Raw genomic sequence first — 57,671 nt, 5'->3', positions numbered from 1 at the left:
TCGAGGTAGGGGCTGTCGGCCACGAAGACGTGGGTGGTCACCGACCGGTGCCCCGCGGCGCTGACGATGAAGTGCAGGTGCGCGGGCCGGTAGGGGTGGCGGCCGGTCGCGGCCAGCAGTTCCCCGACCGGCCCGTCGTCGGGGATGGGGTAGTACCGGGGAACCACGGAACGGAACCAGTAGCGGCCGTCGTCGTCGGTGGTGAAGATCCCCCGCAGGTTCCCGGGCGGTTGCACGTCGGGTTGCTGGACGTCGTAGAAACCGTCCTCGTTCGTCTGCCACACGTCGACCCGCGCCCCGGCCAGGGCGGTCCCGTCGGTGCCGGTGACCCGCCCGGAGACGAGGCAGGGGGTTCCCTTGCCGTCCAGGGCGATGTCGGTACCGAGGTCGCGGGCCGGGGAGGCGGCCACGTGGAACGGCCCGAGGACGGTCTGCTCGGTCGAGGCTCCGCCGGTCCGGTGGTTCACGGTCTCCACGAGCATCGACAGGCCCAGCACGTCGGAGAGCAGGATGAACTCCTGACGGGTCTCCGAGCAGATCTGGCCCGTCCGCGTGAGGAAGTCGACGGCCGTCTCCCACTCGGCCTCGGTGAGTTCCACGTCCTTGACGAAGTCGTGCAGGTGCCGCACGAGGGACTGCACCACCCGGCGCAGCCGGGGGTCCGGGGTGCCGTCGAAACTGGCGGCCACCACCTCCGCGGACGACTCCTCGCTGAACAGTTCCCGAGCGCTCACGCGGTCCCCTCCTCGCGGTTCGGTTCTTCCCGGTCCAGCACGGTGCGCAGGACGCGTTCGAGCAGCTGCTCGGCGGCGGCCGCCGACCCGGCGGCCGAGCGGCTGCGGTGGGCGACGTAGCCGTCGGGGCGGGTCAGGAGCATCCCGTCCTCTTCGACCTCGCACACGGCGGCCCACTCCCCGTAGAGGTCCTCGTGCTCGCAGCCGGGACCGACGACGACGGTGCGCAGGTCGAGCCCCAGCCGGTCGCCGACCGTGCGGGCGGCGGCCGTCCAGTCCTCCCCGCCGATGCCCGTGTAGAGCGTGAACCGGCCGTGCCCGCCGAGGTCCAGCGTCGAGACTTGGCGGCGGTCGCGCGCCGTGAGCCAGGCGTGCGGCAGTTTCGCGCCCGGGCGGGACGTGGCGTGCGAGTGCAGTTCGGGGTCCCGGTCCGGGACGGGCGGGGGAGTTCCGTCCGGGACGACGGCGCGGGAGGCGTAGCGCTGGTCCATCTCCACGCCGTGGCAGTTGAACTCGTAGTCCTTGAACGCGATCGCCGCGCGCAGGTCCGCCCGTTGTTCCCGCCCGGCGGGGCCGGCGAGCTTGCGGCCGTCGATGGCCGTCCGCATCCGCTCGGGGTCCTGGTCGCCGTCGATCCGCAGGGCGGCGTAGAGCCGGGAGGTGTCGGCGATGCTCTGGTTGGCGCGGTCGACGACCTGGCGGCCCACGGGTGCGCGCTCGGCGGAGTAGGTGTCCAGCAACCCCGGACCGGCCTGCCCGCCCAGGACCAGGGCGAGCTTCCACGCGAGGTTGTAGGAGTCCTGGATCGAGGTGTTCGACCCCAGTCCGTTCGACGGCGGGTGCCGGTGGACGGCGTCGCCCGTGCAGAACACGCGACCGGCGGAGTACTCCTCGGCCCAGGCGTGGTTCACGGTCCACGCCGAGGCGGACAGGATGCGCGCCGGCACGTCCTGCCCGACGAGGCGGTGGACGACGGACAGGGTGAACTCGTCCGACAGGTCGGGGGCCGGTCCGTCCAGGTCGTAGCCCCAGACGATGAGCCACTTGTTCCAGGGGCGGACCATCCGCACGAGCCCGGCCCCGATGCCGCCGACGTCCGCGCCGGGTTGCAGCACCCAGTACAGGACGGAGGGGCGGTCGGCGACCAGGTGGGACAGGTCCGCCTCGAAGACGACGTTGATGCTGCCGCCCACGGCCATCCGGCCCCGCACCGGCAGGTCCACCGCCTCGGCGACGCGGCTGCGGGCGCCGTCGGCGCCGATGACGTAGCGGGCCCGGACGTCGTACTCGTCGCCCCGCAACCGGTCCCGCAGCCGCACCAGGACGCCGTCGTCGTCCTGCACGAGGGACAGGAACTCGGTGTCGAACCGCACCGACGCCCCGCGGGCCTGGGCCCGGCCGAGGAGGACGGGTTCCATGAGGTCCTGGGGCATGTCGCACATCCGGGACGGGCTGGCGGCCGCGTACTCCGCCCCCCGGTCCGGGCGGGTGCCCCACACCCGCGAGCGGCCCAGTTCCTCCCCGGCCAGGGACGTGCAGTAGACGAGGTTCCCCATGAGTTCCTGCGGAGTGGCCTGCGCCACCACCTCGTCCTCGACGCCGAGGTCGCGCAGGGCCTCCATCGTCCGCTGGTTGGTGATGTGGGCGCGCGGGGTGTCCGCCAGCCGTCCGTACTTCGTGACGAGGGTGACGCGCACCCCGTAGGTGGCCAGGGCGAGGGCGGCGGCACTGCCGGCCGGTCCGCTGCCGATGACCAGGACGTCGGTGTCGAGGTCCACCATGAGCTCGTTCCTCCTGTTCGCCGCGAGGGGTCCCTCCGCGTCGTGGTGGACCGAGCCTGGACCCGCGCCCCCGGAGGTGTCCTGCACGAGAGCGCGCCCGCTCCTGCACGAAACGCGCGGGTCAGCCGCCGCGGCGGACGGTGCCGGGGGTGGTGCCCAGCCGCGCGCGGAACACCCGCGTCAGGTGCTCCTGGTGGCTGAACCCGCACCGCGCGGCGACGAGGGCGATGGGGTCGGTCCCCGAGCGCAGCAGCCGGGCCGCCTCGTCGACCCGCAGGTCCAGGAGGTACTGGTGCGGCGCGACACCGGTCCTGGCCTTGAACCGGCGGGAGAACTGGCTCGGGCCGAGCCCCACCGCCTGCGCCAGGACGGCCAGCGGGAGCGGCTCGCCCAGCCGGTCCTGCATCAACGCGTGCACGACCCGGTGCTGCTGCTCGCTCAGCGCCCCCCGGCCCGGTTCGTCGGTGGCCGGTCCCCGGCCCCGGGCGTGGAAGCGGGTCAGCTGGGCGGCGGTGGCGCTCGTCAGCTGGTCCACGTAGGTCCGGGCCGCGGGCTCCCAGTCGCGCAGTGCCCGGTCCAGGGCGCGGACGAGCTGCTCGAGCAGGGCGTCGGCCACGCCCAGGTCCTCGGCCAGCTCCGGGGACCGGCCGCCGGCGGCCTCGTCGAGGGCCTGCGCGGTGAGGTAGAGGTGCACGGTGCGCAGGGCGCTGCCGAGCTCCACCGTCAGTTCACGTCCCGCGGGGTGCAGGAACAGTCCTCCGGCGGCGACCTGCCGGCTCCGGCGCCGTCCGGCCGGCCCGCGGCTGACCCGGACGGGCCCGTCGAGGTGCAGGATCACGGTGCTCGTCGCCGCCGGCGCGAAGGTGGCCCCGTACGGCGACTCCAGCTGGGTGGACAGGTAGAGCTGCTCCAGGCCGAGGCCGGCGCTGGAGTGCACGGTCTGCACGCCGGGTCGGCACAGGATGCCGTTCGTGCCGTCCAGGCCGAGCTCGCTCACGGTGAGCACCCCGGACGGACCGGACGGGAGGCGCGTCGCTGCACCAGGACACCGTAGGCCCGCCCTCCGCACGCCCCCCCTGCCGTCGCGCGGAAAACACCCTTTCCGCCCTCGAAACACAAGTTCGAGGGCGGAAAGAGTGTTTTCCGCGCGGGGTGGTGGCTCAGTGCGTCGGGGAGGCCTCCGGGGTGACGGCGCGCTCGCCGGTGGAGTCGCGGCGTTCGAGGGCGGCGCCCTCGACGTCGAGGACGGGGAGCCACTGCAGCCAGCGCGGCAGCCACCAGGCCGCCCGGCCCAGCAGGGAGAGCGCGGCGGGCACCGCGACCATCCGGACGACGACGGCGTCGGCGAGGATCCCGATCGCCAGCGCGAACGCGATGGGTTTGATCGTCGCGTCGCCCTCGGGGACGAAGCCGGCGAAGACGGCGAACATGATCGCGGCCGCGGCGACGACGACGGGTGCCGCCTGCCGGAACCCCGTCCGCACGGCCTGCAGCGGTCGCGCCCCGTGGGCGTGCGCCTCGTGCATCCGGGAGACGAGGAACACCTGGTAGTCCATCGCGAGGCCGAACAGGATCCCGACGACGATGATCGGCGCCAGGCTCAGCAGCGGACCGGTCGTGTCGGCGTGGACGAGCTGCTTGGCCCAGCCCCACTGGAACACCGCGGTGGTGGCCCCCAGCGAGGCGCCGATGGTCAGGAGGAACCCGAGGACGCCCACGACGGGGACCAGCAGCGAGCGGAACACGAGCACCAGCAGCACGAACGCCAGGCCGACCACGAGGACGAGGTAGACCGGCAGCGCCTCCGACAGGGTCGCGTTGACGTCGACGCTCACGGCCGTCTGGCCCGTCACGTACGCCGGGGTGCTCGACCCGTCCTCGCGGATGAGGTCGCGCATCCGGTGCACCAGGTCCGTCGTCGCGGCGTCGTCCGGCGCGGTCTTGGGGACGACCGTCACGAGCGCGGCCTTCCCGTCCTGGCTCGGCACGGCGGGCGTCGCCACGGCCACCCCGTCGAGGCGGCCCAGTTCGGTGCTCAGCTGGGTACCGCGGGCGACGGCGTCGTCGCCGCGGGTCAGGACGAGCAGCGGACCGCTCACCCCCGCGCCGAAGCGGTCGGCCAGGATGCCCTGCGCCTTCTCCTGCGTGCTGCCGTCGGGCCAGGACGTCGCCAGGCTCGTCTGCATCGAGGCGACGGGCACCGCGACGGCCCCCAGGACGAGGACGGCGGCGACGAGGCTGAGCCAGCGCCGGCCCGTGATGAGCCGGCTCCAGCCGCCGAAGAACCCGCGGCCGGTGGGGTCGGGGTCGGCCGCCGGGACGGCCGTGTGCTTGCCGCTCTCGTGGGCCAGGGCCCGGCGGGCCGAGCGCGGCAGGGCGCGCAGACCGACGACGCCGAGGGCGGCGGGCACGAGGGTGAGGGCCACGAGCACTGCCACGACGACGGTCGCGGCGGCCGCGACGCCCATCTCGGTGAGGAAGGGGATGCCCGCGACGGCGAGGCCGGCCAGGGCGATGACGACGGTGGTCCCGGCGGTCAGGACGGCCGACCCGGCGGTGCCGACCGCGAGCGGGACGGCCTCGGCGACCGTCCTGCCGGCCAGGAGCTCGTGCCGGAACCGCGTGACGATGAAGAGCGCGTAGTCGATGCCGACGGCCAGGCCGAGCATGACGGCGAGGATCGGCGTCGTGGACTGCAGGTCGACGAACCCGGTGAGCGTGGTGATCCCCAGCGCGCCGATGCCGACGCCGACGACGGCCGTCAGCAGGTTCATGCCGGCGGCGACGAGCGAGCCGTAGGTGAGGGCCAGCACGACGAGGGCGACGACGACGCCGAGCCCTTCGGCGGCCCCGCCGAGCTTGGCGGCGCCCTGGGTGGCGGTGCCGGTGACCTCCGCGGTCAGGCCGGACGCGCGGGCGTCGTCGACGGCGCGCAGCAGGGCCTGCCGCTGCGCGTCGGTCACCTCCGGTGGTGCGACGCCGTAGGAGACGGTGCTGTACGCGGCCCGCAGGTCGGGGGAGACCGTGGGGGCGGCCTGGTCCAGCGGGTTCGTGGCGCCCCGGGCACCGGGCAGGGCGTTGAGGGCCTGGACGACGCCGGCGACCTTCGCGGCGTTGTCCGGGGCGGTGATCTTCTGCCCGGCCGGGACCTCGAGGACGACCTGGGCCGAGGCGCCCTCGGCCGTGGCGCCGAACTCCTGGCCGATGATCCGCAGCGCGGTCGTCGACTCCTGGCCGGGGATCTCGAAGGTGTTGACGGTCTTGCCGGACAGCGTCGCGGCCCCGACGCCCCCGAGGGCGAGGAGCAGCACCCAGACGGCGATGACGAGCCCCTTGTGCCGGAACGAGGCCCGGCCGAGGCGGTGCAGGAAGGTGGCCATCGGTCAGTTCTCGCTCTCGTGGTGGGGCGTGCCGGGTCCGTGGCCGAGCGCGCCCAGGGCGGCGGCCACGAGGTCGTCGGTGAGGTCGGTGGTGGGGACGTCGCAGAAGGCGAGGGACGTGACGGCCAGGCCGCCGACGGCGCTCGTGATGCGGACGGCCCGGGTGACCTCCGCCGGGGTCGGTTCCGCCCCCGGCGTGGGGAGGCTGGCGCCGAAGGCGCGGAAGAGGACCTCGCCGAGGACGTCGAGGCGTTCGCCGGTCAGCACGCCCTGGCTGATCGAGGTGAGCATGAACGAGACGAGGCCGGGACGGCCGGCGGCGAGGACGACGAGCGCCTCGAGCACCCTCCGGTCGCGGGCGACGCCCGGGGCGGTGCCGTCCACCACGGCCGCGACGGCCTCGAAGTGGTCGACGGTGTGGGCGATGGTCGCCTCGGCGATCGCCTCCTTGGTGGGGAAGCGGTGCAGCAGACCGGTCTTGGAGTACCCGACGGCGTCGGCGATGCGTTGGACGGACGTCTGCTCGAGGCCGTGCCGGGCGAACAGCGCGGCGGCGGCTTCGAGGATCTCCTCGTCGATCTGTTCCTTGGTCAGCCGTGGCATGGGACCACTGTAGACGGACATGGACCAGAGTGGTCCGCAACCGACCGGATCGGACCAACGGCGAGCGACGGGGTCTGTCCGAGGGGAGGCCTACCCTTGACGGACGATGAGCACACTCTTCGACGACCTCCCCTTCGGCGCCCCCGACGGTTCCGGCGGCGGGCGGAAGGACACGGGCCCCGCCGTGCTGGCCGACGCCCCGTCCGTGCGGCGCCCGCACCGCCCGGGGCTGGACCCGGCCGCGCTCGTGGCGGGCCTGAACCCCCAGCAGCGCCAGGCCGTCGTGCACGCCGGGTCACCGCTGCTCATCGTGGCGGGGGCGGGCTCGGGCAAGACGCGGGTGCTGACCCACCGCATCGCGTACCTGCTCGCCGAGGGCCGCGCCACGGCGGGCCAGGTCCTCGCGATCACGTTCACCAACAAGGCCGCCGCCGAGATGCGCGAGCGCGTGGCCGCCCTCGTCGGCGACGTCGTCGGCATGGGCGCCCGCAGCATGTGGGTCTCCACGTTCCACTCCGCCTGCGTCCGCATCCTGCGGCGCGAGGCCCAGCACCTGGGCATGCGGACGTCGTTCTCGATCTACGACTCCGCCGACTCCCAGCGGCTCATGGCGATGGTCGGCCGCGAGCTGGAGCTGGACCCCAAGAAGCACGCGCCGCGCGCGATGTCCGCCATGGTCTCCAACCTCAAGAACGAGCTCGTCGACGAGGAGACGTTCTTCGACCGCGCGAACTCCGGCGACGGCACCGAGACCGAGCGGATCCTCGCCCGCGCCTACCGGACGTACCAGCAGCGGCTGCGCCAGGCCAACGCCATGGACTTCGACGACCTCATCATGTCGACCGTCCACCTGCTGCAGGCGTTCCCGGACGTGGCCGAGCACTACCGCCGCCGGTTCCGGCACGTCCTCGTCGACGAGTACCAGGACACCAACCACGCGCAGTACGTCCTCGTGAAGGAACTCGTCGGCACGGGGGAGGGCAACGTCCCGCGGGGCGAGCTGACGGTCGTCGGTGACGCCGACCAGTCGATCTACGCCTTCCGCGGCGCCACGATCCGCAACATCGTCGAGTTCGAGCAGGACTACCCCGACGCCACGACGATCCTGCTCGAGCAGAACTACCGCTCGACGCAGAACATCCTCACGGCCGCCAACGAGGTCATCAAGGTCAACGAGGACCGCCGGCCCAAGAACCTGTGGACCGCCTCGGGCGCGGGGGAGAAGATCGTCGGCTACGTCGCCGACGACGAGCACGACGAGGCCGCGTTCGTCGCCGAGGAGGTCGACCGCCTCCACGACCACGACGACGTGAAGTACAAGGACGTCGCCGTCTTCTACCGGACGAACGCCCAGTCGCGCTCGCTGGAGGAGGTGTTCATCCGCACCGGCCTGCCCTACAAGGTGGTCGGCGGTACTCGCTTCTACGAGCGCAAGGAGGTCAAGGACGCCGTCGCGTACCTGCGCGTCCTCGACAACCCCGACGACACCGTGAACCTGCGCCGGGTGCTGAACACCCCCAAGCGCGGCATCGGGGAACGGGCCGAGGCCTCGATCGTCGTGCTGGCCGAGCGCGAGCGGATCGGGTTCGGCGCGGCCCTCGACCGGGCCGACGAGGCGATCGGGCTCGTGTCCCGCTCCCTCAACGCCATCAAGGGGTTCGCCCAGCTCATCGCCGACCTGCGCACGCTCGCCGAGTCCGGCGCCGCGCCGTCGGTGGTGCTCGAGGCCGTGCTGGAGCAGACGGGGTACCTCGCCGAACTGCGTGCCAGCGCCGACCCGCAGGACGAGTCGCGCGTGGAGAACCTGTCCGAACTCGTCGCCGTCGCCGAGGAGTTCGCCGAGGACAACCCCGAGGGGACGCTGTCGGACTTCCTCGAACGCGTCTCCCTCGTCGCCGACGCCGACCAGATCCCGGCCGGCGCCGAGGACGACGGCGTCGTCACCCTCATGACCCTGCACACGGCCAAGGGTCTGGAGTTCCCCGTCGTGTTCCTCACGGGCATGGAGGACGGGACGTTCCCGCACCAGCGCTCGCTGGGGGACCCCGACCAGCTCGCCGAGGAACGCCGGCTCGCCTACGTCGGGCTCACCCGTGCGCGCGAACGCCTCTACCTGTCCCGTTCCGCGGTGCGCAGCGCGTGGGGCGCGCCGCAGCAGTACCCGCCGTCCCGGTTCCTCGACGAGGTCCCGCCGACGCTGCTGGACTGGAAGCGCGGGGAGTCGACGTACCAGAACGTCTCCTCGCCGTCGGCGGCCGCGCGCGTCTCCCAGCGGCCCGGCGTCCGGTCGGCCGGCAACCGCCCCGTCATCGCGCTGAACCCCGGCGACCGGGTGACGCACGACTCCTTCGGCCTCGGCACCGTCGTGCGGGTCGAGGGCGAGGGGGACAAGACCATCGCCCACATCGACTTCCGCACCGAGGGCACCAAGCGGTTGCTGCTGCGGTACGCGCCCGTCGAGAAGCTCTGACGGCGGCACCCCGGCGGCGTCACCGTTCCCGTCCACCCCGGTCCGGGCTGCGGCATCCTGGGACGGTGAGCACGACCACCACCCCGCCCGAGGTCGCGCCGGAGGTGGACGTCGCTGTCTGCCAGGTCGCGCTCGTCGTCGGGGACCCCGACGGCAACCTCGCGCGCGGTGTCGCGGCGGCCGAGGAGGCCGCCCGCCGGGGTGCGCGGATCGTCGTGCTGCCCGAACTCCTGCGCAGCGGTTACGTCTTCGCCTCCGCCCAGGAGGCGCGGGACCTCGCCGAACCCGCCGACGGCCCCACCGCGGGCGCCTTCACCGACCTCGCCCGCCGGCACGACCTCGTCGTCGCGGTGGGGTTCGCCGAGGTCGACACCGACGGGGCCCTGCGCAACAGCGCGCTGCTGCTGGACGGCAGCGGGATCCGGACCGTCTACCGCAAGGCACACCTGTGGGACGGTGAGAAGGAGATCTTCGTCCCCGGGGACGAGCTGCCCGAGGTCATCGCAACGCCGTGGAGCCGGCTGGCGCTCGCGGTCTGCTACGACCTGGGGTTCGTGGAGTGGATGCGGCTCATCGGCCTGGCCGGCGCCGACCTCGTGTGCGCGCCGACGAACTGGCCCGGCCCGCCGCGCGCCGACGAACGCCCGATGGAGGTCGTGCACGTGCAGGCCGCCGCGTCGGCGAACCGGATGTTCGTCGCGGCGTGCGACCGCACCGGGGCCGAACGCGGCGTGACCTGGGTCGGCGGCTCTGCCGTCGTGGGGCCCGACGGTCGTCCGCTCGCCGAGGCGCCCGCCGGGGCGGGGGAGCACGTCCTCGTGGCGCGGTGCCGGCTGACGGACGCGCGGCGCAAGGAGACCTCGACGCGCAACGGGGTGCACGCCGACCGGCGCCCCGAGCTCTACGCGGGGTTGCTCACGCGCTGACGACGCGGACCCCGGCCAGCGCCGGGGCGGCGCGGAACCGCTCGAGGACGACCTCGACGTGGTCGGCGGTCACGTCCGGCACCTCGAGGATCCGCAGGTGGCCCAAGACGCCCGCTCCGCCGCGCCACACGACGGCTCCGTCGAGGGACAGGACCACGGAGAACGCCTCGATGCGCTGGCCGTGGGCGATGTCCTCCCACAGGTCCAGCGAGCGGACGGTGACGGGCGCCGGGAACGCCAGCGCGAGCCGAGGCCGGGGACCGCGGGGACGCCACGGAGCCCGGTCGGGGACGGGTGCTCCGGCGAGGTCCACGGGCCCGTCCTCGTCGGTGACGGTCGCGTCCCCGGCGCGGTCGGCCTCGACGTGCCGGCGCACCAGGTGACCCAACTGCTCGAGGACGGCGACGTCGGGCTCACCGAGACGACCCGTCGCGGCCGGCGGGACGTTGAGCAGGAAGCAGGAGTTCCCGCCCACGGCCGACCGCCAGAGGTCGAAGAGCTCGGCCGCCGACCGCACCTGCCCGTCCTCGGCGGGGTGGTGGAACCAGCCCGGTCGCACCGAGGTGTTGACCTCGGCCGGGTACCAGACGCACTCCCCGGCGTACCCGGCCAGCGCCGTGCGGCTGCCGAGGTCCTCCTCGTCGGAGCGCACACGGCGGGAGAACTCGCCGTCGTCGACCTGCTGGGACCGGCTCGCCGTGCCCTCGGCGTCCTGCAGCTCGTGGGGGACGACGCTCCACTCGTCGCGCCGGGTGTGCCCTGCCTCGTTCCCGCACCACCGGACGTCCGGACCGCAGACGCTGAGGACGGCGTCGGGTTGCAGGGCGCGGACGACACGGTGGTACCGGTCCCAGTCGTAGAGCTGGCGGCGGCCGTCGGGACCCTCGCCGTTCGCCCCGTCGAGCCACACGCAGAAGACCTCGTCGTAGCCGGTGAGGAGTTCGGTCAGCTGGGCCACGACGTAGTCGTCGTAGGCCCGGCCGGTGCCGTAGCGCGCGTCGGTCCGGTCCCACGGCGACAGGTAGACCCCGAAGGCCAGACCGGCTGCGGCGCAGGCCTGCGAGACCTCGGCGACGAGGTCGCCGCGCCCACCGCGCCACGGGCTCGCCGCGACGGAGTGGTCGGTGTGCGCGCTGGGCCACAGGCAGAACCCGTCGTGGTGCTTGGCGGTGAGGACGACACCCCGCATCCCGGCGGCGGCCAGAGCCGCGACCCACGCACCGGCGTCGACGTCCGGCGGGTCGAACAGGGCGGGGTCCTCGTGGCCGAGGCCCCACTCCCGGTCGGTGACGGTGTTCATGCCGACGTGGAGGAACCCGTAGAACTCCAGCGCCTGCCACCGCAGCTGCCGCGCCGACGGGCGGACGTTCGCGAGGTACCGCAGGTCCGGGCCCACGCCCCCGTGCGTCACCGCGTCGCTCACCGGGCCCGCCGCCGCGCCGGCCGCACCGCGTGCTGGGCGGGGATGTGGTCGGTGAGGGCACGGGCGGCGCTGGCGCGCGCGAACGTCAGCTGCGCGACCCGGACGTAGAGGCAGTCCACGACGAGGAGCTGCGCGTGGCGGGCCGCGAAGGGGCCCTCGCGGTAGGTCGTGCCGCCGGGGGCCACGGTGAGGACGACGTCGGCGATCTGCGCGAGCGCGGACGTCGGGTCGCCGGTCACGGCGATCGTCGTGGCGCCGCGGCGGGCGGCCAGTTCGGTGGGTTCCACGACCTCGCGGGTGGCGCCGGAGAAGGAGATCGCGATGGCGACGTCGGCGGGGGTGAGCAGCGCCGCCGACGTGCTGGCGGCGTGGACCTCGGTCCAGTTCCGCACCGGGACGCCGATGCCGAACAGGCGGGAGTCCGTCTCGGCCGCCATCGCGGCGCTGCCGCCCACGCCGTAGACGTCGACGCGGTGGGCTCGGGCGACGGCCTGCGCCGCGCGTTCGACGGCGTCGAGGTCGAGGCGGCGGGCGGTGTCCTGCAGGCTGCGGACGTCGGCGGCGGCGACCACGGCGGCGACGCGTTCGAGGTCGTCGTCGGGGGCGATCTCGGGGCCGATCTCGGCGGTGCCCCAGACGGACCCGCCGCCGTCCTTGCGGCCCTGCTCGCGCGCCATCCACCGGACCAGCCCCTGGTAGCCCTCGAGGCCGATGGTCTGGCAGAACCGCGTGACGGCGGCCTGGGACGTCCCGGCGCGGCGCGCCAGCTCGGTGGCCGAGCACTCCTCGACGCTCTCGGGGGAGGCGAGGACGAAGTCGGCCACCTTGCGCAGGGAGGGGGGCAGGTCCGCGCGGACCGCCTCGATGCGCTGCGCCGGGTCGAGGGTTTCGACGCCCATCCCGGACTCCTCCGTCAGAGTGGATGACTGATCCAGCTGACGCAGGCTAGCACCGCGACCACGCTCCGTGGAGTGGTCGTGCCGGTGTCCGCGGAGGAGCCGAAAGGCAACGCGAACGCAACACGAACGCAACACGGCGAACCCTTGACAGTCCCTGAGGGCTGAGTGAAACATTCATGCAACCAGCAATGACGCGGTGAATCGACGACTCAAGGAGAGATGCTGTGCCCACCTTCGCCGACCAGTTCCCCGGTCACGTCACCGCCTTCGGAGCCCAGGTCAGGGACCGCCTCGACCGGCTCTCGGCCTTCGCCGCCGGCGGTGGTCTCGACGACGCCGTGGAACTGCTCGCGGACTGCATCGCCAAGGGCGGGGTCGTCCAGGCGTTCGGCACCGGTCACTCCGAGGCCTTCGCGATGGAGGTCGCCGGCCGCGCCGGCGGGCTCATCCCCACGAACAAGGTCGCCCTGCGCGACGCGGCGCTCCTGGGCGACCACGAGATCGCCGAGCTCACGGGCGAACCCCCGCTGGAACGCGACCCGAACATCGCCCAGGACGTCTTCGCGACCGTCGTCCGCGACCCGCGCGACGTCTTCGTCATCGCCTCGAACTCCGGCGTCAACGGTTCCGTCGTCGGCCTGGCCCTGTTGGCCAAGGAGCACGGCCACCCGGTCGTGGCGGTCACGAGCCTGGAGCACACGCAGGCCGTGGAACCCAAGCACCCCAGCGGGAAGCGGCTCTCGGAGATCGCCGACGTCGTCATCGACAACCTCGCCCCCTACGGCGACGCCACCCTCACCGACGTCTCCGACGTCCCCGTGGGGTCCGTGTCGTCCCTGACGGCGGCCTACATCGCCCAGCTCCTGACGATCGGCACGGTCACGGCCCTCGCCGACCGCGGCCAGGAGGCCCCGCTGTACGTCTCGGCGAACATCCCCGGCGGCCACGACCGCAACAAGCAGATCGAGGCCCGCTACGGCGACCGCCTGCGCCGCAGCGCCTGACACCCCACCGCTCCAGAACCCCGCCGCTCCAGAACCCGCCCTGCCCACCACCTCGGAAGGAACCACCGTGAGCGAGTCCACGTCCCTGCAGCGTCGACGTTTCCTGGGACTGGCCCTGGCCGGGACCCTCGTCCCGGTCGCGACCGCGGCCTGCGCCGCCTCCGGGGGGAACGAGGACTCCGGCGACTCCGGCCCCACCGGTGAGGTCAGCGACCAGAACCCGTTCGGCGTCGCCAAGGGCGCGGCCGTCGACGCCGTCGTCTTCGACGGCGGCTACGGCACCGACTACGTGTCCTTCGCGGCCGCCAAGTACGCCGACCTGCACGACGGCGGCAAGCTGACGGTCTCGCCCTCGACCCAGATCGCGCAGGAGCTGCAGCCGCGCTTCGTCGGCGGCAACCCGCCGGACCTGCTGGACAACTCCGGCGCCAACGCCATCGGCCTGGCGACCATCGCCGCGCAGCTCGAGGACCTCACCCCGCTGACCAAGGCGAAGAACACCGACGGCACCGTCATCGCCGACACCCTCTACCCGGGGATGCTCGACGACGGCACCTACGACGGCCGCCTCGTGCAGCTGAACTACGTCCTCACCGTCTACGGCCTCTGGTACTCCAAGTCCCTCTTCGACGCGAACGGCTGGAAGGCCCCCGCGACGTGGGACGACGCGCTGGCCCTCGGGGCGTCGGCGAAGGAGAAGGGGAAGTACCTCTTCTGCTGGGGCAAGGAGGCCGCGTCCTACTACCTCACCCTCGCGGTCGACTCGGCCATCAAGGAGGGCGGTGACGAGGTGCGCGTCGCGCTCGGCAACCTCGACGCGAAGGCGTGGAGCCACCCCGCCGTGCAGGCCGTGTTCGGGAAGATGAGCGATGCCGTCAAGGCCGGCTACTTCCGGCCCGGTGGCGCCGGTACGCAGTTCACCGCCGCCCAGGCGCAGTGGAGCGAGGCGCAGGAGGCGATCCTCTACCCGTCCGGGTCCTGGATCGAGAACGAGATGAAGTCCCAGACCGCCCCGGACTTCCAGATGACGGGTGCGCCGCCGCCCTCGGTCACCTCCGGTGCCGCCATGCCCGCCACCGCGTTCCACGCCAGTGCGGGCGAGCCGTTCGTCGTCCCCAGCAAGGGGAAGAACAAGGCCGGTGGCATGGAGGTCCTGCGGATCATGCTGTCGAAGGAGGCCGCGACGAACTTCGCCAAGACGAAGCTGTCGTCCACGGTCGTCAAGGACACCGTGCCCTCCGACGCGTTCGGCTCCACCGCGCTGGCCTCGCAGATCGCCATGCTGAACGCGGCGGGGCAGGACACCTACACGTTCAACTTCAACGACGTGTACGGGTTCACGAGCCAGAACAACGTCTTGTGGAACGGGTTCCTGTCCGGTCAGCTCGACGTCGCCGGCCTCACGAGCGGCCTGCAGCAGCAGTTCGACCAGACCCGCGAGGACTCCAGCATCGTGAAGGTCAAGGTGTCGTGAGCGCGCTGCCCGGCACCCCCACGCGCGTCACCCGCCGGAGGGCCTCCCGCCCTCCGGTGGTGACGCGGAAGCGGTGGACGTTCGACCGGATCAGCCTCGTGGTCGTCTTCCTCGGGGTGCCGGTGGCGCTCTACCTGCTGTTCGTGCTCTACCCCTTCACGCAGGCCGCGTGGTACTCCCTCACCTCCTGGTCCGGCTTCACCTCGACGCAGGAGTTCGTCGGGCTGGAGAACTACCAGCGGCTGCTGACCGACGACCTGTTCCTCAAGGCGGTCGGCAACAGCCTCGTGCTGCTGCTCGTCGTGCCCGCGGTCACCCTCGTCCTGAGCTTCGCCCTGGCGTGCCTGCTGACGTTCGGCGGCTCCTCGACCGGGGCCGTGCGCGGCCTGGCGGGCTCCTCGTTCTACCGCGTCGTCTCGTTCTTCCCCTACGTCGTGCCGGCCATCGTCGTCGGCATCATCTTCGGGCGGGTCTACGACCCCAGCGCCGGGCTGCTCAACGGGGTCCTCACGGGACTCGGGCTCGGCCGCTTCAAGGACTTCGCCTGGCTGGGCGAACCCTCGACGGCGCTGTGGGCCGTCATCGTCGTCATCGTCTGGAGCTTCGTCGGGTTCTACATGGTCCTGTTCGTCGCCTCCATCCGCGCCATCCCGGCGGAGATCTTCGAGGCGGCGCGCATCGACGGCGCGGGCCGGTTCCGGACCGCGGTCTTCATCGCCGCCCCCGGGATCGCCGGCTCGCTGCGGACGGCCTACGTGTACCTGGGGATCTTCGCCCTCGACGCGTTCGTCTTCCTCGCCGCCATGAACCCCGACGGCGGGCCGGCGAACTCGACCCTCGTCATCACCCAGCAGATCTTCTCGACGGCGTTCAAGGAGGGCCGCTTCGGGCTGGCCTGCGCGATGGGAGTGGTGCTCGCCGTGCTGACCTTCGCCTTCACCGGTCTGGTGCTCGGCATCGGCCAGGCGCTGTCCCGCCGCGACGCACGGGGGGCCCGGGCATGAGCGCCGACACCCGGCTCCCGGCCGCGGCCGCCCCCGCCCGTCCCGAGCGGCGCGGGCCGTCGGGGGAGCGGACCGTCGCCGTCACCTCGCACACCGTGCTGGGCATCTGGTCGCTGCTGGTCCTGCTGCCCTTCGTCTGGACCGTCGTCTCCAGCTTCAAGACGAACCGGGAGATCTTCGCCTCGCCGTTCTCGCTGCCGCGGGAGTGGCGGTTCCAGAACTACGTCGACGCCTGGAACACCGCCGGCATCGGGTCGTACTTCTTCAACAGCGTCGTCGTCGTCTTCGCCGCGCTCGTGCTGACGATGGTCATGGGGGCGATGTCGGCGTACGTGCTGGCGAGGTTCGACTTCCGCGGCCGCACCGTCCTGCGCTACCTCATCGTCGCGGGCCTGACCTTCCCGGTCTTCCTCGCCGTCGTCCCGCTGTTCTTCATCCTCCAGCAGATCGGCGTCCTCAACACGCTCCCGGGGCTGATCCTCAGCTACGCGACCTACGCCTACCCGTTCACGGTCTTCTTCCTGCTGAGCTTCTTCGAGGAGCTGCCGGGGGAGATCGCCGAGGCCGCCTCGATCGACGGGGCGAGCGAGTGGCGGACCTTCTTCCAGGTCATGCTGCCCATGGCCGGACCGGGCATGGCCGCCGTCGCCATCCTGAACTTCGTCGGGCTGTGGAACCAGTTCCTGCTGCCGGTGGTCCTGAACTCCGACCGCAGCAACTACGTCCTGACCCAGGGCCTCGCGGCGTTCGCCTCCCAGGCCGGCTACGACGTGAACTTCGGCGCCCTGTTCGCCGGGGCCGTCATGACGGTGGTCCCGGTCCTGGTGGTCTACCTCGTGTTCCAGCGCCGCCTGCAAGGTGCGGTCTCGGCCGGCGGGCTCAAGTGACCTCCGTCCCCACCTCCGTCCCCACCTCTGTCCCCCTCCCCGTCGACGGGGTCGTGCTGGCCCTCGACGCCGGGGGCAGCACGACCCGTGCGCTCGTCCTCGACCCGGCCGGCCGGCCCCTCGCCCGGGCCGGCTCCGGACCGGGGAACCCCTCGGCCGTGGGCGTGGAGACGGCACTGGGCTCGCTGCGGGACGCGGTGGCGCAGGCCCTCGCCGAGGCGGGGGCCACGGGCGGGGACGTCCGGTCCACCGTGCTGGCGACCGCGGGGTCGGACCGGCTCGTCCCGGTCGAACGCCTCGTCGACCACCTCGGGCTCACCCCCGGTGCCCCCTTCCGCCGGGTCTCGGACCTGCTGGCGATGTTCCACTCCGCGACCGACGACGACACCGGTGCGGCCCTCGTGGCCGGGACCGGGTCGGTGGCCGCGCGCGTGCGCGACGGCGCGCTGGAACGGGTCGTCGGCGGCAACGGCTGGCTGCTCGGTGACGCGGGTGCGGGTTTCTGGATGGGCCGGGAGGTGGCGCGCGCCGTCACCTCCGACCTCGACGGCACCGGTCCCGCGACGGCCCTCACCCCGGCGGTGCTCGCCGAGTTCGGGCTCACCGACGACCGCCGCCCCCGCGAGGGCCGCGCCTACGTCCTCGGTGAGCTCGTGGACCTCGTCTACGGCGCCGAACCCGTCCGGCTGGCCCGGCTCGCCCCGGCCTGCTTCACGGTCGCGGCGGCGGGCGACCCCGTCGCGGCGGCCGTCGTCACCGCGGCGCAGGAGGAGCTCGCCGCCCTCGTGCGCGCCGTCGCCGGCCCCGGACCCCTCGTCGTGGGCGGCGGCGTCTGGCGGCGGGGGGCCGAGGGGCCGCTCGCCCCCGCCCTGCGCGACGCCCTCGCCGGGCGGGACGTGCTGCCGGCCGACGACGGGCTCCTCGGGGCGGCGTCGCTGGCCCTGCGCGCGCTCGGGCTGCCGACCGGACCCCTGCGCGCGCTGCGGGCGGTCCCCACCCCCTGAGGGGCCGCGGTCAGGTGCGGGCGACGAGCTGCACCGCGAGCACGACCATCACCACGGCGACGACGAGGTCGAGCACCCGCCACGCCCCGGGCTTGGCGAACACCGGACGCAGCAGGCGCGCCCCGCGCCCCAGCACGGTGAACCACAGGGCGCTGCCGAGCGCCGCTCCCGCCCCGAACCACCAGCGGTCCGCCCCGTGCGCGGCGGCGAGGGAGCCCAGGAGCACCACGGTGTCGAGGTAGACGTGCGGGTTCAGCCACGTCAGGGCGGCCGCGGTGGCCAGCACGGACCCCAGCGGCGCGGCGGCGCCGGACGTGTCGGCGCGCAGGGCGCCGGGTCGCCAGGCCCGGCGCAGCGCCAGTGCCCCGTAGCCGAGGAGGAAGGCGGCCCCCGCCAGCCGCAGCACCGTCAGCAGCCCCGGGGCCGCGGCCACGACGGCGCCCGCACCCGCGACCCCGACCGCGATGAGGGCGACGTCGCTCGCGATGCAGACCGCCACGACCGCCCCCACGTGCTCGCCGCGGACCCCCTGCCGGATGACGAAGGTGTTCTGGGCGCCGATGGCGACGATGAGGGACAACCCGAACGACAAACCGGCGAGGAGGGTGAGCACGTCCCGACGGTAGGCACTGGCGAGCCACGACTCCAGCTCATGGTTCTGCAGCACCATTAGCATCACTTCATGTGCAGGAGCGCCCCGTGACCCCGCCCGTGGAGTGGGACCTCCCGCAGCTGCGCGCGCTCGTCGCCGTCGTCGCCGAGGGCACCTTCGACGCGGCCGCCCGATCGCTGCACATCACACCGTCGGCCGTCAGCCAGCGCATCCGTGCGCTGGAGACCACCGCGGGCCGGCCCCTGCTCGTGCGCAGCCGTCCCGTGCGGCCGACCGAGGAGGGACGGGCGGTGCTGCGGCTGGCCCGCGAGGTGGACCTGCTCACCGCGGAGGCCGACCGGGCCGTCCGGCCGGCGGGCGGGGTGGCCGTCCTGCCCGTGGCCGTCAACGCCGACTCGCTCGCGACGTGGTTCCTGCCCGCGATCGCCCCGCTGGCGGGGGAGTTCTCCTTCGACCTGCGGCGCGAGGACCAGGAGCGGACGCACGAACTGCTCCGCGAGGGCAGCGTCGTCGCCGCCGTCACGACCGAGGCCGACCCCGTGCCGGGGTGCCGCGCGACGCGGCTCGGCACCGTGCACTACCACCCGTACGCGACGGCGGAGTTCGCCCGGCGGTGGTTCGCGGACGGGGTCGGACCGCAGACCCTGGCGCGCGCGCCGGTCGTCGTGTTCGACCGCGCGGACGACCTGCAGGACAGCTGGTTGCGCCGCCACGGCGACGGTGCAGGAGGAGGCGGGGGCCTCGGTGGTCCCCGCCACCACGTCCCCGCCACGGCCGACTTCGGGCAGGCCGTCCGGCTGGGGTTCGGGTGGGGGCTGCTGCTGCCCGAACAGGTGGGCGGCGACCTCGTCGACCTCGACCCGGGCGGCGGTCTCGACGTGGACCTGCACTGGCAGCGCTGGAAGGTGGGGTCACCGTCCCTGGACCGGCTCAGTGCGGCCGTCCTGGACGCGTGGCGCTGACCGCCCGCGGCGGGGTGGACTCGCGGGGAGCCACGCGGGGGGTGACGCTGACCCGCGTGAGCGAATCCTGCTGGGACTACCCGCGACCGCCGCGCCTGGAACCCGCGCGCCGGCGCGTCCGCATCCTCGACCCCGAGGGCCGGCTGATCGTCGACGTCGCCCCCGACGAGGACGTACCGCGCGCCTGGCGCGTGCTGGAGACCTCGCACCCGCCGACGTACTACGTGGCCGCGGACGCGGTGCTGCCCGGGGCGGTCCGGCCCACGTCGGGCCAGAGCTGGTGCGAGTGGAAGGGTCAGGCGGCCTACGTCGACCTCGTGGCCGAGGACGGGCGGGTGCTGCGCCCGCGGGCCGCCTGGTCCTACCGGACGCCGACCCCGGCGTTCGCGGCGCTCACGGGTGCCTTCGCGTTCTACCCCTCGGGGGTGCGCTGCCTGCTCGACGACGAGGAGGTCCAGTCGCAGGAGGGGGACTTCTACGGGGGGTGGATCAGTTCCGAGGTGACGGGGCCGTTCAAGGGCGCGCCCGGCACGCTGGGCTGGTGAACCCTTCGTCGGGGGCGGCGCGTGCCGCCCCCGACGGACGGGTCAGCGGGCGCGGCCGCGCACGGCGCCGACGATGCCGACGCCGATGACGGCGACGATGACCTGGATGACCAGCTCCAGGAAGCTGAACCCGGTCGTGCTCACACCCACGGCGCGGGCGAGGGCCGTGCCGATCAGGGCCGCCACGATGCCGACGATGATGGTCAGCACGATGGAGATGTTCTGCTTGCCGGGCAGCACCAAGCGCGCGAGGGCGCCGATGATGAGCCCGACGATGATTGCGGTGATGATGCCGGTGACGGTCACGAGTTCCTCCAGTTCGTCGGGGCCCGTGGATCTTTGCGGGCCCGCACCGGGTCCCTGACGGTTCCCGACGCGCCCGAAGGCTTCCACCGTTCGGAGCACCCCGCGCGCTGGAGCGGCGCAGGCCGAGCGGGCGGCGGGTTTCGTGCACCCGCCGTCCCGCCCGCTGCACGCAGCGTGTTCCCGGCCCGTCAGGAGCCCTTCGCGGCCTCCATGGCCTGCGCGAACTGCTCCGGCGTCTGCGACAACCCGAAGAGCTTCTCGATGTTCTCCAGCAGGGCCTCGGCCGCGGTCGGGGACAGCGCCTGGTCCCACGACTGCTGGAACGAGGGGGCGCTGGAGGCCAGGTCGTACACGAACTTCAGCCAGTCGGCGTCCTCCCCACTGCCGTACTCGGAGTCCGAACCCGTGACGATCGGGACGTTGCCCGAGGCGATCCACGCCTTGGTGGTGGCGTCGGTGACGAGACCCTCGGCGAGGAACTTCTTCGCGTCGGTCTTGGCCTTCTCGGTGGCCTTGGCGGACAGCGCGTAGTAGCCGGACGGGTTCCCGACCGTGTTCTTCATGTCGCCCTTGCCGCCGCCGACGGCGGGGAACGTGCTCCAGGCCAGGTGCCCACCGGTGACGAAGTCGCCGCCGTCGGTCTTCAGGGAGCCGTAGACCCACGAACCGTGCAGCATCATGGCCGCCTTGCCCGTGTAGAGCAGGGCCTGGTCGGCGTTGGAGTCGGCCGTGATCGAGGCGAACCCGTTGACGAACCCGCCGGCCTTGACGAGGTCCTGCACCTTCGTCAGCGCCTCGAGCGAGGCGGGCTGGGACCAGGCGCCGGCCTGACCCTCGTAGATCGAGGTGAAGAGCTCGGGGCCGCCGATGCGGTCGTAGAGGTACTCCAGCCACATCATGTTCGTCCACCGCGACTGCCCGCCGAGGGCGATGGGGGCGATGCCGGCGCCCTTGAAGACGTCCACGAGCGCCATGAGCTCGTCCCACGTCGTCGGCGGCTGCGCCCCGACCTTCTCGAACAACGTCTTGTTGTAGTACATGACGATCGGCGCGACCGTCTCGCACGGCACGGCGTAGATCTTCCCGTCGACGGTGGCGGCGCCGAAGGCGCTCGCGAAGAGCTTGTCCTTCAGCGCGGCGTTGTCGGCGAAGAAGGACGTGAGGTCCTCCACCTGGGAGTTCTGGACGTAGTCGCGCAGACCGCCGCCGCCCCAGGTCGGGATGATCGTGGGGGCCTGGTTCGCGCCGATGGCGGTGCGGATCTTCGCCTTGAAGGCGTCGTTCTGGAAGGAGGCCATCGACAGCTTCGCGTCGGGGTTGGCCTTGTTGAAGGCGTTGATCGCGTCGGTGCGGATGCCCTCGGCCGGCTGCCCCGTGAGGAACCACATGCTGGCGCCGTCTCCGCTCCCGCCGCCGGCGGCGGCACCGGGGCCGGAGTCTCCGCAGGCGGCGAGCGAGACGCCGAGGGGCGCGGCGAGCGCGAGGGCGAGGAAGGTCCGCCGGGCGGCGGTGGGGGGCGTCATCGTTCTCTCCCGTTCGGAGGCGGGGCGCAGCGGTGCGGTCCCGTGTATCGATATCATCGCCCGCGCCGCCCGGGAGCTGTCAAGGACGCTCAGGGGCGGGTCGTCGACTCCCGTTCGACCACCCGGTACGAGACGGTGACGTCCTGCGGGAGCGCCCGCGGGCTGGCGATCCGCCGCGCGAGCAGGTGGACGGTCTGCCCGACGAGACCCTCGAGGTCGGGCGCGACCGACGTCAGCGACGGGATGTGGAACTCCGCGTCCTCGACGTCGTCGAACCCGACGACGAGGACGTCGTCGGGGACGCGGACACCGTGGTCGGCCAGTCCGCGCACGACGCCGAACGCGAGGGTGTCGGTGACGCAGAAGATGCCGTCCGGCGCCTCGCCGCGGGTCAGCAGGTCCCGGGCGCACGCGACGCCGGCGGCCTGGGTGACCCCGGCGTAGGCGGCGGAGGCGGTCGCGCCGTGCTCCCGGACCACGCGGGCGAAACCCTCCGCGCGCAGGACGAAGGCGGCCCCCTCGGGCAGGGTCACGTCCTCGAGGTCGGTCAGCGTCGGGAACCCCACGATCGCCAGTCGCCGGCACCCGCGCTCCAGCAGCAGCCGCGTGGCGGCCTCCGCCCCGTCGACGTTGGGCATGCTCACGTGGTCGACGGTCTGGTGCAGCTCCTGCTCGCCCAGCACGACGACGGGCACCTCACGGCTCAGGGCGTTGATCTCGCGCTCGGTGAGCCCCAGCGCGGCGATGACGAGGCCGTCGTAGGCGTTGAGACGGGAGTCGCGGAACGCGGCCAGTTCCCCCTCGCGGCTGGCGTGCGTCTCCTCGACGACCGTCGCGAGACCGGCCTGGGAGAACGCCCGCACGAGGCGGTGTGCGAGGCGGCTGTAGTAGTGGCTGTCGAGGGTCGGGACGGCGATGCCGACCACGCCCGTGCGGCCCTGGCGCAGGCTGCGGGCCGCGACGTTCACCTGGTACCCGAGCCGGTCGACGGCCTCCAGGACGGTGCGCCGGGTCGCCTCGCTCACCGGCCGGCGGCCCGTCAACGCGTTGGAGACGGTCATCGGGGAGACCCCGGCCTCCGCCGCGACGTCGCGCATCGTGACCACGACCGGCCCCTCCCCGTGTTCTCGACCCGCGTCCTCCGGCCCGCCCGTCCGGCCGCTCCGGACCCCGAAGCTACCGCCGTCGGGTGGCCCCTTGACAGCCGAGCCCGTGCTCAGGAGTATATCGATACACACACAGCGGGGGGCCGACGGCGGCTCCCCCTCCCGACGGGCCGACGACTCGAGGACGACCGGTCGCCCGTCCCTTCCCGAACCCCTTGCGAGGACACGTGCTCACCGGTCACGAGGACACCCGTTCTAGAACGGACACCACCAGAAACGAGTCCGCGCCGTCCCGGACGGTGCGCGCCGTCCTGGACGCCGACCTGCCCGGTCCGCGGATCAACCGCCACCTCTACGGCCACTTCGCCGAACACCTCGGACGCTGCGTCTACGGCGGGTTCTGGGTGGGGGAGGACTCCGACCTGCCGAACGAGGGCGGCCTGCGGCTCGACGTCGTGGAGGCGTTGCGGGCGCTGGACATCCCGAACCTGCGCTGGCCCGGAGGCTGCTTCGCCGACACCTACCACTGGCGGGACGGCGTCGGCCCGCGCGAGGACCGCCCCTCGATGGTGAACTCGCACTGGGGCGACGTCGTCGAGGACAACGCCTTCGGAACCCACGAGTTCATGGCCCTGTGCGAACTCCTCGGAGCCGACCCCTACGTCTCGGCCAACGTCGGCAGCGGAACCGTCCGCGAGGCCGCGGAGTGGATCGAGTACCTCACCCGCGCCGACGACTCGCCCATGGCGCGGTTGCGCCGCGAGAACGGCCGGGACGAACCGTGGCGCGTCCCGTTCTGGGGTCTCGGCAACGAACCCTGGGGGTGCGGCGGGGGCATGGGCTCCGGCGCCTACGCCGAACTCGCGCGGCAGTACGGCACCTACAGCCTCGACCACGGCGACAACCACCTCTACCGGATCGCCGCCGGTGCGGCCGACGCCGACTACCGCTGGACCGAGGTCCTCATGCAGAACCTCGGCCGCCACCTCGGCGTCGGGCGCGTCAGCGGGCACGGCACGAACACCTACCAGGCGATCTCGTTCCACCACTACACGATCGTCGGGGACAGCTGGGACGCCAAGGGGTCGGCGACCCGGTTCGACACCGACGAGTACTACCGCACGATGGTCAAGGCGACGGCCATCGAACGCATCCTCGCCGGCCACGCCGCCGTCATGGACGCCTACGACCCCGACAAGCGCGTCGGTCTGGTGCTAGACGAGTGGGGCACCTGGTTCGACGTCGAACCCGGGACGAACCCCGGGTTCCTCTTCCAGCAGAACACCCTGCGGGACGCACTCGTGGCCTCCGTGCACTTCGACGCCTTCCACCGGCACGCCGACCGGCTCGTCATGGCGAACATCGCCCAGACCGTGAACGTCCTGCAGGCCATGCTGCTGACCGACGGCGACGCGCTCGTCCTCACCCCGAGCTACCACGTCTTCGCCATGAACAAGGGGCACCACGACGCGGCCTCGCTGCCGCTGGCGGTCCGGGGGGTCACGCCCTCGCGGACCGTGGGGGAGGCGGACCTGCCGACGTTCTCCGCCTCGGCCAGCACCAAGGACGGCCGCGTCCTCGTCTCCCTGACGAACCTCGACGCCGACGAACCGCTCGTCGTCGAGCTCGACGTCCGCGGCGCCCGCGTCGAGGGCATCACCGCGCGGGTCCTCACCGCCCCCGAGCTGTCGGCCCACAACACCGCCACCGACACCCGCGTCGTCGTCCGCGACCTCGAGGACGTGGCGCTCGACGGCGGGCTGCTGCGGGTCACGCTGCCCGCGCACAGCTTCGCCACCGTCGCCTTCGCCGGCGCCTGAACCCACCCGCGCCTGAACCCCACCCGCCCAGGACTCCCGAAGGAGCGATTCCTCGTGACCACGCCTCGCCCGACCACGCCCCGCCCGACCTCCCTGAACCCCCTCCTCAGCCGACGCCGCGCGCTCGCCCTCGGCGGCCTGGCCGGCGGGGTGGCGCTCACCGCCTCGGCCTGCTCCTCCGGCTCCTCGGGGTCCTCGGACCCGAACACCTTCGAGTTCTGGTCCTTCACGGGCATCGACCAGAAGGCCGACGTCGAGGCGTACAAGAAGCTGGCGCCCGACGTGACGGTCAAGCTCACCGAGGTCGGCAGCAGCACCGAGACGGCGCAGGCGCTCACGACGGCCCTCGCCGGCGGCAAGGTGCCCGACCTCTGCCTCATCCAGGCGACGGAACTGCCGAAGTTCATCGAGAACCCCGGCAACTTCGTCGACCTCGGCACGCTCGGCGCGGACGAGATCGAGGGCGACTACCTCGACTGGGTCATCGCCCAGGCCAAGGGCAAGGACGACGTGCTCATCGGCATCCCCACCGACGTCGGCGGGATGGGCGTGGCCTACCGCACCGACCTGTTCGCCGCGGCCGGCCTGCCCACCGACCGCCAGCAGGTGTCGGCCCTGTGGCCGACGTGGCAGGACTTCATCGCGACGGGGCAGAAGTACACCGCGGCCACCGGCAACGCCTTCATGGACAACGCCGCGACCTCGGTCTTCCTGCAGGCGGTCTCCCAGGGCGAGGAGCAGTACTACGACTCGGCCGACAAGACGGTGTTCGAGACCAACCCGCAGGTCAAGGAGTCGTTCGACCTCGGCCTCGCGGCCGTGGCGGCGAAGGTGACGGCCCGCGTCGACACCTTCAGCGACGGGTGGAGCGCCGGGATGGGCAAGGGGGCCTTCGCGGCGATGGCCGCGCCCTCCTGGATGCTCGGCTCGATCCGCAGCAACGCCCCCGACACCAAGGGCAAGTGGGACGTGGCGACCATCCCCGGCGGCAGCGGGAACTGGGGCGGCAGCTACCTCGTCATCCCGGCCCGCGCGGGCAACCCCAAGGCCGCGTGGAAGTACATCTCGACCATGCAGTCGCCCGAGCAGCAGCTGCAGCACTTCCTCACCAGCGGTTCGCTGCCCACCACACCCGTCAACTACGACAAGCCCGAGCTCACGAGCTACACGGACCCGTTCTTCGGAGGCGCACCGACGGGGGCGATCTTCACCCAGTCCGTGCTCGGCCTCAAGGCCTTCACCGTCGGCCCCAACACGGGCGAGATCAGCTCCGCGTTCCTCGACGCCATCAAGGGCGTCGAGCAGGACGGGGCCCCCGCGGACAAGGCGTGGGACACCGCGGTGAAGAACGCCAAGACCGCGATCGGCGCCTGATGAGCACGACCCTGACGCCGCAGGTGCGGACCTCGCTCCGCACCACCGCGACACGCCCCGTAGAGAGCCGCTGGGAGCGCCTGGCGCCCTACGGCTACGTCGCCCCCTTCTACCTGCTCTTCGCCGTCTTCGGCCTCCTGCCGCTGCTCTTCACGTTCTACGTCGCGCTCTTCGACTGGAACCCGATCGGGGCCAAGACGTTCGTCGGGCTGGACAACTTCCGCCAGCTCGCCGGTGACGGGCGGTTCTGGAACGCGCTGAAGAACACGTTCAGCATCTGGCTCATGTCCACGGTGCCGCAGCTGCTCGTCGCCCTCGTGCTGGCGCAGGTGCTGAACTCCGCGCGGTTGCGCTTCGCGTCGCTGTTCCGGATGTCGATGCTGCTGCCGTACATCACGTCGGTGGCGGCGACGACCATCGTGTTCGCGCAGCTGTTCGACCGCGACTACGGCCTGCTCAACTACCTGCTCGGCCTCGTCGGGATCCAGCACATCGACTTCATGTCGACGGCCCTCGGCAGCCACGTCCTCATCTCGGTCATGGTCATCTGGCGGTGGTTCGGGTACAACACGCTGTTGTACCTGGCGTCCCTGCAGGCCGTGCCCCGTGACCTCTACGAAGCGGCGGCCGTCGACGGGGCGGGTCCGGTCAAGCAGTTCCGGCACATCACGCTGCCGTCCCTGCGCCCCGTCATCGTCTTCACGGTCATCACCTCGACCATCGGCGGGCTGCAGATCTTCACCGAACCGCTGCTGCTGTCCAACGGCCTGCTGACCTGCGGGTCCGCCCGGCAGTGCCAGACGCTCTCGCTCTTCCTCTTCGAGCAGGGGTTCGGGTCGTTCAAGTTCGGCTACGGGTCGGCCGTCGGGGTGGCGCTCTTCGTCATCATCGTCGTCGTCGCGTTCGTCAACTACCTGCTGTCCAGCCGGCTCGGCAACACCGACCGGCCCACGAGCGCCCGGAAGGCTGCGCGATGACCACGACCGATCCCTCGACCCGTCCGGCCGTCGTGCGCAGGCCCTCCTCGCGGGTGGCCCGCAACCGCCAGGTCGGCCGGGTGCGCTGGACGACGTACCTCGTGCTCGGACTCGCGACGCTGGCCTGCGTGTTCCCCATCTACTGGATGTTCGTGGTGTCCTCGGTCGGCTCCGGGGCGGCGACCCAGATGCCGCCGCGGGTCGTCCCCGGGGGGAACTTCCTCAACCTGGTCAAGCTCGTCTTCGACACGATCCCGTTCCTGCGGTCGCTGCTGAACAGCCTCGTCGTGGCCGGCTGCATCGGGGTGGGGCAGGCGTTCCTGTGCTCCCTGGCCGGGTTCGCCTTCGCGAAGATGACGTTCAAGGGCCGGGACGCGCTGTTCCTGCTGCTCGTCCTGACGATGACCGTCCCCGCGCAACTCGGCGTCATCCCGCAGTACCTCATCATCAGCAAGCTGGGGTGGGTGGACACCCTGCAGGCGCTCATCGTGCCCGGCCTCGTCAGCGCCTTCGGCATCTTCTGGATGCGCCAGCACATCACCGCGACCATCAGCGACGAGCTCCTGCAGGCGGCCCGGATGGACGGCTGCGGGTCCTGGCAGATCTTCACGCGGATCGCGTTCCCCGTCGTCCGGCCGGCTGCGGCCGTCCTGGGGCTCCTCGGGTTCGTCAACGCGTGGAACGACTTCCTCTGGCCGTTCATCGTGCTGAAGTCGCCGGAGCACTACACGGCGCAGATCGCCATCAAGGCCTTGCAGAGCAACATGTCCGTCGACCTGGGCCTCGCCATGGCCGGGTCCTTCCTCGTCACCGTCCCGCTCCTGGTCCTGTTCGCCTTCTTCGGTCGGCAGATGGTCTCCGGGATCATGGACGGCGCGTTCAAGGGGTGAGCGTGACCAGCACCAGCACCAGCACCAGCACTCCGCTGACCGAGGGCCAGGTGGAGCACTTCCTCGAGAAGGGCTACGTCGTCCTCGAGGGCTGCTTCACGGCGCAGGACGCCGCCCCGCACGTCGACCGCGCCTGGCAGCGGTTGGGGGTGGACCGCGACGATCCCTCGACGTGGGACCGTCCCCGCGTGCACCTGCGCTCGGAGCAGCACCTCGACGCCGCGCAGTTCGCCCCCCGCGCCCACGCCGCGGCCTGTCAGCTGCTGGGCGGGCAGGACCGCGTCGTCACACCGTGGCAGTGGTCGGACGGGATGATCGCCAACCTCGGCGTCGGGGCCGACCGTCCCTTCGCGCCGCCGTCGGCGCAGGTCCCCGGGTGGCACAAGGACGGTGACTTCTTCCGGCACTTCCTGGACTCCCCGGAACAAGGTCTGCTGACGATCGTGCTGTGGACCGACGTGCACTCCCGGGGCGGCGGGACGTTCGTGGCCACCGACTCCGTCGGCGTCGTGGCCCGGTTCCTCGCCGAGCGGCCCGAGGGGGTCCTGCCCGACGAGTTGCAGCAGACCCGCCTCGTGGAGCAGTGCCACGAGTTCGTGGAACTGACGGGGAAGGTCGGCGACGTGGTCCTCATGCACCCCTTCGTGCTGCACGCCACGTCGCAGAACGTGCTGCGGGCCCAGCGGCTCATCACCAACCCGACGCTGAGCCTGCGCGAACCCCTGCGGTTCGACCGCCCCGACGACGCCGACCACTCCCCGGTGGAGCGGGCCGTGCTGCGCGGTCTCGGCGTCGAGCGGTACGCCTTCACCCCGGCCCGGTCGCGCGAGGCCGTGGTGCCCCGCGGCCGGTAGGCCCCCAGGTCCCGGGTTCCCCTCCGGCGGGCGACGGAGGGGAACCCGGCTCAGCCGCCGTGGGTGGGACCCGTCAGAGGATCGGGTTCCCACCCGTCACCGCGACGCGTGCGCCGGAGACGTAGCTGCCGTCGTCGGAGGCCAGCAGCACGTAGACCGGGGCGAGCTCGGCCGGCTGCCCCGGCCGTCCCAGCGGGACCTGCTGCCCGAACGTCTCGACCTGCTCGGGGGGCATGGTCGCCGGGATGAGCGGCGTCCACACCGGCCCGGGCGCCACGCTGTTGACGCGGATCCCGCGGTCGCCGAGCAGCTGGGCCATCGAGGCGCACATGTTCGCGATCCCCGCCTTGGTCACCGAGTACGGGATCAACGTGGGCTTGGGGTTGTCGGAGTTCACCGAACTGCTGCCGATGATGGAGGAACCCCGGCCCATGTGGGGGAGCGCGGCCTTCGACAGGTAGAAGAACGCGCTGAGGTTGGTGTTCATCGTGAACAACCACTCCTCGTCGGAGATCTCCTCCAGGGTGTCGTGGCTCATCTGGTACGCCGCGTTGTTGACGAGGACGTCGACCCGGCCGAACTCGCGCACGCACGCGTCGACGACGGCCCGGCACTGGTCGGCCTGCGAGACGTCACCGGCGACGAGGACGGCCCGACGTCCGGCCTCCTCGACCCAGCGCGCCGTCTCGGCGGCGTCCTCGTGCTCGGACAGGTAGCTGATGACGACGTCCGCGCCCTCGCGGGCGAAGGCGATGGCGACGGCGCGGCCGATCCCGGAGTCCCCACCCGTCACGATCGTGGCCTTGCCGGTGAGCTTGCCGTGGCCGCGGTAGGACGTCTCCCCGTGGTCGGGGGTCGGGCGCATCGCGTCGGTCGTGCCGGGGGGTTCCTGCTGCTGGCTGGGCTGGGACACGGGAGTGGCTCCTGGTGCGGTGGGGTGACTGGTCGGCAGACCCCTACCCGCGCCCCCGTCCGCCAACCCCCTCGCGTGGGTGCGGCCCGGGGAGGATCCTCGGTGTCGTGCAGGACGCCGTGCAGAGCGCCGAGGAGTACGTCGCCGCCGTGCCCGCCGGCCACCGGCCCCTGTTCGAGCGGGTGGACCGGCTCCTGCGGACCGGCCGCGACGACCTCGAGGTCGACCTGTCGTACGGGATCCTGCGCTACCGCCGGCCCGGGTCGGCGCGGGCGCGGCGGCCCGCGCTGCACCTCGGCGTGTGGAAGCACGGGGTGTCCCTCTACGGGTGGTCCGCCGACCACGACGGGGGCTTCGGGGCCCGGCACCCCGAGCTGCTCAGCGGCCGCGGCACCCTGAAGCTGTCGCTCGCCCGGGCCGGCGCGGTGTCCGACGAGGACCTGACGGCGTTGTTCGCCGCAGTCCTGGACGGCTGATCACTCGAAGCGCGACGGGTCCCCGGCCCCCACCCGGACGACCTCGGGGTAGCCCTGGGACCAGTCGACGACCGTCGTGGGCTCCGTCCCGCACTCCCCGGCGTCCACCACGGCGTCGACGACGTGGTCGAGCTCCTCCTTCACCGTCCACCCGTCGGTGAGCGGTTCGGCGTGGTCGGGCAGCAGCAGCGTGCTGGACAGCAGCGGCTCCCCGAGCTCGGACAGCAGCGCCCGCACGAACGGGTGGTCCGGGATCCGCACCCCGACCGTCTTCTTCTTGGGGTGGGCGAAGCGCCGGGGGACCTCCTTCGTGGCGGGCAGGATGAACGTGTAGGGGTTCGGCGTCGCGGCCTTCACTGCCCGGAACTGCACGTTGTCGAGGTGAACGAACTGCCCGAGCTGGGCGAAGTCGGAGCACACGAGGGTGAAGTGGTGCCGCTCGTCGAGGTGCCGGATCCGGCGGATGCGGTCGGCGCCGGTGTGGCTGTCCAGGCGGCACCCGAGGGCGTAGCAGGAGTCGGTCGGGTACGCGATGAGGCCGTCCTCGCGCAGCAGCGCCGCGAGCTGGGCGACCGACCGCGGCTGCGGGTCCTGCGGGTGCACCTCGACGAAGCGGGCCATGCAGCCACTGTAGGACCGGAGCCCGCGCAGCGCCGCCGGTACCCCGAAGACGGGTGTGCGGTGCACCGGAACCGTCGATCCGGCTGTCCCGCAGCAGCTTCGGCGGACGACCGTGAGTTCCGCCGGAACGGCTGCCTGTGGTTCCCTGGGCGTCGCTCCCGACCGGAAGGCCGCCACCCCGTGTCCCTGTGGACCCTGCTCGTCATCGCCGTCGGCGTCTCCGCCGACGCCTTCGCCGTCGCCCTCGGCAAGGGCCTGCACCTGCGCCGGCTGACCGTGCGCAGCGCGGCGTCCCTGGCCCTCGCCTTCGGGTTCTTCCAGGCCCTCATGCCCGTCATCGGGTGGGCCCTGGGCCGGCAGTTCCGCGGCTACATCACGGCCTTCGACCACTGGGTGGCCTTCGGGCTGCTGGCCCTCATCGGCGGCAAGATGCTGTGGGAGGCCTTCACCGGCGGTGCGGACGAGGAGGAGGACAGCGACGCGATCCCGTTGCGGCAGCTGCTCCTGCTCGCTCTCGCGACGAGCATCGACGCCCTCGCGGTCGGCATCAGCTTCGCCTTCCTCGACGTCGCGATCGTCCCCGCCGCCCTGGCCATCGGCGTCACGACGGCCGTCATCACCGCCGTCGGCGCGGTGATCGGGCACAAGGCCGGCAGCCGCTTCGGCAAGCCCGCGGAGGTCCTGGGCGGGCTCATCCTCATCGCGATCGGCGTCAACATCGTCCTGGAGCACACCGGGGTGCTCTGAGCGGGCTCGGGCGGGGTTCAGGCGTCGGGGGTCCGGACGGCCGCGAAGTCGAGCGTGCGGCGCAGCCGGAACCCGAGGTGCTCGTAGAGCGAGACGGCCGTCGTGTTCTCCGCCGCCGCGTGCAGGAACGGCAGCTCACCGCGGTCACGGATCCCGTGGGCCACGGCCCGCACCAACGTCGTCGCGAGGCCGCGGCCGCGGGCGGACGGGTCGGTGCAGACGGCGCTGATCTCCGTCGCCGCGCCGAGGCGCAGCCGTTCCCCGGCCATCGCGAGGAGCCGGCCGTCCTCCCGGATCCCCAGGTAGCGGCCCAGCAGCCGGGTGCGGCGGCCGAACGGTCCCGGCCGGGTGCGCTCGACGAGGTCGAGCGCGTCGTCGACGTCCGCCTGGCCCAGCTCCACCAGCCCCGGGACGCCGTCGCCCGGGTGCGAGGTGAACGCCTCCGTCGCGACGAGCTGCACGCCCGGCAGCGACCACGTCACCTCGAACCCCGCCGGGGGAGTGGTCGCGAGCGCCGGCACGACGAGCGTGGCCCCCGGCCCGGCGACGGCGGCCAGGTCCGCCCAGCCGGCGGGGTCGGCCTGGTCGGCGAGCCCGGCGAACGGCGAGACGTCCTGCGCGTAGCGGCGGCCGGCGTCGCCGCCCTCGGCCAGGTGCGCGTGCACGCCGGTGAGGGCGGCCCACACGGGGTTGTCGAGCTGGGTCTGCACGGTCGCGTCCGCCACGGCGGCATGGTCGCAGACGGTCGGGACGACCGACCGTGCTGCGGGTCTCAAGGCGGCCCGGGACGCTGCCGACGCAGGATCGAGACCGTCGAGAAGAGGAGGGGAGACCGTGCCGTCCCTGCGCCGCCACCGTCCCCTCGTGGCCGGGACCGTCGTCCTGGTCGCGACCCTCGTCGCGCTCGGCGTCGCGCAACTCCTCCTGGGCCGGGGCAGCCATCCGGTGCTCCTGGCCTTCGGCCTGACGGAGAGCGCCGTCTCCCTCGTCGCGGGTCTGCTCGGCCTGTGGTCCACGCGCCGGCAGCCGGCGGGGTGGGGCCGTCGAGCGCAGCGGGTGTTCGCCGCGGGCTGCCTGTTCTGGAGCTTCGGGCAGGGCATCTTCGCGGCCCAGGACGTCCTGGGGGTGGGGCTGGCCGCGACGACGTGGGCCGACCTGCCGTTCTCGTTCTACTACCTGCTCGCCGTCGTCTCGGCGCTCGTCCACCTGCGCGGCCGGATCCGCGCCCACATCGGGGTGCGCACGGCCATCGACGGCGCGCTCCTCGGCCTCTCGCTCTTCACCGTCGTCTGGGTGCTGTGGCTGGGGGGCGCCGTCCGGGCCTCGGGCAGCCCGGCCGCCGACCTCGTCGTCCCCATCGCCTACCCCGTCGTCGACGTCGTCTTCCTGACGCTGACCCTCGTCTCGCTCCTCGCCGCGGGCAGTTCGCTCACGGGGGTGCTCGTCGTCGTCGGGGGCACGGCGTTCGCGGTCGCGGACGTCACGTACTCCTACGCCCTCCTGCACGGCGCCTTCGAGACCGGTGGGGTCGCGGACGTCAGCTGGATCGTCGCCTTCGGGGCCTTCGCCCTCGTCGGTCTGCACCGGCCCTCGGGGCGCACCGCCGCGGTGCTCCCGCCGTCGGAGTCGTGGGGACGGCTCGTCCCGTACGTGGCGCTGCTGCCCGCGGCCTGTGCGGGCGCGTGGCGCCTGTGGTCCGCGAGCGACCGGGTCGTGCTCGCCACGCTGCTGGCCGTCGTCGTGCTCGTGGTCCTGCGGCAGTTCCTCACCGTCGAGGACCACCGCCGCCTGCTGGCCACGGCGGAGCGGCAGCGGGGACAGCTCGACGTCCTCGCCCACGTCGACCCCCTCACGGGTCTGGAGAACCGGCGGCGGTTCGGCGAGCGGATCGCCGGTGCCGTCCGGTCCGCTCTGGTCACCGGACGTCCCGTCGTCGTCGCGTTCGTCGACCTGGACCGGTTCAAGGCCGTCAACGACACCCTCGGGCACGCTGCGGGCGACGACCTCCTGCGCGGGGTCGCCGACCGGTTGCGCGCGGCCGTGCGCGACGGCGACTGCGTCGCGCGTCTCGGTGGTGACGAGTTCGCCGTCCTCGTCACCGACCCCGCGGTGCAGCCCGGCCCACTCGTCGAGCGGCTGCAGCAGGTGCTCGTCGACCCCTTCGTCCTCGGCGGCACCGTCGTCACCGCGGGCGCCAGCACAGGGGCCGTGCGCGGGGAACCCCAGCGGATGGTCGCCGACCTGCCCGCCGGGCTGGACCACGACGCGCGCGTCGACGCCGTCGTGGAGGCGTTGCTGGGTTCCGCGGACGCGGAGATGTACGCCGTGAAGCGCGCCCGCCGCGCCGTGGTCCAGGACGTGGTCCAGGACGTGGTCTAGGCCGACTGCTCAGATCGGTGCCCGAGGACGCCGATGGGAGCTGGCGGGCAGAGCGTCCGCAGTCGTCCAGACCCAGGCGAGGGTGTTGCGTCGTGTTTTTCCTGCGGAACCTGCGGATCGCGTCGAAGTTGCTCATCGGTTTCGGGCTCGTCTCGTTGCTCCTCGCGGTGTCGACGGTCATCGGGCTGGTCCGGCTGGGACAGGCCCAGGACAACCTCGACGAGCTGAGCACGTCCGGCATCGCCTCGGTGAGCGCCATGGGAGAGACCAAGGCCACGCTGCTCCAGGTCCGTGCCGACGTTCCGAACATCGTCCTGGCCTCACCGGACAAGCGCGCGGCGCAGCGCGACAAGTTCGACGCCGACGACAAGCTGCTCGACGCAGCGTGGGCGAAGTACCTCCAGACCGGCCCGAGCAGCACCGCGGCCCAGCGCGACGCCTTCACCGCAACCCTGGCCCAGTACCGGTCCGTGCGCACCCAGATGCTGCAGTACGCGATGGATGGCGACGTGGCGAACTTCACCCCGTACCGCGAGACGACGGTGAACCCCGTGACCACGTTGTTGATGCAGCAGATCGCCGACCTCGTGACCGCGGAGAACAAGGCCGCGGCCGACCTCGCGGCCCGGGGCGGCGCCACGTACCGGTCCTCGGTCCTCGTGCTCGTGCTCGTGGGCGCCGTCAGCCTCGCGTTCGCGGTCGCCGCGACGGTCCTCATCACGCGCTCGATCGCCCGCCCGCTCGGGTTGACCCTGCGCGTCGTGGAAGGTCTGGCCGACGGCCGCCTGGACCAGCGTGTCGACTACGAGGGTCGCGACGAGGTGGGGCAGCTCGCCAGGGCGTTGAACTCCTCCACGGCCAAGCTCGCCGGGGTCGTCCGCGAGGTGACGCGGAACGCGGGTGACCTGTCGAGTTCTTCGCAGCAGTTGACGTCGGTGGCGGGTGCGTTGTCGGCCGGTGCGGCCGAGTCGGCCTCGCAGTCGCAGGTCGTCTCGGCCGCCACCGAGGAGATCAGCGCGAACATCGGAACGGTCGCCGCGGCCGGGGAGGAGATGACGTCGGCCATCCGCGAGATCGCCACCTCCACCGCCACCGCCTCCCAGACCGCCGCCACCGCCGTGACCGCCGCCCAGGACGCCGAGGCCACGATCACCCGCCTGGGCGCCTCCAGCCGCGAGATCGGTGACGTCGTCAAGCTCATCACCTCCATCGCCGAGCAGACCAACCTGCTCGCGCTGAACGCGACCATCGAGGCCGCCCGCGCCGGGGAGATGGGCAAGGGTTTCGCCGTCGTGGCCGGTGAGGTCAAGGAACTGGCCCAGCAGACCGCCCGGGCGACCGAGGAGATCGTCGCCAAGGTCAACGCCACCCAGGCCGATGCGACCGCGGCGACCGGGGTCATCGCCCAGATCGCCGACGTCATCGCCCAGATCGACGGGTTGCAGGCCACCATCGCCGCGGCGGTGGAGGAGCAGTCGGCCACGACGAGCGAGATGGTCCGCAACGTCACCGAGGTCTCGACCGGCTCGCAGGAGATCGCCGCGAACATCACCGGGATCGCCCACGCCGCCGGTCAGACGACCGAGAGCGCGTCGCGGACCGCGGCCACGGCCGACGAGGTCTCGCGCGCCGCGCAGCGCCTCAACGAACTCGTCGCCGGGTTCCGCGTCTGACGTGACCCGCCGACGGGATCCCACCGCTCCCGCCTGGCGCGGGACGCGGCTGCGTCGCACGCCGGGGCCCGACGAGTTCGCCGTCCTGGTGACCGGTCCCGTGGCGCACCCGGGACCCCTCGCGGCACCATCGTCACCGTCTTCGTCGTCGTCGTCATCCCCGGCACGAGCACGGAGGGATCAGCGGGGAACGGCGACGGCGGTTCCCCGTCCTGCCCGCGGGGCTCGCCTCCCGTACGTGATCTAGAAGGTCGGCTCAGGTTTTCCTGAGCGAACGCCGATGGTCTGCTGTGTGGGTGAGGTGCCCACGGGAGTCGAACCGAGGCGAGGGTGTTGTCCACCGTGTCCAGTCTGCGAAACCTGCGGGTCGCGTCGAAGTTGATCGCGGGTTTCGGCCTGCTGACCGTCCTGCTCGTGGCGTGCATCGGGGTCGGTCTCGTGCGGCTGTCCGAGGCGCGGGACAACCTCTCGAGCATGAGCGCGTCGGGGCTGGCGTCGGTGAAGGCGACCGGCGACGTGAAGTCCGGCCTGCTGCAGGTCCGCAACGACGTCCTCAACATCGCCGTCTCGACGACCGCGGACAAGCGGGCGTCGTCGGCGCAGAAGCTCACCGCGGACGACAAGGCCCTCGACGACGCGTGGGGGTACTACCTCACGACCAGCCCCGCCAGCACCGCCGCCCAGCGCGAGGCGTACACCAGCACGCTGGCGCAGTACCGCACGGTGCGCGAACAGCTCGTGGCCTACGCGAGCGCGGGCGACCTCGCGAACTTCGGGACGTTCCGCGAGTCGACAGCGACGCCGGCGGCGAACAAGGTGCTCGACGCCGTCAACGTGCTGGCCACGACCGAGAGCGACGCGGCCGCCGAGATGGCCGCGAAGGGCTCGGCGGACTACCACTCCTCGGTGATCGCCCTCGTCCTCGTCGGGGTCCTCAGCGTGGGCGTCTCGATCGCCGCCACGGTCCTCATCACCCGCTCCATCGTCGGTCCGCTGGGCAGGACCCTGCACGTCGTCGAGGGCCTGGCCGACGGCCGCCTCGACCAGCGCGTCGGGTACGACAGCAAGGACGAGATGGGGCAGCTCGCGTCGGCGCTCGACTCCTCCACGGCCAAGCTCGCCGAGGTCGTCCGCGAGGTCACCCGGAACGCGGGTGACCTGTCGAGCTCCTCGCAGCAGCTGACCGCCGTCGCGGGGTCCCTGTCGGCCGGTGCGGCCGAGTCCGCCTCGCAGTCGCAGGTCGTCTCGGCGGCCACCGAGGAGATCAGCGCGAACATCGGGACCGTCGCCGCGGCCGGTGAGGAGATGACCTCGGCCATCCGCGAGATCGCCACGTCCACAGCCTCCGCCTCCCAGACCGCGGCCACCGCTGTGGCCGCCGCGCAGGACGCCGAGGCCACCATCACCCGCCTCGGTGCCTCCAGCCGCGAGATCGGCGACGTCGTCAAGCTCATCACCTCCATCGCCGAGCAGACGAACCTCCTGGCCCTCAACGCGACCATCGAGGCGGCTCGTGCCGGGGAGATGGGCAAGGGTTTCGCCGTCGTCGCCGGTGAGGTGAAGGAACTCGCGCAGCAGACCGCCCGCGCCACCGAGGAGATCGTCGCCAAGGTCAACGCGACCCAGGCCGACGCGACCGCGGCGACGGGCGTCATCGCCCAGATCGCCGACGTCATCGCCCAGATCGACGGGTTGCAGGCCACCATCGCCGCGGCGGTGGAGGAGCAGTCGGCCACCACGAGCGAGATGGTCCGCAACGTCACCGAGGTCTCCACCGGGTCGCAGGAGATCGCGGCGAACATCAGCGGCATCGCCCACGCCGCCGGTCAGACCACCGACAGCGCAGCCCGGACCGCCGAGACGGCCGACGAGGTCTCGCGCGCCGCGCAGCGCCTCAACGAGCTCGTCGCGGGGTTCCGCGTCTGACGCCGCCTCGGGTGGGGAGAGACAGACGGAGAAGGCTCGTCGTACTGTTCAAATGACGACGAGTCACTGCTCGCCGCCTCACCCTGCGGACGACCGGGGACGCTCGTGACGGGACGATCGAGGACGTGGGCGTCCTTCGCGGCGGTGGCGGTCCTGCACCTCGCGACCCTCGTGCTGGGACGGGCGACCCGGCCGCCGGACAGCCCCTTCGGGCTGGTCTGGCCGGCAGCCGGGGTCGCGTTCTGCTGGTTGTGGGCCGCGCGGGGCACACGGGCCTGGGTCCCCTCGCTCGTGGCCGTCACCGCGTCCGTGGCCGTCGTCACCGCCGCCACGGGAGGCGGTGCGGCCCTGACGGCGGGTCTCGCCCTGGCCAACGTCCTCCAGGCCGTGGTCGCCGTCCGGTTCCACGCCCGTCGACGAGGACCGCTGACGTTGAGCGCCACGTCCGACCTGTGGTGGTTGTCGTGCACCGCCGCGCTGTCGTCCGCCGTCGGAGGCCTGGTCGGCGCGGGCACCGCGGCCGTCGTCGACGGAACCCCGTTCCTCGGTGCGTGGGGCCAGTGGACCGTCCGCAGCGCCGTCAGCCTCGTGGTGATCGCCGCCGTCGCGGCCCGGTGGCGGCAGACCGGGGACCAGCGGCCGCTCGCCGTCGCGGGCCGCGGAGAACGGGCCGCGATGGTCCTGGCCTTCCCCGTGGGCTACGCCGGCGTCTTCTTCCTCCTGCCCCCGAACCCCCTGGTGTTCCTCGCCCTGCCCCTCAGCGGCTGGTTCGCCCTGCGCCGCTCGACGCGGGCCACGACGCTGCACGTCCTGGGGTGCGCCCTCTTCGTCGTGACCGCCACCGTCACCGGCCACGGCCCCTTCACCCTCGCGCAGGGCCCGGTCCGGGTGGTCCTGGCGCAACTGTTCATCGCGCTCGTCGCGCTCGGCAGCCTGCTGCTCGCGCTGCACCGCGACGAGCACGACCGCCTGGTCCTCGCCGCCCGCGCCGCCGAGCGGGACGCGCGGGACCGGGCCGAACTCCTCGCCGCCGTCTTCGACTCCACCTCCGACGGGTTGTCGGTGTTCGACCGGGCGGGCACCGCGGTGCTGCGCAACCGCGCGGCGGAGGGGCTGCTCGGCGTCTCCCCGGACGACGCCACGATGGCGGCCTGGCGGGACCACTTCGGGTTCTTCGACGTCGACGGCGACCCCGTCCCCGCCGACCGGTTGCCCGTCGTGCGCGCGCTCGGAGGTGAGCGCGTCGACGCCGTCGACCTCGTCGTGAAGAGCCTGCGCCACCCGCAGGGGCTCACGCTCAGCGTGAGCGCCCACCCCCTCGTGGAACTGCCGGGGGTGCCGTGGAGCGGCGGTGTGGTCGCGGCCTACCACGACGTCACCCACGTCCGCCGGGCCGCGGCCGACGTGCGGCGCGCCAGGGACCTGTTCGAGGGCGTCCTCGACGCCGCGACCGAGCAGTCGATCGTCGGAACGGACCCGCAGGGGCGGGTCACGGTCTTCAACGACGGCGCGCACCGGATGCTCGGCTGGAGGCCGGAGGAGGTGCTGGGCGCGACGCCGGATCGGTTCCACGATCCGGACGAGGTGGCCGCTCGCGCCGCGGAACTCGGCGTCGCCCCGGGGTTCGAGGTGTTCGTGCACCACGCCCGGCGGGAACGGCACGAGACCCGGCAGTGGACCTACCGCACCCGGGACGGCCGGGCGCTGCAGGTCGTCCTGACGGTGACCGCGATGCGGGACGAGGCCGGGGAACTCACGGGTTTCATCGGGGTCGCCACCGACCTGACGGAGCGCATCGCGGCGCAGGAACGCCTCGCCGACTCCGAGCAGGTTTTCCGCCTCGGCTTCGACACCGCCCCCGTCGGCATGGTGATGGTGGCCCTCGGAGGTGGTCAGCCGCGTGGACGGCTCCTGCGGGTGAACCGTGCCCTCGTCGAGTTCACGGGGTTCGGGGAGGAGGCGCTCCTCGAACGGGAGATCCTCGACCTCGTCCACCCCGACGACGTGGAGGAGTGCCGCCGGACGTTCGAGGCGGTGACGACCGAGGAGGTCCGGTGCGAGCGGCGGTTCCTGCACGCGGACGGGTCCACGCGGTGGGGTTCGCTGTCGGCCGTCGTCGTCCGGCCCTCGGGTGGGGCGCAGCCCTACCTGATGTGCCTCGTCGAGGACGTCACCGCGCGCCGCACGGCGGAGCAGGAGCTCGAGCACCAGGCCCTGCACGACGGTCTGACGGGGCTGCCGAACCGCAGCCTCTTCCGCGACCGGCTCGAGGGCGCGCTCGCGGGACCGCGGCGCACCGGTGCGGGTGTGGGGGTCCTGTTCGTGGACCTCGACGGGTTCAAGGCGGTCAACGACACCGCCGGTCACGCCGCCGGGGACGAACTCCTGCAGCACGTCGCCGAGCTGCTGCGGCACTGCGTCCGGCCGGGGGACACCGTGGCCCGGCTCGGCGGCGACGAGTTCGCCGTGGTGTGTCCCGAAGCGGCGTCGGTCGACGACCTCCAGGCGGTGGGCGACCGCATCCTCGCGGTCCTCGGCCGACCCGTCCCGCTGACCGCAGGCACCGTCCGCATCGGTGCCTCGATCGGCATCCGCCTCTCCGAGGCCGGCACCGGTGCCGATCGACTCCTGCAGGACGCCGACGCCGCGATGTACGCCGCGAAGAAGGCCGGCAAGAACCGGTGCGTCGTCCACCCGGTCCGGGACGCGGCGCGCGACGGGCTCCCCGCGGGACGTCCGGGGTAGGCGGCGTCGCGCCGGTCTGGGCCACCCGGGTGAGCACCCCTCCGGTCCGGCGGTGCGCCCGCCGAACCACCACCGGGCCCCTGACTGCGGGGGCCCGGTGATCCAGGAGGAACCATGACCCGCCGCGCGACCACGCTCACCCTCTCCCTCGCGCTGGCGGCCAGCGTGGCGCTGCCCACCGCGGGCAGCGCCTTCGCGTCCCGCCCCGGTGGACCGGAACCCACGTCGACGTCGACGGCGACGGCAACGCCGACCGCGACGGGCACCCCCACGGCACGGCCCACGGAGCGCCCGGCCCCCCGGCCCACCGTCACCCGCGCGGTGCGGGCCCCCAAGCTCGTCGTCGCCGGAACCCTCGCCGCCGTGGACCCCGCGGCGAACCGCATCACCGTCACGGTGCACGGTGGCCGGGAGAAGGCTCTGCGCGACCAGGACGTCGTCGTCGCCCTGACCCCGACGACGGTCCTGCGCCAGGACGGCGCCGTCGTGACCGCGGCCGCCCTGCGGCCCGGGGGGCACGTCAACGCCCAGGTCACGCGCGCCGCCGACGGATCCTTCACCGCGACGCGGGTGACGGTCGAACGCGAGGACGACCGTCCCACGAGTTCCCCGACGAGTTCCGCCACGAGTTCTCCCACGAGTTCGGCGACGAGTTCCCCCACCGCCACGCGCAGCTGACGAGGGAGCGGCTGCGGGAGAGCGTTCCCCGCAGCCGTCGGCGGGGCGGGCGGTGTTGCGGGACCGAGGTTCCGTTGACACGCAGCGAGGCTCCTGGCTAGGTTCAGCGCCGGTCACGAGTTCCAGCGCGAAGCCCCGGCTCGCTGGACGGCAACCCTCCTCGTCGTGGGGTGCCCCGGGTGACGACCTGACCTGGTGCTCGACGCACGGGTAAGGACGGCCTCCGGGGGTCCTGCGCGACGTCGACGCCGTGCGACCGCGACCTGAGGACACGCCATGGCTGCTCGACTCGACCACTCGCGCTGGAGACCCGCGCACACCCGCATCGCCACCGCGCTCGGCATCGGCTGGATGCTCGACGCGTTCGAGGTGCAGATCATCGGATCGGTCATCCCGGGGATCCAGGCCGAGTTCGGCCTGGGCGCCGAACAGGCCGTCGTCATCAACGTGGTGTGGTTCCTGGGCATCGCCCTGGGTGCCGTGGGTTTCGGGTGGCTGGCCGACAAGGTCGGGCGCAAACGCCTCTTCGTCGTGACGTTGCTCGTCTACTCCCTCGCCGCGGTGGCCAGTTCGGCGGCCCCCAGCTACGAGGTCTTCATGGTGTTCCGGTTCGTCACCGCCCTCGGTGTCGGCGGTGAGTACTCCGCGATCACCTCGGCCATCTCGGAGTTCACCCCCGCCCGGAACCGCGGGCGGAGCAACGGCCTGGTGATGACGTTCTGGGCCCTCGGCGGGATCCTCTCCTCCCTGGTCTCCATCCTCGTCGTCTCCGCCTTCGGGCTGAGCTGGCGCTACACCCTGCTGTTCGGGGTCGTCAGCGCGGTGTACGGGCTGCTCGCCCGGCGGCTGGTCCCCGAATCGCCGCGCTGGCTGGCCGCGCGGGGGCGGCTGGACGAGGCCGACGCGGTGGTGGAGGAGATCACGGGCCAGGCCAGTGCGCAGGGGTACGTCCTGCCGCCGTCGCCCGCGCGGGGCGGCAGCGCGCTGGGGGAACTCTGGACCCACCACCGCGGCAAGCTGTTCCTCGGGATGGCCCTCGACTTCTCCGAGGCCGCCGGGTACTACGGCCTGTTCACGGCCATGAGCGTCTTCGTGTTCTCCTCGGCGTCGGGCGCCGTGCCGATCTCGGACGCCGCCCTGCCCTGGTACTTCCTCGTCGCGAACGTCGGCGCGCTGGCGGGCGGGGTGCTCATCGCCTGGTCGCTCGACCTCCTCGGTCGCCGGCCCTCCGTCGTCGCCGCCTACACCGGGGCGTCCCTGAGCATGCTCGGGTGCGCGGCGGCGGCCTCGACGGGTTCGCGGCCGTTGGTCCTCGTGGCGTTCACCGTCGCGGCGTTCTTCGCGACCTGCGCCTGGGTGTCGGCCTACCCGACGTTCTCCGAGCAGTTCCCCACGCACCTGCGGGCCACCGGGGTCGGCGCCTCGGTCGGCGTGGGACGGACCGGTGCCATCGTGGGTCAGGTCCTGCTGGCGGAGGTCGCCGTGGCGTTCTCCGTGACGTCGATGTTCGTCCTGCTCGCCGCGTTCTGGCTGATCGGTGCCGCCGCGGGTGGCGTCTGGTGGGTCCGCGGGACCGAGGCGCGGGGGATGACCCTGGGCGAACTGGAACGGGTTCCGGAGCCGGTCCGGTCCTGAGGCACCCCCTCGGGCCCGGGGTCCCCGGGCCCGAGGGGCACCTCCGTCAGGAGCGGGGCAGCAACCCCATCGCCTCGACGGCGGCCCGCGCCGCGTCCAGCGACGTGCCGGGGGAGTACCCCAGGAGTTCCCGGCCCTTCTCCGTGCTCGCGGAGTGGCTGCGGGACAGGTGGTCCCAGCTCGCCTCGGCGTGCTCCCCGGCCGCGGCCCGGAACTCCTCCCACGACACGTGCCGCAGGTTCGCCTCCCGGCCCCACCACCCGGCGGCGGCCTGGGCGAACCCCCGGACGGTCAGGGCGCGGTCGGACACGGCGTGGAAGCTCTGGCCCACGGACACCTCGGGCCGGGCGATCGCCAGCTCGAACACCTGCGCCACGTCGTCGGCGTGCACGTGGTGCATCGTCTCCAGCCCCAACCCGGGCACGAGGAGTTCCCCGCCGCTCGACAGGGCCTCCCACACGCCGGGGTCCAGGTTCCCGAGCGGGGTGATGACCGGCCAGCCGGGACCGCTGATGTGGCCCGGGTGGACGACGGTGCTGCGCAGCCCGCCCGACCTCGTCTCGGCGTGCAGGAACTCCTCGATCGCGGCCTTCTGCGTGCCGTACGGCCCGAAGGGTTCCTTGGGGTCGTCCTCGCGCAGGGGCGAGACCGTCGCGCGGCCGTGGACCCAGATCGTGCCGCAGTGGGCGTGGAACGCCCCCGTCGGCCGCAGGGCCTCGACGAGTTCGCGGGCCTGCTCGAGGGTGAAGCAGACGAGGTCGACGACGACGTCGGGCCGCAGGGCCGCGATGCGCGCGCCGAACGTCCCGGCAGCGGCCTCCGCCTCCCGGTCCGCGACGACCGTCTCGACCTGCTCCCAGGCGGGGTCGGGGTGGTAGGGCTCGCGGCTGCCGCGGGACACCGCGCTCACGCGGTGGCCGGCGCGGACCAGCCGCGGCACGAGGTAACTGCCGATGTGTCCCGTCGCGCCGATCACGACCACGTGCTGGACTACGTGCTGCTGCTCGGTCACGGGGTTCAGTCCTTCAGCTCGTCGGGCAGGGCGGCGGCCGGGAAGCCCTGGAACGCCACGGGGCGCTGCCACCGGGAGATCGCCGCGGTCCCGACGGACGTCGTCGTCGGCGTCGTCGTGGCCGGCCAGGGGCCGCCGTGCTGCTGGGCGGCCGCGACGGTGACGCCGGTCGGCCAGTCGTTCCAGACCACCCGCCCCACGTGCTCGGCGAGCAACCCCGCGACCTCGACGGCGAGCGGGTCGTCCGCGCCGGCGTGGACCGACCCCGTCAACTGCCCCGGGAGGGCGTCGAGGACGGCGCGCAGCTCGTCCTCGGAGGAGTACCCGACGACGAGACCGGCCGGGCCGAACGCCTCCAGTTCCAGCAGGTGGGGGTTCGCGACGACGTCCGCGGCGGCGGCCGTGAACACCTGGGCGGGGACACCGTCGGGGCCCGGCTCACCCGCCACGGCGGTCTGCACACCGGGCTGGGAACCGAGCTCGGCCGTCGCCGACCGGAACCCCTCGACGATGCCCGGGTGCAGCATCGGTCCCGGGACGGGCAGGTCCACGGCGGCCGTGAACGCGGCGGCGTCGGGGACGAGGACGACACCGGGGTTCGTGCAGAACTGGCCCGCGCCCAGGGTCAGCGACCCGACCCAGCCCGCAGCGACGTCCGCACCGCGTTCGGCCCACGCCGCGGGCGTCACGACGACGGGGTTCACGCTGCCGAGCTCGCCGTGGAAGGGGATGGGGTCCGGGCGGGAGACGGCCAGGTCGAACAGGGCCCGGCCGCCCCGGACCGACCCCGTGAAGCCCGCGGCGCGGATCCTGCGGTCGGTGAGCGCGGCGGTCGACGTCTCGACGCCCTCGATGAGCGCGAACGCCCCTTCGGGGGCGCCGACCGCGGCGAGCGCGGCCGTCACCTGCTGCGCCGTCGCGAGCGAGAGCCGCGGGTGGCCCGGGTGCGCCTTGACGACGACGGGGCACCCCGCGGCGAGCGCAGAGACGGAGTCGCCGCCGAAGACGGAGAAGGCGAACGGGAAGTTGCTGGCTGCGAAGACGAGGACGGGCCCGATCGGGACGACGGTGCGCCGCAGGTCCGGGCGCGGACCCATGCCCCAGTCGGCGTCCGCGTGGTCGATCGTCGTCGGCAGCAGCGAACCGTCGCGCAGGCCGGCCGCGAAGAGCCGGGCCTGGAAGACGGTCCGCGTGAGCTCCCCCTCCAGCCGGGGGGTGGGCAGGTGCGTCTCCTCCGCGGCGAGGGCGACGAGCTCGGCGCGCGCCCCCTCCAGGGCCCGCGCGACCGCCTCGAGCGCGTCGGCACGCTCGGCGGGGGTGCTGCGGGCCAGGGGGCGAGCTGCGGCCTGCGCGGCGGCGAGGACCGCCTCGAGCTCGGCGTCCGGGTGGTCGTGGTCCGGGTGGGCTTGCGCGTGAGCGTCCATGGTCACGCCATCCTGGCCCGCCCGTCCGGGCGGGGCGAGCCGGGGTGTGACGGGCGTCTCCACACCTGCTCGGCCGTGCGTCCGAGCTCGGGTCTAGGGTGCGAGACGCCCTGTGGACTGGTGCCGCAGACGGCACGGACAGTCACTTCCGACCGAGGACGAGGAAGACGAGGAACTCCGGTGGACCTCTTCGAGTACCAGGCGCGCGACCTGTTCGCCGCGCACGGCGTACCCGTGCTGGACGGCAGGGTCGCGACCACCCCCGAGGAGGCCCAGGCGGCCGCCGAGGCCATGGGTGGCGGGACGGTCGTCGTCAAGGCGCAGGTCAAGACGGGCGGTCGCGGCAAGGCCGGCGGCGTCAAGCTCGCCCACTCCCCGGCCGAGACGGCGCAGCGCGCCGGCGAGATCCTGGGCATGGACATCAAGGGCCACACCGTCCACCAGGTGATGATCGCCCAGGGCGCCAAGATCGCCGAGGAGTACTACTTCTCGGTCCTGCTCGACCGGTCCAACCGCACCTACCTGGCCATGGCCAGCGTCGAGGGCGGCATGGAGATCGAGCAGCTGGCCGTCGAGCGCCCCGAGGCCCTGGCCCGCGTGCCCGTCGACGCCCTCACCGGCATCGACGCCGCCAAGGCCGCCGAGATCGCCCAGACCGCCGGGTTCGCGCCCGAGCTGCAGGCCGCCGTCGCCGACGTGTTCGTCAAGCTCTGGGGGGTGTTCACCGCCGAGGACGCGACTCTCGTCGAGGTGAACCCGCTCGTGCGCACCGAGTCCGGCGACATCGTCGCCCTGGACGGCAAGGTCACGCTCGACGAGAACGCGGAGTTCCGGCACCCGGCGCACGCCGACCTCGTCGACGCCGCGGCCGCCGACCCGCTCGAGGCCAAGGCCAAGGAGCTGCACCTCAACTACGTCAAGCTCGACGGCGAGGTCGGCATCATCGGCAACGGCGCGGGTCTGGTCATGTCGACCCTGGACGTCGTCGCCTACGCGGGGGAGAAGCACGGCGGCACCAAGCCGGCGAACTTCCTCGACATCGGTGGCGGCGCGTCCGCGCAGGTCATGGCCAACGGCCTCGACGTCATCCTCAACGACGCGCAGGTCAAGAGCGTGTTCGTCAACGTCTTCGGCGGCATCACCGCCTGCGACGAGGTCGCCAAGGGCATCGTGTCCGCGCTCGGCATCCTCGGCGACGAGGCGACCAAGCCGCTCGTCGTGCGCCTGGACGGCAACAACGTCGAGGAGGGACGCCGCATCCTCGCCGAGGCCGCGCACCCGCTCGTCACGGTCGTGGACACCATGGACGGGGCGGCCGACAAGGCCGCCGAGCTCGCCAACACCGCTGGGAAGGCCTGAGCGATGTCGATCTTCATCAACTCCGACAGCAAGGTCCTCGTCCAGGGGATGACGGGTTCGGAGGGGCGCAAGCACACCCAGCGCATGCTGGCCTCCGGCACGAAGATCGTCGGCGGCGTCACCCCCGGCAAGGGCGGGCAGTCCGTCGACTTCACGGCCGCCGACGGGTCGCCCGTCGCGATCCCGGTGTTCTCCTCCGTGGGTGAGGCCCGCGAGGCGACCGGCGCCGACGTCACCGTGATCTTCGTCCCGGCGAAGTTCACCAAGGGCGCCGTCGTGGAGGCCATCGAGGCCGCCACCCCGCTCGTCGTCGTCATCACCGAGGGCGTCCCGGTGCACGACACCGCCGAGTTCTACGCGATGGCGGCCGCCTCGGGCACCACGCGCCTCGTCGGCCCGAACTGCCCCGGCCTCATCAGCCCCGGACAGTCCAACGTCGGCATCATCCCCGCCGACATCACCCAGTCCGGCCGCATCGGCCTGGTCTCGAAGTCGGGCACGCTGACCTACCAGATGATGTACGAGCTGCGGGACATCGGGTTCTCCTCCGCCGTCGGCATCGGTGGGGACCCGGTCATCGGGACCACGCACATCGACGCGCTGCAGGCGTTCCAGGACGACCCGGACACCGACGTCATCGTCATGATCGGCGAGATCGGCGGCGACGCCGAGGAGCGCGCGGCGAAGTTCATCGAGGCCAACGTGACCAAGCCGGTCGTCGGCTACGTCGCGGGCTTCACCGCCCCCGAGGGCAAGACGATGGGCCACGCCGGCGCGATCGTCTCCGGCTCCGCGGGCACCGCGCAGGCCAAGAAGGACGCCCTCGAGGCGGCCGGGGTCAAGGTCGGCAAGACGCCGAGCGAGACCGCGAAGCTCGCGCGGGAGATCTTCCAGAACCTCTGACGCCCCCGGGCGCCGTTCGTCCCCGTTGCCTCCCCGCGGTCGGTCACCGACCGCGGGGAGGCAACGCGGCGTTCGGGCGGGTGTCGGTCCCGCCCGTCCGGGCTCGGACGGGGCAGCATCGTGGGTGATGTCCACGCCCACCGACCGTCCCGCCCGAGCCCGCCGCGACCCCTCCGGTCGTGTCCGGGCTTCCGCGTCCGACCTCGCGCCCCTGTTCCCCGCCGCGGTCCGCGCGGTCCTCACCGTGCTCGTGCCGCTGCTCGCGCTGTGCGTCGTCGGCTGGATCGCCTCGGTCCGTTCGACGTCCTCCCTCGCCGCGGTCGCGCGCGTGGGGGCCGAGCTGTGGCTGCTGGCGCACGGCAGCACCGTCGCCATCGTCGGCGGCAGCATCGGCATCGCCCCCCTCGGGCTGACGCTGCTCGCGGGCCTGTCCGCGCGCCGCGCGGTCCGGATGTGGGTGCGGGACCAGGTGGAGTCCGAACGCGAGGTGCCCTTCGGGCGGGCCCTCGGCGTCTTCACCGCCTGCTACGGCGTGCTGGCCCTCTTCGTCGCCCTCGTCTCGCGCAGCGGGGTGGGCGCGGCGGGGCTGCTGTCCTCGCTGCTCGGCGGCTGCCTGGTGGGCGGCACGGGTGCGCTCGTCGCCCTGTGGCCGCACCGGCCGGTGGTGCCCGCCTTCGCGGCGGCCGTGGGCCGGTCGGCGACCACCGCGACGCTCGTCCTGGTGGCCCTCGGGTCGCTCGCGACCGTGGCGGCGCTCGTCCACGGCCGCGCCGACGTGCTCGCCCTGCACCGTGCGCTCGACCCGGGCGTCGTCGGCGGGGTCCTGCTCACCCTCGGCCAGGCGCTGCTGCTGCCGACGTTCGCCGTCTGGGCCCTGGCGTGGACGAGCGGGACGGGGTTCGCGGTGGGGACCGGGACGTCCGTCGCTCCCGGCGGGACGTCGCTGGAGGTCCTGCCGACGCTGCCCGTCCTCGGCGCGCTGCCGGCCCCGGGCCCGACCCCCGGCCTGGCGTGGGCCGCCGTCGCGCTGCCCGTCCTCGCGGGCGCCGGGGCCTGGTGGCTGCACTCCCGGCGCGGTCCGCGGGTCGAGGGGCTGCTGCACCGCTGCGCGGCCGCGCTCCTGGGCGGGCTCGGCGCGGGGCTCGCGGTGGCCGTCCTGGCGGCCTTCGCCGCCGGCCCCCTGGGCCACGGCCGCATGAGCCAGGTCGGCCCCGACGCCCTCCTGACGGGCGTCGTGGTGGCCGGTGAGGTCGCGGCCGGGGCCGTGCTGGCGGTCCTGCTGGCCCGGGCCTGGCGAGCCTGGCGCGGGACGACGCTCGTCGTGACGCTGCCCGACACGAGCGCCGCCCGCGGTCACCAGCGGGGAGAGGAACCGCCGAAGCTGCTGGGGGACTGACCCTCAGCGGTCCGGTTGCGGGGCCCCGGCGGGCGCGGTGAAGACGGCGAGGACGGCCCCGTGCGGGTCGGCGAGCTGGGCCATCCGGCCGTAGTCGCTGTCGTGGGCGGGCGTCACGACGGTGCCCCCGGCGCCGGTCGCGGCCGCCACCGCCGTGTCGACGTCGGGCACGCCGACGTACACGAGCCAGCCCGGGTCGGACCCCCACAGCGGCCCGATCCCGCCGACCGGGTGCGGGGCGTCCGGGGCGGCGACCGTGCCGTAGCCCTCGAAGAGCTCGGTCCACGTCCAGCCGAGGACGGCCGCGTAGAACGCCGTCGAGGCCGCCGGGTCGGTCGAGCGCAGGTCGTCCCAGGCGAGGCCGCCGGGACCGTTCACCCAGTCCGCGCCGCCGCCCTGCAGCAGCCCGACCTCGGCGCCGGTGGGGTCGGCGACGACGGCGGCCCGCGTGCCCCCACCTTCGGACTCGCCCTCGGTCGGGGGTCGCACGACGCTGCCGCCCGCCGCCCGCACCCGGTCCAGCGCGGCGTCGAGGTCGTCGACGGCGACGTGCAACGTCCACCGGGCGCGTCCCTCCGAGCGGCCCAGGCCGGCGGCCGCGTGGCCCTCGACGAGCCCGACGCGGGAGCCGTCGGCCCCGGGCGGTCCCGCCGTCCAGCCGACGACGGCGGCGTAGAACGCCGCGGACGCCGCCGGGTCGGGGGTGTCGAGGTGCGCCCAGCAGGGCACACCGGCGGGCCAGGGACGGCTGCGGACCGGCATGCCCCCGAGTCTGGCCCCACGGCGCCGTGCGGGACCAGAGCCGCCGACGGCTAGAGTCCGTGCACGTGCCCGCCGGTCCCCCCGCCCCCGCTCCCGCAGCTCCCGTGCGGGTGGTCGTCCTGGCCTCCGGCTCGGGGTCGACGCTGCAGGCCCTGCTGGACTCCCCGGACCGCGGCCTCCTGTGGGAGGTCGTCGCCGTCGGCTCCGACAAGCCCGGCGTGCTCGCGCTCGAGCGCGCCGCCGGTGCCGGGGTCCCGACCTTCACCGTGACACCCGCCGCGTTCGCCGACCGGCCCGCGTGGGACGCCGCGCTCGCCGCCGAGGTCGCGCGCCACGATCCGGGGCTCGTCGTCCTCGCGGGGTTCATGCGCATCCTCGGCGCCCCCCTCGTCGAGGCCCACGCCGGGCGGATGGTCAACACGCACCCCGCGCTGCTGCCGTCGTTCCCCGGCGCCCACGGCGTCCGGGACGCGCTCGCCCACGGCGTCAAGGTCACCGGTTGCACCGTGCACCTCGTCGACGCCGGCGTGGACACCGGACCGATCCTCGACCAGGCCGCCGTCCGGGTGCTGCCCGACGACGACGAGGCGAGCCTGCACGAACGGATCAAGGCCGTCGAACGCGACCTGCTCGCCGACGTCGTGAGCCGGTTGGCCCGCGAGAGGACCCACCGCACGAGCACGAACTCCGACACCCCCCACCCCGAGAGGACGGCACCCCGCTGATGGACCCCCAGGCCACGAAGGTCCCCGTGAAGCGCGCGCTGGTCAGCGTCTACGACAAGACCGGCCTGGAGGAGCTCGCCCAGGGCCTGCACGCCGCGGGCGTCGCGCTCGTCTCCACGGGGTCGACCGCGACGCGCATCGCCGCCGCGGGGGTTCCGGTGACGCCCGTCGAGGAGCTCACCGGGTTCCCCGAGTGCCTCGACGGCCGCGTCAAGACGCTGCACCCGCGCGTGCACGCGGGGATCCTCGCCGACCGTCGGCTGCCCGACCACGTCCGCCAGCTCGCCGAGCTCGACGTCGAACCCTTCGACCTCGTGGTCGTGAACCTCTACCCCTTCGCCGCCACGGTCGCCTCCGGCGCCGCGTACGACGAGGTCGTCGAGCAGATCGACATCGGCGGCCCCTCGATGGTCCGCGCGGCGGCGAAGAACCACCCGAGCGTGGCCGTCGTCGTCGACCCCGCCCGCTACGGCGACGTCCTGACCGCCGTGGCCGACGGGGGTTTCGAGCTGAGCGCCCGCCGCCGGCTGGCCGCGGCCGCGTTCGCGCACACCGCCGCCTACGACACCGCCGTCGCGACGTGGTTCGCGCAGCAGACCCTCGACGCCGATGACCAGGGCTGGCCGGCCGTGGCCGGGATCGCGCTCGAGCGCACCGACGTCCTGCGCTACGGGGAGAACCCGCACCAGCAGGCCGCCGTCTACGCCGACCCGACCGCCGCCCCCGGCATCGCGCAGGCCGTCCAGCTGCACGGCAAGGCCATGTCCTACAACAACTACGTCGACGCCGACGCCGCCCTGCGCGCCGCGTACGACTTCCCCGGACCGGCCGTCGCCGTCATCAAGCACGCCAACCCCTGCGGCATCGCGACCGGCACGGACGTCGCCGACGCCCACGCCAAGGCCCACGCGTGCGACCCGGTCTCGGCCTACGGCGGGGTCATCGCCGCGAACCGCGTCGTGACGCGCGCCATGGCCGAGCAGGTCGCCCCCGTCTTCACCGAGGTCGTCATCGCCCCCGGGTTCGAGCCCGAGGCGCTGGCGGTGCTGCAGGAGAAGAAGAACGTCCGCCTCCTGCAGCTGCCCGAGGGGTACGGCCGCGGCGCGCAGGAGTGGCGCCACGTCTCCGGCGGTGTCCTCGTGCAGACCCTCGACGCGGTCGACGCCGACGGCGACGACCCGGCGGCCTGGACCCTCGCGGCCGGGGAGGCCGCCTCGCCCGAGGTCCTCGCCGACCTCGCGTTCGCCTGGCGCGCGGTGCGTGCGGTGCGCTCCAACGCGATCCTGCTCGCCAAGGACGGCGCGTCCGTCGGCGTCGGCATGGGGCAGGTGAACCGCGTCGACTCCTGCCGCCTCGCGGTCGACCGCGCCGGGGCCGAGCGGGCCACGGGCGCCGTCGCGGCCTCCGACGCGTTCTTCCCGTTCGCCGACGGCGCGCAGATCCTGCTCGACGCCGGTGTCCGGGCGATCGTGCAGCCCGGCGGGTCCATCCGCGACGCCGAGGTCGTCGAGGCCGCGACGACGGCGGGCGTGACGATGTACTTCACCGGCGCCCGGCACTTCGCCCACTGACGGGGACGGCGCAGGTGGTCGGTACCGAGCGGGTCCCCGGACCGGGGAACGCCGTCCTGCTGACGCTCGTCGGCGGGATCGTCGCGGCCCTGGCGCTGACGCTGCTCGCCGGGCCGACGGTCGGCGGGGTCCTGCTCGGCACGGACCTCGCCGTCGCCGCCGTCCTGCGCCTCGTCCTCCCGGTGCGGATCGCGGGTTCGCTCGCGGTCCGCTCCCGGGGGGTCGACGTGGCGATGCTGCTGGTGCTCGCCGTCTCCTGCCTCGTCCTCGCCGGGGTCGTGCCGACCCCGGTCTGAGGACTCCGTCCCGAGGTCGCCGGTCAGTTCGCGTCGAGCGGCAGCAGCACGTCCTTCACGTCCGGGTTCGTCGCGAGGTACTCCTGGACCTTCGGGTCCTGGAACGTCGCGACGAGCGCCTTGATGTTCTCGGAGTCCTTCCAGCGCGAGCCGATGGTCAGCTGACCGGCGAACTCGTCGGGCGCGGTCGGGGCGAAGATCTGCTGCTCGATCGGGATCTGCGCCGCGAGGTAGTACTCGGTGTAGCCCACGGCGGCGTCGAGGTCGGGCAGCGCCCGGGACTGGGCACCGAAGTCGAGCAGCGTGAAGTTCAGGTTCTTCGGGTTGCTCGCGATGTCCTGCACCGTCGCCTTGCCGGCGTCCGTGCCCGGCTTGAGCGTGATGAGCCCGGCCTTCTCGAGGACGAACAACCCCTGCGACTCGTTGGCGGGGTCGGAGTACAGCGAGACGGTCCCGCCGTCCGGGATGTCCTGCGGGGTCTTCCACTTCGCCGACCACAGACCGAAGCCCCAGCGGAACACCGGCGTCGCGGCCTCCTCGCGGAAGTCGGGGTTCGCCTGCAGGACCTGGCCCAGCCACAGCTTGTGCTGGTAGATCGTGCCGGCGACCTCACCGTCGCTCACGGCGCGGTTGATGGTGTTCGAGTCCGCCAGCGCCTTGAACGCGACCGTGATCCCGTGCGAGGGGGCGACGTCCTTCGCGATGTACTCGATGAGCGCCTCCTCGCGGGCGTTCCCCTCGGCCGTGGCGACGTAGAGCGTGGCGCCGGCCTGCGTGTTCGCCGTGGTGTCCCCGCCGAGGCGCGGGACGACGATCGCGGCGGCGGCGCCGAGCAGGACGACCGCCCCGCCGGCGACGAACGGCCAGCGCCGCCGCTTGCGGATCTCGAAGCCGTGGTCGTCGGTGCTGGGTTCGCGGATCTCAGTGGACAAGGGTCTTCTCCAGGTTCTGGGTGGGGTTCGAGCGGGGGTTCGCGGAGGAGTTCGAGCGGGGGTTCGTGCGGGAGGAGCGGCGGCGGGTGCGGGGGTCCGCGGCCCGGGCCAGGGCGTCCCCGGTGAGCTGCACGAGGGCGACCAGCGCGACGAGGACGACGATGGTCGCGATCATCACGGCGTGGTCGAAGCGCTGGTACCCGTAGGTGACCGCGACGTAGCCGATGCCCCCGGCGCCGATGGTTCCCGCGATGGCCGAGTACTCGATCATCGCGATGGTGTTGATGGTCAGCCCGCCGATGATCGACGGGGTCGCCTCGGCCAGCTGGACGGTCGTGATGACCTGCAGCGGAGAGGCTCCCGACGCCTGCGCGACGGCGACCAGGTTCGGCGGCACCGAGCGCAGCGAGTTCTCCACGATCCGGGCGAAGAACGCCGTGCCCGCCAGCACCATGGGGACGACGGCCGCGCGGATGCCGATGTTCGTCCCCGTGACGAACCGGGTGAACGGCACGAGGGCGGCCATGAGCACGAGGAACGGCAGCGACCGGCCCGTGCTGACGACCCACGACAGGACGGTGTGGGCGACCCGGTGCTCCAGCAGCCCGCCCGGCGCGAGGTTGTGCACGAGGACGCCGATCGGGACGCCGAGCAGCACGACGATCGTCATGACGATGCCCACCATGAGCAGGGTGTCGACGAGCGCGGGCGCGATGAGGGCGGGGATCTGGTCGAGCGGGGTGTTCACACGAGGTCCAGTTCTCGGGGGGAGGGCACCGTCGACGGCGAGGTCTGCGCGTGCAGGCCCCGGCGGTCGAGGGCGGCGGTGAGCAGGGTGGGGTCGAGCGCCGCGGGGACGCCGAGGGTCGCGTGCCCGACGGTGCGTCCCGCGACGGTCCCGACCGAGGCCCCGAGCAGGGCCAGGTCGTGGCCGAGTTCCCGGGACGCGGCGCTGAGCCAGTCGGCCGGGACGTCGTCGCCGCGGTAGTGCACCTCCCAGACGACGAGCCCGCCCGCGTCGCCGACACCGCGGCGGGGGAGCAGGGCCGCCCCCACGGGGGAGGCCGGGTCGCGCAGGACGTCCAGCAGCGGGGCGGCCTCGACGATGCGTCCGTGCTCGAGCCGGGCGACGGCGTCCGCGACGTCGACGACGGTGTCCATCTCGTGGGTGATGAAGAGGATCGCCAGGCCCAGGTCGTCGCGCAGCTCCCGCAGCAGGCCGGTGATCGAGGCCGTCGCCTGCGGGTCCAGTCCCGAGGTCGCCTCGTCGGACAGCAGGACCCCCGGCCGCAGGGCGAGCGCCCGCGCGATGCCGACCCGCTGGCGCTGGCCGCCGGACAGTTCGTGCGGGTAGCGGTCGGCCAGACCCGCCAGCCCGACCCGGTCCAGCAGTTCGGCGACGCGACGCGTGCGGTCCCGCGGCACGACACCGAGGTAGCGCAGCGGGAGTTCGACGTTCTGCGCGGCGGTGCGGCGGGTCTGCAACCCGTCGGACTGGAAGATCGTGCCGATGCGGCGCCGCGCCTCCCGCAGTCGGCCCGCGCCCAGCTGGGTGAGGTCCTGGCCGCTGACCACGACGGACCCCGACGTGGGCCGGGTCAGCAGCGTCACGCACTGTGCGAGCGTGCTCTTGCCGGCGCCGCTCGGACCGACGACGGCGGTGATGCTGCCGGCGGGGACCGTGAGGTCGAGGCGGTCCAGGACCGTGGTGGTGTGCGGGGCTTCCCCGTAGGTCTTGGTGAGGTGGCGCAGTTCGATCACGACGGCTCCTGGGCGAGGGTCCCGGGCGGGGTCCGGGCAGGGGTGGTCGCGGGCCCGGCGGGGCGCCGGGTCCGGAGACGGGACAGAGCAGCAGAGGGGTGCGCTCAGCGGGAGCGGGGACAGGCCTTCGACACGGGTGCTCCTGGTTCGTCCTTGCCCGCAACTCCTGCGGACCTGGTCCTCACCCGGAGCACCCCGTGACGAATCAGGGTTGCCGGCCAGCGAGCCGGGGCTTGACGCTGGCGCTCATGACCTGCTTCGGACTGTGACAGCCGTCCGCCGACGTCGTCAAGCGGTTCCGGAGGATCGGCCCTCGGAAAGGGTTGTCCCACATCCGCTGGGCCGCAACGGACAGAGGCGCGGTCCCGGAAGTTCGGGGCGCTGAACGGCGCGACGACGGGGTACGCTTCGACGAACCCATCCAGAGCGGCTGAGAGACCTGGCTCGACGACGCCGCAGCAACCCCACGGGGGTGCTACCGCCAGGACCGATGGAGGACGCGCCGCGATGCCCCTGCACGAACCCCTGAAGTTCGCCTACTGGGTCCCCAACGTCTCCGGGGGCCTCGTCGTCTCGACGATCGAGCAGCGCACCAGCCACGACCCCGCCTACAACGTCGAGGTGGCCAAGGCGGCCGAGCGCGTCGGGTTCGAGTACGCCCTGACCCAGGTGCGCTACCTCGCCTCCTACGGTGCGGACGCCCAGCACGAGTCCACCTCGTTCTCCCTGGCCCTCCTGCTCGCGACCGAGCGGCTCAAGGTCATCGCCGCGGTCCACCCGTTCTTCTGGCACCCCGGTGTGCTCGCCAAGTTCGCCGCGACCGCGCAGGAACTGACCCAGAACCGCCTCGCGCTGAACATCGTGTCCGGCTGGTTCAAGAACGAGGCGACACAGCTCGGCGTCACCTGGCACGAGCACGACGACCGCTACAAGCAGTCCGAGGAGTTCATCGAGCTCCTGCGCGGTGTCTGGACCGAGGACGGCTACAGCCAGTCGGGTGACTTCTTCAACGCCACCGACATCACCTTCCGCCCGCAGCCGAAGGTCGCGCCCGAGCTGTTCCAGGGCGGCAACTCCACCGCCGCGCAGGCCATGGCCGGCCGCGTCAGCGACTGGTACTTCATGAACGGCAAGAGCCTCGCCGCGGCGGCCCAGGGCGTGCGCGAGGTCAGCGCGCAGGCCGCGGCCAACGGCCGTTCCCTCCGCTTCGGGGTCAACGGCTTCGCCGTCGTCCGCGACACCCACGAGGAGGCCGAGGCGGTCCTCGAGGAGATCATCGCCAAGGCCGACCGCACCAAGGTCGAGGGCTTCGGCGAGGCGGTGAAGGAGGCCGGCAGCTCGTCGAAGGACGGCAAGGGCATGTGGGCCGACAGCGAGTTCCGCGACCTCGTGCAGTACAACGACGGCTTCCGCACGGGCCTCGTCGGCACCGCGGACGAGGTCGCCCGCCGCATCCTGGCCTACCGCCTCGTCGGCGTGGACCTCATGCTCCTGGGCTTCCTCCACGTCAAGGAGGAGGTCGAGGCCTTCGGCGAGCTCGTCATCCCGCGGGTGCGCGAGCTCGAGGCGCGCCTGGCCGCGGGCGAGGACCTGCAGCTCGGCGCCGAGCTGGACGAGGCCGTCACCGCCGCGACGGAGCCCGTCCCCGTCTGATCCGGACCGGGTCGGTGGGGAGTCGTCTCGCAGGAGTCGGGGGAGGGGGTCGGACCGTGCCACGCAGTGCGGGGCGCTGGTCCGGCCCCCTCCTCGTGCTCCTGCTGCTGGGGGCGTGCTCCAGCCCCACGCCGGTGCCCGCCACCACCCCGAACCCGTCCGTCCCGACCCCGTCCGTGACGACCTCGTCCGCCACGACCTCGTCCGCCACGACCTCGCCCGTGACGCCGGCGGCGCCGACGGGGACGCCCCTCTCCTCTCCGGCCGGCACGCCCGCCGCCACCCCGCCCGCGGCCCCGGCGACCTCCCGCTCCGCCACCCCCCTCGCGGCTCCCTCCGCACCGGCGGGACGCCGGGCCCCCGTCGTCGTGCTGGACCCCGGGCACAACGGGGGCAACGGCGCCCACCCGGCGCAGATCGGGTCCCTGGTGCCCGCCGGCGGCTTCGAGAAGCCCTGCAACACCGCGGGCACCGAGACCGACGCCGGCTACCCCGAGCACGCCTTCGCGTTCGACGTCGCCCAGCGGACCGCGGCCCTGTTGCGTGCGCGGGGGACCACGGTCGTCCTCACCCGCCCCGACGACACCGGCGTCGGGCCGTGCGTCGACGTCCGGGCGGCCCTGGCCAACGAGGCCGGGGCGTCGCTCGCGGTCTCCGTCCACGCCGACGGCGCGCCCGCGGACGACCAGGGCTTCCACGTCGCCGAACCCGCGCTCGCCCCCGACGGTGGCAACGCCGCCGTCCTCGCCCCCTCCGACGTTGCCGCCCGGGACCTGCTCACGGCCTTCGGGGCGGCGACGGGACTGCCCCCGGCGACCTACCCGGGCGACCTCGTCGCCCCCGGTCTGACCCGGCGTTCCGACCTCGCCGGCCTGAACCTCGCCCGGACCCCGGCGGTCCTGCTGGAGGCCGGGAACATGCGCAACGCGCAGGAGGCGGCCCTGCTCTCCGACCCCTCCTTCCGGCAGCGCGCCGCCGAGGGGATCGCCTCGGGTGTCGCGGCGTTCCTCGCGCGCAGCACCCCCTGAGACGGCTTACGGTGCTCCGGTGACCCTCGCCCCCGCCGACCCCACGGTCGAACTGGTCGTCCTGCTGACCGAGGACGGCACGCCCTGCGGCACGGCGCCGAAGGCGGACGTGCACCACACGAGCACCCCGCTGCACCTGGCGTTCTCCTGCTGGATCGTCGACGGCGCCGGCCGGACGCTGCTCACCCGACGCGCCGCCGTGAAGCGCACGTGGCCCGGGGTGTGGACGAACTCCTTCTGCGGCCACCCCGGCCCGGGGGAGGAACCCGCCGACGCCGTCTCCCGCCGTTCGGTGCAGGAGCTGGGTGCTCCGGTCAGCGACGTGCAGCCGCTGCTGCCGACGTTCCGCTACCGCGCCGTCATGGCCGACGGCACGGTCGAGAACGAGATCTGCCCCGTCTTCACCGCCCGGTTGGCGGGCGAGCTCGCGCTCGACCCCACCGAGGTGGACGACTACCGCTGGGTCGACCTCGCGCAGCTGCGGGCCGAGGTGGCGG

At 73.2% G+C, this 57,671-nt stretch carries 51 protein-coding genes and 3 riboswitches (2 of these 54 only partly in view); of the genes, 31 read left to right on the top strand and 20 right to left on the bottom strand.

Features of this window, described 5'->3' with window-relative positions; genetic code table 11:
• The 5 genes from AB0637_RS06270 to AB0637_RS06250 all read right to left on the bottom strand — a co-directional run.
• Window positions 1-734, bottom strand: the 5' portion of a protein-coding gene (locus AB0637_RS06270) for an intradiol ring-cleavage dioxygenase (protein ID WP_366170418.1). The gene continues 187 nt to the left of window position 1, outside the view; the window shows 734 of its 921 coding nt (coding positions 1-734); it begins with the start codon at window positions 732-734; the stop codon falls past the left edge of the window.
• The gene (locus tag AB0637_RS06265) at window positions 731-2,515 is read right to left on the bottom strand and encodes an FAD-dependent monooxygenase (protein ID WP_366170416.1); all 1,785 of its coding nucleotides are present in this window, start codon (window positions 2,513-2,515) and stop codon (window positions 731-733) included. The genes AB0637_RS06270 and AB0637_RS06265 overlap by 4 nt, the downstream gene beginning before the upstream one ends.
• 121 nt (window positions 2,516-2,636) lie before the next feature.
• Window positions 2,637-3,512, bottom strand: a complete 876-nt coding sequence (locus tag AB0637_RS06260; RefSeq protein ID WP_366170414.1) for an AraC family transcriptional regulator — start codon at window positions 3,510-3,512, stop codon at window positions 2,637-2,639.
• A 163-nt stretch (window positions 3,513-3,675) separates the two neighbouring features.
• A complete protein-coding gene (locus AB0637_RS06255) occupies window positions 3,676-5,895 on the bottom strand; it encodes an MMPL family transporter (RefSeq protein WP_366170412.1) in 2,220 nt (739 codons plus the stop codon).
• Between the two features lie 3 nt (window positions 5,896-5,898).
• On the bottom strand, window positions 5,899-6,498 hold the full coding sequence (locus tag AB0637_RS06250) for a helix-turn-helix domain-containing protein (RefSeq protein ID WP_366170410.1): 600 nt from the start codon (window positions 6,496-6,498) through the stop codon (window positions 5,899-5,901).
• A 106-nt stretch (window positions 6,499-6,604) separates the two neighbouring features.
• On the opposite strand from AB0637_RS06250, the gene pcrA reads away from it, so the two are divergent.
• Window positions 6,605-8,968: a DNA helicase PcrA gene (pcrA, locus tag AB0637_RS06245; protein ID WP_366170408.1), complete on the top strand. Its 2,364-nt coding sequence runs from the start codon at window positions 6,605-6,607 to the stop codon at window positions 8,966-8,968.
• Between the two features lie 65 nt (window positions 8,969-9,033).
• Window positions 9,034-9,894 carry a nitrilase-related carbon-nitrogen hydrolase gene (locus tag AB0637_RS06240; protein ID WP_366170406.1) on the top strand — a complete coding sequence of 287 codons (861 nt, stop codon included), beginning with the start codon at window positions 9,034-9,036 and terminating at the stop codon, window positions 9,892-9,894.
• Here AB0637_RS06240 and AB0637_RS06235 read toward each other — a convergent pair.
• Together AB0637_RS06235 and AB0637_RS06230 are read right to left on the bottom strand one after the other, a co-directional pair.
• On the bottom strand, window positions 9,884-11,317 hold the full coding sequence (locus tag AB0637_RS06235; RefSeq protein ID WP_366170404.1) for an alpha-L-fucosidase: 1,434 nt from the start codon (window positions 11,315-11,317) through the stop codon (window positions 9,884-9,886). The genes AB0637_RS06240 and AB0637_RS06235 overlap by 11 nt on opposite strands.
• The gene (locus AB0637_RS06230) at window positions 11,314-12,216 is read right to left on the bottom strand and encodes a MurR/RpiR family transcriptional regulator (protein ID WP_366170402.1); all 903 of its coding nucleotides are present in this window, start codon (window positions 12,214-12,216) and stop codon (window positions 11,314-11,316) included. The genes AB0637_RS06235 and AB0637_RS06230 overlap by 4 nt, the downstream gene beginning before the upstream one ends.
• Before the next feature lie 224 nt (window positions 12,217-12,440).
• Here AB0637_RS06230 and AB0637_RS06225 point away from each other — a divergent pair, with 224 nt between their 5' ends.
• The 5 genes from AB0637_RS06225 to AB0637_RS06205 all read left to right on the top strand — a co-directional run bounded on the left by AB0637_RS06225 (window position 12,441) and on the right by AB0637_RS06205 (window position 17,589).
• Window positions 12,441-13,220 (top strand): SIS domain-containing protein, encoded by a 780-nt coding sequence (locus AB0637_RS06225; protein WP_366170400.1) that lies wholly within the window; start codon window positions 12,441-12,443, stop codon window positions 13,218-13,220.
• A 67-nt stretch (window positions 13,221-13,287) separates the two neighbouring features.
• A complete protein-coding gene (ngcE, locus tag AB0637_RS06220) occupies window positions 13,288-14,694 on the top strand; it encodes an N-acetylglucosamine/diacetylchitobiose ABC transporter substrate-binding protein (protein WP_366170398.1) in 1,407 nt (468 codons plus the stop codon).
• Window positions 14,691-15,698 carry a sugar ABC transporter permease gene (locus AB0637_RS06215; protein ID WP_366170396.1) on the top strand — a complete coding sequence of 336 codons (1,008 nt, stop codon included), beginning with the start codon at window positions 14,691-14,693 and terminating at the stop codon, window positions 15,696-15,698. The genes ngcE and AB0637_RS06215 overlap by 4 nt, the downstream gene beginning before the upstream one ends.
• Window positions 15,695-16,585, top strand: a complete 891-nt coding sequence (locus AB0637_RS06210) for a carbohydrate ABC transporter permease (RefSeq protein WP_366170394.1) — start codon at window positions 15,695-15,697, stop codon at window positions 16,583-16,585. Before AB0637_RS06215 ends, AB0637_RS06210 begins: the two co-directional genes overlap by 4 nt.
• The gene (locus AB0637_RS06205; protein ID WP_366170392.1) at window positions 16,582-17,589 is read left to right on the top strand and encodes a BadF/BadG/BcrA/BcrD ATPase family protein; all 1,008 of its coding nucleotides are present in this window, start codon (window positions 16,582-16,584) and stop codon (window positions 17,587-17,589) included. Before AB0637_RS06210 ends, AB0637_RS06205 begins: the two co-directional genes overlap by 4 nt.
• 10 nt (window positions 17,590-17,599) lie before the next feature.
• On the opposite strand, the gene AB0637_RS06200 is transcribed toward AB0637_RS06205, so the two are convergent.
• Complete coding sequence (locus tag AB0637_RS06200; protein WP_366170390.1) at window positions 17,600-18,202, bottom strand: LysE family transporter; 603 nt, start codon at window positions 18,200-18,202, stop codon at window positions 17,600-17,602.
• 98 nt (window positions 18,203-18,300) lie between these two features.
• Between AB0637_RS06200 and AB0637_RS06195 the strand changes: the two genes are divergently transcribed.
• Together AB0637_RS06195 and AB0637_RS06190 are read left to right on the top strand one after the other, a co-directional pair.
• A complete protein-coding gene (locus tag AB0637_RS06195) occupies window positions 18,301-19,164 on the top strand; it encodes a LysR family transcriptional regulator ArgP (protein ID WP_366170524.1) in 864 nt (287 codons plus the stop codon).
• 56 nt (window positions 19,165-19,220) lie between these two features.
• Window positions 19,221-19,709, top strand: coding sequence for a DUF427 domain-containing protein (locus AB0637_RS06190; protein WP_366170388.1), 489 nt, complete (start codon window positions 19,221-19,223; stop codon window positions 19,707-19,709).
• Between the two features lie 42 nt (window positions 19,710-19,751).
• Here the strand turns inward: AB0637_RS06190 and AB0637_RS06185 are convergent, their stop codons facing one another.
• The 3 genes from AB0637_RS06185 to AB0637_RS06175 all read right to left on the bottom strand — a co-directional run bounded on the left by AB0637_RS06185 (window position 19,752) and on the right by AB0637_RS06175 (window position 22,635).
• The gene (locus tag AB0637_RS06185; RefSeq protein WP_366170386.1) at window positions 19,752-20,015 is read right to left on the bottom strand and encodes a GlsB/YeaQ/YmgE family stress response membrane protein; all 264 of its coding nucleotides are present in this window, start codon (window positions 20,013-20,015) and stop codon (window positions 19,752-19,754) included.
• Between the two features lie 188 nt (window positions 20,016-20,203).
• Window positions 20,204-21,538: an extracellular solute-binding protein gene (locus AB0637_RS06180; protein ID WP_366170384.1), complete on the bottom strand. Its 1,335-nt coding sequence runs from the start codon at window positions 21,536-21,538 to the stop codon at window positions 20,204-20,206.
• 89 nt (window positions 21,539-21,627) lie between these two features.
• Entirely contained in the window at window positions 21,628-22,635 is a 1,008-nt protein-coding gene (locus AB0637_RS06175) for a LacI family DNA-binding transcriptional regulator (RefSeq protein WP_366170522.1), read from the bottom strand.
• A gap of 308 nt (window positions 22,636-22,943) precedes the next feature.
• Between AB0637_RS06175 and AB0637_RS06170 the strand changes: the two genes are divergently transcribed.
• From AB0637_RS06170 to AB0637_RS06150, 5 genes are read left to right on the top strand one after another with little or no spacing between them, the layout of a single operon-like run.
• The gene (locus tag AB0637_RS06170; protein ID WP_366170382.1) at window positions 22,944-24,464 is read left to right on the top strand and encodes an alpha-L-arabinofuranosidase C-terminal domain-containing protein; all 1,521 of its coding nucleotides are present in this window, start codon (window positions 22,944-22,946) and stop codon (window positions 24,462-24,464) included.
• Window positions 24,465-24,518: 54 nt separating this feature from the next.
• Window positions 24,519-25,838 carry an extracellular solute-binding protein gene (locus tag AB0637_RS06165; protein ID WP_366170380.1) on the top strand — a complete coding sequence of 440 codons (1,320 nt, stop codon included), beginning with the start codon at window positions 24,519-24,521 and terminating at the stop codon, window positions 25,836-25,838.
• A complete protein-coding gene (locus tag AB0637_RS06160; RefSeq protein WP_366170378.1) occupies window positions 25,838-26,815 on the top strand; it encodes a sugar ABC transporter permease in 978 nt (325 codons plus the stop codon). Before AB0637_RS06165 ends, AB0637_RS06160 begins: the two co-directional genes overlap by 1 nt.
• A complete protein-coding gene (locus AB0637_RS06155; RefSeq protein ID WP_366170376.1) occupies window positions 26,812-27,705 on the top strand; it encodes a carbohydrate ABC transporter permease in 894 nt (297 codons plus the stop codon). Before AB0637_RS06160 ends, AB0637_RS06155 begins: the two co-directional genes overlap by 4 nt.
• A gap of 2 nt (window positions 27,706-27,707) precedes the next feature.
• Entirely contained in the window at window positions 27,708-28,559 is an 852-nt protein-coding gene (locus tag AB0637_RS06150; protein ID WP_366170374.1) for a phytanoyl-CoA dioxygenase family protein, read from the top strand.
• Window positions 28,560-28,632: 73 nt separating this feature from the next.
• Here AB0637_RS06150 and AB0637_RS06145 read toward each other — a convergent pair whose 3' ends face one another.
• A complete protein-coding gene (locus AB0637_RS06145; RefSeq protein WP_366170372.1) occupies window positions 28,633-29,472 on the bottom strand; it encodes an SDR family oxidoreductase in 840 nt (279 codons plus the stop codon).
• 107 nt (window positions 29,473-29,579) lie between these two features.
• Here AB0637_RS06145 and AB0637_RS06140 point away from each other — a divergent pair, with 107 nt between their 5' ends.
• A complete protein-coding gene (locus tag AB0637_RS06140) occupies window positions 29,580-29,948 on the top strand; it encodes a DUF1801 domain-containing protein (RefSeq protein ID WP_366170370.1) in 369 nt (122 codons plus the stop codon).
• Here the strand turns inward: AB0637_RS06140 and AB0637_RS06135 are convergent, their stop codons facing one another.
• Window positions 29,949-30,569 (bottom strand): L-threonylcarbamoyladenylate synthase, encoded by a 621-nt coding sequence (locus AB0637_RS06135; RefSeq protein WP_366170368.1) that lies wholly within the window; start codon window positions 30,567-30,569, stop codon window positions 29,949-29,951.
• A gap of 180 nt (window positions 30,570-30,749) precedes the next feature.
• On the opposite strand from AB0637_RS06135, the gene AB0637_RS06130 reads away from it, so the two are divergent.
• Window positions 30,750-31,316, top strand: a complete 567-nt coding sequence (locus AB0637_RS06130; protein ID WP_366170366.1) for a manganese efflux pump MntP family protein — start codon at window positions 30,750-30,752, stop codon at window positions 31,314-31,316.
• A gap of 17 nt (window positions 31,317-31,333) precedes the next feature.
• On the opposite strand, the gene AB0637_RS06125 is transcribed toward AB0637_RS06130, so the two are convergent.
• Window positions 31,334-32,041, bottom strand: a complete 708-nt coding sequence (locus tag AB0637_RS06125) for a GNAT family N-acetyltransferase (protein WP_366170364.1) — start codon at window positions 32,039-32,041, stop codon at window positions 31,334-31,336.
• A gap of 109 nt (window positions 32,042-32,150) precedes the next feature.
• On the opposite strand from AB0637_RS06125, the gene AB0637_RS06120 reads away from it, so the two are divergent.
• The 6 genes from AB0637_RS06120 (at window position 32,151) to AB0637_RS06095 (ending at window position 42,352) form a co-directional block, all read left to right on the top strand.
• On the top strand, window positions 32,151-33,695 hold the full coding sequence (locus tag AB0637_RS06120) for a GGDEF domain-containing protein (RefSeq protein ID WP_366170362.1): 1,545 nt from the start codon (window positions 32,151-32,153) through the stop codon (window positions 33,693-33,695).
• Window positions 33,696-33,787: 92 nt separating this feature from the next.
• Window positions 33,788-35,368 (top strand): methyl-accepting chemotaxis protein, encoded by a 1,581-nt coding sequence (locus AB0637_RS06115; RefSeq protein WP_366170360.1) that lies wholly within the window; start codon window positions 33,788-33,790, stop codon window positions 35,366-35,368.
• A 342-nt stretch (window positions 35,369-35,710) separates the two neighbouring features.
• Window positions 35,711-37,294 (top strand): methyl-accepting chemotaxis protein, encoded by a 1,584-nt coding sequence (locus AB0637_RS06110; protein ID WP_366170358.1) that lies wholly within the window; start codon window positions 35,711-35,713, stop codon window positions 37,292-37,294.
• Window positions 37,295-37,399: 105 nt separating this feature from the next.
• Window positions 37,400-40,039, top strand: coding sequence for a diguanylate cyclase (locus tag AB0637_RS06105; RefSeq protein WP_366170356.1), 2,640 nt, complete (start codon window positions 37,400-37,402; stop codon window positions 40,037-40,039).
• A gap of 114 nt (window positions 40,040-40,153) precedes the next feature.
• The gene (locus tag AB0637_RS06100) at window positions 40,154-40,717 is read left to right on the top strand and encodes a hypothetical protein (RefSeq protein ID WP_366170354.1); all 564 of its coding nucleotides are present in this window, start codon (window positions 40,154-40,156) and stop codon (window positions 40,715-40,717) included.
• A 111-nt stretch (window positions 40,718-40,828) separates the two neighbouring features.
• A riboswitch (SAM riboswitch) is annotated at window positions 40,829-40,940 on the top strand.
• A 53-nt stretch (window positions 40,941-40,993) separates the two neighbouring features.
• Complete coding sequence (locus AB0637_RS06095; protein ID WP_366170352.1) at window positions 40,994-42,352, top strand: MFS transporter; 1,359 nt, start codon at window positions 40,994-40,996, stop codon at window positions 42,350-42,352.
• A gap of 46 nt (window positions 42,353-42,398) precedes the next feature.
• Here the strand turns inward: AB0637_RS06095 and AB0637_RS06090 are convergent, their stop codons facing one another.
• Both AB0637_RS06090 and AB0637_RS06085 read right to left on the bottom strand, forming a co-directional pair.
• Window positions 42,399-43,364, bottom strand: a complete 966-nt coding sequence (locus AB0637_RS06090; RefSeq protein ID WP_366170350.1) for an NAD-dependent epimerase/dehydratase family protein — start codon at window positions 43,362-43,364, stop codon at window positions 42,399-42,401.
• 5 nt (window positions 43,365-43,369) lie between these two features.
• Complete coding sequence (locus AB0637_RS06085; protein ID WP_366170348.1) at window positions 43,370-44,788, bottom strand: aldehyde dehydrogenase (NADP(+)); 1,419 nt, start codon at window positions 44,786-44,788, stop codon at window positions 43,370-43,372.
• Between the two features lie 180 nt (window positions 44,789-44,968).
• On the opposite strand from AB0637_RS06085, the gene sucC reads away from it, so the two are divergent.
• From sucC to AB0637_RS06070, 3 genes are all read left to right on the top strand, one after another.
• Entirely contained in the window at window positions 44,969-46,147 is a 1,179-nt protein-coding gene (gene sucC, locus AB0637_RS06080; protein WP_366170346.1) for an ADP-forming succinate--CoA ligase subunit beta, read from the top strand.
• A gap of 3 nt (window positions 46,148-46,150) precedes the next feature.
• Window positions 46,151-47,050, top strand: coding sequence for a succinate--CoA ligase subunit alpha (gene sucD / locus AB0637_RS06075; protein ID WP_366170344.1), 900 nt, complete (start codon window positions 46,151-46,153; stop codon window positions 47,048-47,050).
• Between the two features lie 127 nt (window positions 47,051-47,177).
• Entirely contained in the window at window positions 47,178-48,446 is a 1,269-nt protein-coding gene (locus AB0637_RS06070; RefSeq protein WP_366170342.1) for a DUF6350 family protein, read from the top strand.
• A gap of 3 nt (window positions 48,447-48,449) precedes the next feature.
• Here AB0637_RS06070 and AB0637_RS06065 read toward each other — a convergent pair whose 3' ends face one another.
• On the bottom strand, window positions 48,450-49,208 hold the full coding sequence (locus AB0637_RS06065; RefSeq protein WP_366170340.1) for a VOC family protein: 759 nt from the start codon (window positions 49,206-49,208) through the stop codon (window positions 48,450-48,452).
• A 65-nt stretch (window positions 49,209-49,273) separates the two neighbouring features.
• On the opposite strand from AB0637_RS06065, the gene purN reads away from it, so the two are divergent.
• From purN to AB0637_RS06050, 3 genes are read left to right on the top strand one after another with little or no spacing between them, the layout of a single operon-like run.
• Window positions 49,274-49,933 (top strand): phosphoribosylglycinamide formyltransferase, encoded by a 660-nt coding sequence (gene purN, locus AB0637_RS06060; RefSeq protein ID WP_366170338.1) that lies wholly within the window; start codon window positions 49,274-49,276, stop codon window positions 49,931-49,933.
• The gene (gene purH / locus AB0637_RS06055) at window positions 49,933-51,504 is read left to right on the top strand and encodes a bifunctional phosphoribosylaminoimidazolecarboxamide formyltransferase/IMP cyclohydrolase (protein WP_366170336.1); all 1,572 of its coding nucleotides are present in this window, start codon (window positions 49,933-49,935) and stop codon (window positions 51,502-51,504) included. The genes purN and purH overlap by 1 nt, the downstream gene beginning before the upstream one ends.
• Before the next feature lie 14 nt (window positions 51,505-51,518).
• On the top strand, window positions 51,519-51,800 hold the full coding sequence (locus AB0637_RS06050; protein WP_366170334.1) for a DUF3017 domain-containing protein: 282 nt from the start codon (window positions 51,519-51,521) through the stop codon (window positions 51,798-51,800).
• Window positions 51,801-51,823: 23 nt separating this feature from the next.
• Here the strand turns inward: AB0637_RS06050 and AB0637_RS06045 are convergent, their stop codons facing one another.
• From AB0637_RS06045 to AB0637_RS06035, 3 genes are read right to left on the bottom strand one after another with little or no spacing between them, the layout of a single operon-like run.
• Window positions 51,824-52,732 carry a MetQ/NlpA family ABC transporter substrate-binding protein gene (locus AB0637_RS06045; RefSeq protein WP_366170332.1) on the bottom strand — a complete coding sequence of 303 codons (909 nt, stop codon included), beginning with the start codon at window positions 52,730-52,732 and terminating at the stop codon, window positions 51,824-51,826.
• Window positions 52,722-53,480, bottom strand: a complete 759-nt coding sequence (locus AB0637_RS06040) for a methionine ABC transporter permease (protein WP_366170330.1) — start codon at window positions 53,478-53,480, stop codon at window positions 52,722-52,724. The genes AB0637_RS06045 and AB0637_RS06040 overlap by 11 nt, the downstream gene beginning before the upstream one ends.
• Window positions 53,477-54,493, bottom strand: a complete 1,017-nt coding sequence (locus AB0637_RS06035; protein WP_366170328.1) for an ATP-binding cassette domain-containing protein — start codon at window positions 54,491-54,493, stop codon at window positions 53,477-53,479. Before AB0637_RS06035 ends, AB0637_RS06040 begins: the two co-directional genes overlap by 4 nt.
• A 144-nt stretch (window positions 54,494-54,637) precedes the next feature.
• Window positions 54,638-54,747, bottom strand: a riboswitch (SAM riboswitch).
• Window positions 54,748-54,907: 160 nt separating this feature from the next.
• Window positions 54,908-54,990, top strand: a riboswitch (SAM riboswitch).
• A 10-nt stretch (window positions 54,991-55,000) separates the two neighbouring features.
• On the opposite strand from AB0637_RS06035, the gene sfnG reads away from it, so the two are divergent.
• The 3 genes in view from sfnG to idi are tightly spaced (at most 56 nt apart) and all read left to right on the top strand, a layout consistent with a single transcriptional unit that may run on beyond the window.
• Window positions 55,001-56,146 (top strand): dimethylsulfone monooxygenase SfnG, encoded by a 1,146-nt coding sequence (gene sfnG, locus AB0637_RS06030; RefSeq protein WP_366170326.1) that lies wholly within the window; start codon window positions 55,001-55,003, stop codon window positions 56,144-56,146.
• Window positions 56,147-56,202: 56 nt separating this feature from the next.
• Window positions 56,203-57,174, top strand: a complete 972-nt coding sequence (locus tag AB0637_RS06025; protein WP_366170324.1) for an N-acetylmuramoyl-L-alanine amidase — start codon at window positions 56,203-56,205, stop codon at window positions 57,172-57,174.
• A 19-nt stretch (window positions 57,175-57,193) separates the two neighbouring features.
• On the top strand, window positions 57,194-57,671 hold the 5' portion of the coding sequence (idi, locus tag AB0637_RS06020) for an isopentenyl-diphosphate Delta-isomerase (protein WP_366170322.1). 53 nt of this gene lie beyond the right edge of the window; the window shows 478 of its 531 coding nt (coding positions 1-478); it begins with the start codon at window positions 57,194-57,196; the stop codon falls past the right edge of the window.

Origin of the sequence: Kineococcus sp. NPDC059986, assembly GCF_040702905.1 — a bacterium.
Lineage (GTDB): Bacteria > Actinomycetota > Actinomycetes > Actinomycetales > Kineococcaceae > Kineococcus.
This window is presented reverse-complemented; position numbering and strand designations above follow the sequence as displayed.

Coding starts and splice junctions, on each gene's coding strand:
- AB0637_RS06155 (WP_366170376.1), top strand. CDS start 26,812: ATGACCACGACCGATCCCTCGACCCGTCCGGCCGTCGTGCGCAGGCCC.
- AB0637_RS06070 (WP_366170342.1), top strand. CDS start 47,178: ATGTCCACGCCCACCGACCGTCCCGCCCGAGCCCGCCGCGACCCCTCC.
- AB0637_RS06265 (WP_366170416.1), bottom strand. CDS start 2,515: ATGGTGGACCTCGACACCGACGTCCTGGTCATCGGCAGCGGACCGGCC.
- AB0637_RS06230 (WP_366170402.1), bottom strand. CDS start 12,216: ATGGGCGTCGAAACCCTCGACCCGGCGCAGCGCATCGAGGCGGTCCGC.
- AB0637_RS06175 (WP_366170522.1), bottom strand. CDS start 22,635: ATGCGCGACGTCGCGGCGGAGGCCGGGGTCTCCCCGATGACCGTCTCC.
- AB0637_RS06095 (WP_366170352.1), top strand. CDS start 40,994: ATGGCTGCTCGACTCGACCACTCGCGCTGGAGACCCGCGCACACCCGC.
- AB0637_RS06065 (WP_366170340.1), bottom strand. CDS start 49,208: ATGCCGGTCCGCAGCCGTCCCTGGCCCGCCGGTGTGCCCTGCTGGGCG.
- sfnG (WP_366170326.1), top strand. CDS start 55,001: ATGCCCCTGCACGAACCCCTGAAGTTCGCCTACTGGGTCCCCAACGTC.
- AB0637_RS06160 (WP_366170378.1), top strand. CDS start 25,838: ATGAGCACGACCCTGACGCCGCAGGTGCGGACCTCGCTCCGCACCACC.
- AB0637_RS06180 (WP_366170384.1), bottom strand. CDS start 21,538: ATGACGCCCCCCACCGCCGCCCGGCGGACCTTCCTCGCCCTCGCGCTC.
- sucD (WP_366170344.1), top strand. CDS start 46,151: ATGTCGATCTTCATCAACTCCGACAGCAAGGTCCTCGTCCAGGGGATG.
- AB0637_RS06085 (WP_366170348.1), bottom strand. CDS start 44,788: ATGGACGCTCACGCGCAAGCCCACCCGGACCACGACCACCCGGACGCC.
- AB0637_RS06135 (WP_366170368.1), bottom strand. CDS start 30,569: ATGGCCCGCTTCGTCGAGGTGCACCCGCAGGACCCGCAGCCGCGGTCG.
- AB0637_RS06100 (WP_366170354.1), top strand. CDS start 40,154: ATGACCCGCCGCGCGACCACGCTCACCCTCTCCCTCGCGCTGGCGGCC.
- purH (WP_366170336.1), top strand. CDS start 49,933: ATGGACCCCCAGGCCACGAAGGTCCCCGTGAAGCGCGCGCTGGTCAGC.
- AB0637_RS06250 (WP_366170410.1), bottom strand. CDS start 6,498: ATGCCACGGCTGACCAAGGAACAGATCGACGAGGAGATCCTCGAAGCC.
- AB0637_RS06210 (WP_366170394.1), top strand. CDS start 15,695: ATGAGCGCCGACACCCGGCTCCCGGCCGCGGCCGCCCCCGCCCGTCCC.
- pcrA (WP_366170408.1), top strand. CDS start 6,605: ATGAGCACACTCTTCGACGACCTCCCCTTCGGCGCCCCCGACGGTTCC.
- AB0637_RS06255 (WP_366170412.1), bottom strand. CDS start 5,895: ATGGCCACCTTCCTGCACCGCCTCGGCCGGGCCTCGTTCCGGCACAAG.